Below are 57,671 nucleotides of genomic sequence, written 5' to 3'. Positions count from 1 at the left end.
AATGCGGTTACCACAGGGCCTAGATTTCTTCCTCCTAGCATATAGTCGGATAAGTTGTCGGTTTTTTTATAGGCATAAAAACCGATGAGTAGCATCGCAACGATATAAATCCCAATGGAAATAAAGATTTGGTAGTCCATTGCATCAGTCCCTTCTAATTTTTTTAATACTATTACAAATAATAGTATGTATGAATAAAATGTTAAGGTCAATTTATTGATTTGTTTTCAGATTATTGACTACAATTTATTTTGAATAAAAAGGTAATGCCACTTAATATATCATTTTCGATATGTCTGAATGGGAGCTTGGAGAATGAATAATGGTGGTAAATATAAACGGAGACTATTATGGAATTTATAGGTAATAAAGGGAGAATTTATATCTTGGAATCCTATAGTAAGTAGTATAAATTTACATTAGATCGCGTCTATAGAACCTAACAAACTCTAAATTGTCTCACATCATATGTTAGGATAGGTTCTTTTTTTTGTAGCACTTTGTTCATTAATGAACAAAGTTTGAGCGATTTGTGAATACGAGCTAGCAGTAATTAGTAAAAATCAATATTCATTTTACTATATCTATGTCTATTTAAGTTATTAATTTCACAAATTGCTCATTTACGATGAATGGTTTTGAAAACCTTTTATTTATTGATACTTATTCTCTTTAGAAAGGGTGACAGGAGTGTGGCGCGAGGTCATTTAAAGAAGGTACTATCATTGGTTGGCCTAATCTTTCTCCTTGCTGGTTGTAGTCAAGTGAAAACGGGTGTACTAAACCCGCAAGGTCCTGTCGCACAAAAGCAATATGACTTAATTATTTGGTCAGTTGCTTTAATGTCGATTATTTTTGTCGCTGTTGTTGGTATTTTTGTTTTTGTACTTGTGAAGTATCGTGAGAGACCGGACAACTTAGATTATGAACCACCTGAACAAGAAGGAAGTCGTTGGTTAGAAATTATCTGGACAGTAATTCCAGTAATCATCGTGATTGCACTGGCGATCCCAACGACAAAAACTACCTTTGAATTAGAACGTTCACCTAGTCCAGAACAAAAGCCGATGAAAATTGAAGTAACCTCAGTGGATTGGAAATGGATTTTCCGCTATCCAGAACAGGGGATTGAAACGGTTAATTATATTAAAATCCCTGCAAATGTTCCTATTGACTTTGAATTAAATGCAGTAGGTGCGATGAACTCTTTTTGGGTTCCTGAATTGGGTGGACAAGAATATACGATGCCGGGTATGACCATGCATTTGTGGTTGGAAGCTGATAAGCCTGGCACATATTTAGGACGGAGTTCAAATTTTTCGGGGAAAGGATTTACACATATGACATTCCGCGTTATTTCCCAGGAAAAAGAGGATTTTAACAAGTGGATTTCTCATGTGAAAAAGACCGCTCCAGAGCAAACCGAAAGTGATTATTTAAAACTAATGAAGCCTGGTAATGTACCAGAAATGACTTATTCATCCTACCCGGCAGTATTTATTAAAGAGTATGAAAAACAACAAGGTGGCGAGAAACATCATCACCACCATTGAGATTTGGCCACTAAAGGATGAAAGGAGAGACTACTGTGGATTTGTTTAATTTTAAGAAGCCAGAGCATTTTTTTGTAACGGGGGAGCCAATGATTTATATGGCAGATGTATTAATCGTTCTCACCATGCTTGGCATTGTTTTTGTGCTTACCTATTATAAAAAGTGGCGCTGGCTATGGGACGAATGGCTAACGACGGTTGATCATAAAAAGATTGGGATCATGTATCTGATTTCCGCAGTACTCATGCTCTTTCGAGGTGGAGTCGATGCAGTCTTAATGCGGACTCAATTAGCACTACCCAATTTAAAGTTTTTAAATGCACAGCACTATAATGAAATCTTTACGACTCATGGTACCATTATGATTATCTTTATGGCTATGCCTTTTATCTTTGGTCTGATGAATATTGCAGTACCATTGCAAATTGGAGCAAGGGATGTTGCTTTTCCTGCATTGAATGCTTTGAGCTTTTGGCTCTTTGCAGCAGGAGCTTTGCTCTTTAATATATCTTTTGTAATTGGTGGTTCTCCTGATGCAGGATGGACTAGCTATACACCACTGGCTGGAAATGAGCTAGATCCTGGACCAGGAGAAAACTACTATTTGCTCGGATTACAAATATCTGGAATCGGAACATTGATGTCAGGTATTAACTTTTTGGTAACCATTTTGAAAATGCGGGCACCTGGCATGAAGCTAATGAAGATGCCTATGTTTACTTGGTCAACCTTAATTACTTCCATTATTATTATCTTTGCTTTCCCTGTTCTCACTGTGGCTCTTGCACTACTCACCATGGATCGCTTATTCGGTGCTCACTTCTTTACCATTGCTGGTGATGGAATGCCGATGTTATGGGCTAACCTCTTTTGGATCTGGGGACATCCAGAAGTATATATTGTTATCTTACCAGCTTTTGGTATTTTCTCAGAGGTGATTAGTACATTTGCACGAAAGCGTCTATTTGGTTATAGTGCAATGGTATACTCCATGGTAGCTATTTCCGCTTTGAGCTTTGTCGTTTGGGTTCATCACTTTTTTACAATGGGATCAGGACCATGGATTAACTCGTTATTCTCAATTACCACGATGTTGATATCTATTCCAACAGGTGTCAAAATTTTTAACTGGCTGTTTACGCTCTATAAAGGGCGAATTCGCTTTACAACTCCGATGCTTTGGACGCTAGCCTTTATCCCAACTTTCTTAGTTGGAGGAATCACGGGGGTCATGTTGGCCTCGGCGCCAGCTGACTATCAATATCATAACAGTTACTTCTTGATTAGCCATTTCCACTATACGCTCATCGGTGGGACCGTTTTTGCGTGTTTTGCTGGTCTGATTTATTGGTGGCCTAAAATGTTTGGTTTTAAGCTAAATGAACGTTTAGGAAAATGGAGCTTCTGGATCTTTATTATTGGGTTTAATCTTTGCTTCATTCCGATGTATCTAATCGGATTAAAAGGTATGCCACGCCGAATCTACACTTATCCAGCAGGTTTGGGCTGGGGTACATGGAATATGATTGAAACCATCGGTGCTTATCTGATGGGAATTGGATTCGCCATCTTTGTCTATTGCATTATCTATAGCATTCGCCATGGTGAACGTGATACAACAGGAGATCCATGGGATGGGCGTACCTTAGAATGGTCGACTTCTTCTCCTGCACCTGAATACAACTTTGCTCGGATTCCCCAAGTGAATGAGATTGATGCATTTTGGTATCGAAAACGTAATAAAGCAATGAAAGTAGAAGAATCGAAGCCACTCAAACCCATTCATATGCCGAATAAAACGGGTTTACCAGTGATTTTATCGATATTCATGTTTATCGCGGGCTTTGGTTTTGTGTTTGAATGGCATCTGATTGGTATTATTGGTTTACTAGGCGTGTTAGGTTGTTTGGCTTGGCGTTCTCTTCATGAAGATAAAGGATTTTATATCCCAGTCGATATCATTCAGCAAACAGAAGCAAAATGGAAGAAGGTGAGCGCTCGTGGCAAATCCATCACAAGTTGATACATCGAAGCCATTGGAATATCAAAGTGAAGATGGAAAGCTAAAGATTTTGGGGATTTGGGCTTTCCTTGGTGCTGAGATCGTACTATTTGCCACCTTATTTGCCACTTATTTAAGTTTGCATGGTCAAACGGCAGGTGGCCCTACATCACAAGATCTCTTTGAAGTGAAAGAGTTTATGATCGAAACCATTCTTCTACTCACAAGTAGCTTTACCTGTGGTCTTGCTGTAATGGAAATGAGAAAAGGAAGCAAAAAAGGTTATTTATGTTGGATGCTTGTAACACTTCTGTTAGGGCTCGGATTCTTAGTCATGGAGATCAATGAGTTTGCCACGTATGTTTCGGAAGGGGCAGGACTTTCGCGTAGTGCTTTCTTATCCGCTTTTTTTGCTTTGGTCGGAACCCATGGTGCACACGTGACATTAGGGATTGGTTGGGTTTTACTTGTACTCTATCAAGTATATAAACAAGGGTTTACTCCTGTTACTGCACGGAAGGCATTTATCACTGGGTTATATTGGCATTTTCTCGATGTGGTCTGGATCTTCATTTTTACTGCAGTTTATCTATTAGGGATGGTGTCTTAGATGGAACATCCGAATACGTTAAAAAAGCATATCTTCGGTTTTCTCTGGTCGCTGATTCTTACATTTGCTGCATTACTTATCACTTTAAGAACAAATCTCCCACTTGGGTGGAAGGTAACCATCATTGTCACTCTAGCCTTTTTTCAGCTAATCATACAACTTCTCTACTTCATGCATCTGACTGAAGGAGATAGCAAGTGGATTCAAGTGGTTAATATCGTATATGGGTTGTTTGTGGCAATAGTGACTGTAGCAGGTAGTATATGGATTATGCTATATAACACCATGACACATTAAAATATGGATCAAAAGAAAAGCCCTCTTGCTTGTGAGTTTTTACTAGTAAGAGGGCTAAATACAGTGAAAGCCGTACCACTTGAAAATAAACATCTTCAACATCAGTGATGTCGACTAACCAGAAATAGGTAAGAAGGAGAGGCATTTTCCCTGTCTACACGGGATAAGAAGTTCTAAGAGACAGAGTTCTCAAAGAACTTCTATCATGTTTTACACAGCGGAAGGGAGTGTAATCAGATGGGCTTTTTAGCATCATTTGCTTCTGTGTGTTACTTTCGAATGGCTCCCAGCGTTCCAACTGATGAAATATCCTTACACTAGACTCGAACTCATCACTAAAACATCATCTGTCACGTGGCGAAAACATGCCCTCGATATTATCTATTTTTTTTTTGTAAATCGATACTACTACTCTAATATATAAAAGTGGATTTATTTTTATTTAAAATAAAATCATTGACATTTCCTATTTTATAGATATAATTGTAATTAAATTACATAATTGATTTTTCTTATCAAGAGTGGCGGAGGGACTGGCCCAATGAAGCCCGGCAACCGTATCCAAAAGATAAAAGGTGCCAAATCCTGCAGAGTAATTCTGGGAGATAAGAAGAAGGAAGATTATTTCGGGTAAAAACTCCTCTTCTTATTGTAAGAGGAGTTTTTTGTTTCCCCAAAGGAGAGGATGAATGAATGTTTGAAACAGCGCTAATAAAAGTGAATTTAGAAGCAAGAAATGCATATGAAGCAATAGAGGTTTTATCTCATGTTTTATATGAGAAAGGCTATGTAAAAGATAGTTTTATAAATGCTGTCATTAATAGAGAAAAAGTTTATCCAACTGGCTTACCAAGTTCCGGTGTGGGAGTAGCAATTCCACATACCGATCGTATTCATGTTAAGCAATCTGGGATTGCAGTTGCTACTTTAAAAGAATCCGTTTCATTTTTTACGATGGGGACTCCAAATATACAACAAGAAGTGAGAATCATATTTTTATTAGCGATAGATAACCCAGATAAGCAAATTGCAATATTAAAGAAATTGATAAGTTTAATTAAAAAGGAAGATTTGTTAAAGGAAATGATAGAATCTAAGAGCGAAACAGAAATTTACCAATTATTGAATAGTAGTACATAAAATTTAATGAAAAGAAAAGGGGAGATTGAAAATGAGAACAATTCATGTATTAACCGTTTGCGGATCTGGAACAGTTAGTTCAACAATGGTTGCTGAGAAATTAAAGGATATTTTGTTAGAGCAGGGCATTCAAGTGAAGACAGTAGAAATTAAGCCTACTGAAGTATTAAATTATATTGAACAAGGTGGTTATGATTTTATTGCTTATACGACCCCAATTCCGGAACAAGATAAAATTCCAGCGATTAATGCGGTTGGTTTTTTAACTGGATTTGGAGAAGAAGAGTTTCTAGTAGAAGTTCAGCAAGTGATTAATAAGCTCAAATAAACGGTCGTAATTTTGAAACGAAATAGGAGGGGACGGCTAAGAGATGTTAGAAAAATTAAAAATGGTATTTGACACATTTGGTGCATCTATCTTTGTTCCACTGGTTATTTTAATTGTAGCTTTATCTTTGAAAGTACCATTAAAGAAGGCGATTTATTCATCTCTATATGCAGGAATTGGGTTACAAGGATTTACTCTATTATTAAATGCATTTATCCCAATTATTTCTCCTGTTGTTCAAGATATGGTTAAAAGTACGGGAATTCAGCTTCCTGTATTTGATATTGGCTGGCAAGCTACCTCCATTGTTGCTTATTCGACAAAAGTTGGCATGATCTTTCTCGTGTTAGGTACAGTGTTACAAATCTTTTTGTTTGTGATCAAGTGGACGAATGTTTTTCAGCCAGGCGATTTATGGAATAATTATTCCTATATGGTTTGGGGCTCTATGATGTATTTAATCACAGAGAATATGCTATTAGCTATTGGTTGTATGATTGTTTTAAATTTGTTTAGCTTATTATTTTCAGAAATGATAGCTAAACGTTGGTCTACTTATTTCAATTATCCTAATTGTACAATTGTTCAATTACACCATGTTGGAACAGCTCCCTTTGGAATTGGGATGAATTGGATCTTAAATAAATTGGGTGCAGATCAGATCAACCTTAGCCCTACAGAGTTACAACGAAGACTTGGTTTTTTGGGTGAACCCATTGTCTTAGGCTTATTATTAGGAATTTTTCTCGGAATATTGGGTAATTTCGACCAACTTGGGAAGCTCTCATCTTGGGGAGAGATTACTATCATCGGAATTTCGACAAGTGCAGTCATGGCGATTTTTCCTAAAGTAGCAGGAATTTTTTCGCAAGCATTTTTACCCTTAACAGAAGCGGCGAAGAAAAAAGCGAAAAAGCCTGGTAGCAAGTCAAGGGAATGGTACTTAGGTGTAAATGATGCGATGGGCTATGGAGAAACAGCAACATTGATTTCAGGCATTATTCTAATTCCAATTATGGTCTTACTCGCATTGGTTTTACCTGGGAATAAAGTTCTTCCATTAGTGGATTTGATTGCTTTACCTTATATGGTGCAAGGAATAGTGGCAATAATGAATGGAAATATTTTTAAGGTGCTTATTAGTGGTGTGATTTGGTTTAGCATGGGGTTATATGTAGCTACATATACAGCACCTATGTTTACTGAAGTAGCCACCAGTGTAGGAGTTAAAATTCCCTCTGCTGCTTTGCTAGTTACTAGCTTCGGAATTCTAACAAAACCTATTGCTAGTTTAATATTTTTAGCGTTCTTATCGAAGTCGTGGTTATTAATTGGTCTGGTGATTGTTATTTACTTGATTAGCTTTTACTTATTTAGAAAAAATAAAGATGCCTTTTATCAATATCTGGAAAATAGTGCGAAAGGTAAGATTGAGGAAAAAGTTGGTGAGGTTAAGTGACTTTCACTTAAATAAAACAAGATGATCAAAGAGAGCTTGACTCATAAGATATAGAAAAACTTTCAGGCGATCTTGAATGAGCGCCTGAAAGTTTTAGTTGAAATAGGGTAGATGCTATTTTTATTTTAAAAATCTATCATTAGCATATAAAACACTTTTTGATTTGCGGTATTGGCGATTAAAGCGGCTGCTTCCTGTCTAGTCATGATTCTCTTTGAATGATAATCGATTGATCCATCTGGGTATTTTGTTACTTCTGGACCATATAAACCAAGTGCAACAACGGTTTCGATAGCTGCTTTGGCTTTAGGATCCGTTTCGCCTTTTAAGTTGGCTTTTTGATATGGAAAATTAGGTTTTGCGAATCGAAGTGCTTTTATCAGAATCATAGCTGCTTCTTCACGAGAGACGGTTTGATTCGGAGCGAATCGGTCTGAAGAAACGCCTTTCATAATCCCCATTTGTGTAGCTGCTAGTATTTCTTCTTTAGCCCAATGATGGTTATCGATATCTTTAAATGGATTGGTAGATATTTCAGAAGGTTTCACATTGACTAGTTGTAGCGTACGAACGACCATCATCGCGATATCTGCACGAGTTAGTGGCTTGGTTGGTTTAAAATTAGTTGAGCTAGGATAGAGATGTAGCAATTGCAGATGACGGATATTTTGAGCATAAGGATTAGCTTTGCTTATATCTTGATAGAAGGGAATATTAACTTTTTGAGAGTAGCCCAAATTAAGATTTTTCAAATAGGTAATGTTATATTTTCGATCTTCTTTGAATGCTAAAGGATGTCCATCTTTATTTATAAATAGGAGTGGTTCTACCTGTTTAAATTTCTCCTTTTTCCCCATTAGATTATCTTCAACCAATAACTCCCCATTTCCTATAGCAGTAATCTTAGTGATCCAAAAAGGAGTTCTAAGATCTGGATATTCTCCTTCAAAACGTGTTAGTAAATGCTTTGGTGTGTTTAAATAATTTGGCTTTTCATCTTTTTTTGGGAAATAGTGATCCATAAACTCTTTGAACAGGTCATTGCGAATTTCCTCATCTTTATTATAGGAAACAAAGATGCCAAGCTTATGTTTAGGTAATAGCCACATGGCAGAATGAAAGCCAGGCACATCTCCGCTTTTACCAATGACATATTGTCCATGATGGTCGTATGGAGAGATGTTCTCAAATCCTAAGCCCATGTCAGGATATTTGGGATGGATAGCTACATGATAGCGAAGCATATTTCTAACCGTGTCCTCTTTTAAGATCTGTTTGTTTTTATAGGTACCTCCATTTAACATCGCAATCATATATTTGGCAATATCATTGCCTGTCGTATTCATACTTCCACTTGGCTCGATTGTAGGTTTTAGTTTATAAAGAGGTAATGCTTTATTATTGGAAGAATATCCGGTTGCTAAATTTTTTTGGATCCAAGGTGTTAGATCAAAATCGCTGTTTTTCATTTTTAATGGCTGAAAAATATGTTTTTTGATATAGTCTTGAAAGGGTTTTCCTGATACGTTTTCTACGATGTATCCTTGAAGATTGGAAGCATAATTATCATACATTTGAGATTCTTCAGGTTGTCTCGTTACTTTCGGCATCGTATCTTTTATTGCTTCTTTTAATGGATAATATTGAGTTAAATCTAAAACGATATCACCAGGTCGTAACGCGTCTTTTTCAAAACCTGTCGTATGAGTGAGTAGATGTTTGATCGTCATAGGTTTTTGATATGGATTTTTGACCTGAATATCTCCCAAATATTGATTCACATTTCCATTTAGTTTTAGTTTTCCTTGTTCAACCATCTGCATAACAGATGTAGCTGTAAATACTTTGGAAACGGAAGCGATCCGAAAGATCGTTTTTTTAGGATCAACAGGTGTTTTCTTTTGTAGATCAGCATATCCATATCCTTTTTCTAAGAGGATTTTTCCATCTTTAACCACTGTTACTACCGTACCTGGTATTTTTCGTTTTCTAATTTCCTCTTTTTGAAAAAATTGATCCATCCATTGGTTTAATTCTTTGGGATCAGATGGTGGTTCTTGCTGGATACTTTTAGCGTGAGCGTGGCTTGGAAGCATACAAGTGAAAAGGAGCGGAGTCAAGATCATCAATGCAGTTGTTTTTCTTTTCATGCTATTTCCTCCTATGGCCTAGTTACAATATTATTGTAAATAGATAGAGTAAAATCGAAGTAAAAAAGAAATAAAAATTACATAATATTTAAGCTTGTACAACCTAAATAAGAAAAAGGGGGAAGAGGATATATTCAAGAAATACGTAAGTTAGCTAAAGCTACGGTTAGTTAGCGGATTGGAAGATACTTATAATAGTAGAACGATACTGATTTTAGTATGGTATTATGGTCCAACTATAAATATCAATATTGTTCGTTTAGGTTTTGTTTGATAGTATTTGAATATAATGCTTTATTACAATAGTTACCTTACAAAAAAACATAGTTATTATATGAAGATGGTTTATTTCATTATTTTTTATAATCTATAAACAGTAAATGTGAAATGAAGCATCTTCTTATCTTAAAGGTATTATATTAAACATTGAATTAGGTGATAGACGGGAGGCAAGATTGAGAATTGGCTTGACTCAGTAGCTTTTAAGAGAGAATGTTGCTATATTGCCTATCGTTATTATTGTAGGTTTATGATTGAATGATTTAAGAAAAAAGGAGAGGGAACATTGGCAACCATCGCTGTTATCGGTTCTTTAGATACAAAAGAAAGTGATTTTTTATTTGTTAAATCAGAAATTGAAAAGCGTGGTCATCAGGCACTAGTGATAGATACCAGTATACTAAGTAAACCTTCTTCCATTGAGATAGATATTTCTCCTGAACAAGTAGCAGAAGCGGGTGGGGCTAGCCTTGAAGAACTTCGAAAGCAACTGGATAAATCTAAATCGATGGCTGTAATGACTGATGGAATCGCAAAGGTTATGAAAGCCTTGTATGATCAAGGAAAGATTGATGCCGGTTTTTCGATGGGAGGCTCCAATGGAACGATGATTGGGACATCGGGTCTACGTGCCTTACCTATTGGTGTGCCTAAAGTAATGGTAAGTACGGTTGCTGCTGGAGACACCTACCCTTATGTTGGAACGAGTGATGTTGTCATGTTTCCCTCGATCCTAGATGTATCGGGTGTCAATCAGATTAGTGCAAAAATCTATACAAATGCAGTTGGGGCCGTCATTGGGATGGCAGAATCTGAAACTCCTGTGATAGAGAAAAAGCCTTTGATCGCAGCTTCCATGTTTGGAAATACAACTACGCTTGTTAACTATTGTAAAGATATCATCGAGCAACAGGATTATCATATGCTTGTTTTCCACGCGACAGGAGCGGGTGGGCGTACGATGGAATCGCTCATTAATGATCAATTTATTACTGGGGTATTAGACGTAACCACAACGGAGCTAGCTGATGAATTGTTAGGAGGTGTACTAACTGCAGGCCCTCATCGGTTGGATGCAGCTGCAAAGTGGAATGTTCCACAAGTGATTGCACCCGGCTGTCTGGATATGGTCAATTTCTGGGGAATGAATACTGTTCCAAAAAAGTATAAAGATCGCTTACTCTATCAATGGAATCCGAATGTCACGTTAATGCGAACCACCCCAGAAGAAAATGAAAAGTTAGGACAAATACTAGCTGAAAAAGTGAATCGCTCAAAAGGAAAGGTAGCTATCTTCCTACCATTAAAGGGAATTTCAGAATTAGATGCTCCTGGAGGGATTTTTTGGGATCCTGAAGCGGATCAGGCGTTATTTCATGCGATTAAGAAGCATGTACGTGAAGACATTTCTATTTATGAAATCGATTGCAATATTAATGATAAAGAGTTTGCTCATGCTGTAACTTGTAAGCTGTTAGAGCTACTCGATTAATAAAGTATCAACAAAGGGAGGAGAGATGGAATGGCTAAAACCATTGCTGTTATCGGTGCAATGGATACCAAAGGCAGTGATTTTGCTTTTATTAAAAGTGAAATTGAAAGACGAGGACACAAAGCATTTATTATTGATACAGGTGTACTTGGGGAGCCGCTCATTCAACCTAATATTACATCTGAGCATGTAGCTCAGGCAGGTGGGATCCCACTCGCAGAGTTACAGAAAAGGAAGGACAAATCTTTAGCGATGGAGACGATGACCAGAGGGATCGCTGTAGTCATGAAAAAATTACATGAGCTAAGGGTGATTGATGCCGGCTTTTCGATGGGAGGCTCCAATGGAACGATGATTGGTACTTCCGGACTACGTGTTTTACCGATTGGTATACCGAAAGTAATGGTAAGTACTGTGGCATCTGGAGATACCAATCCTTATGTCGGCATAAGTGATATTGTCATGTTCCCTTCCATTTTAGACGTATCTGGAGTCAATCGATTTAGTGCGCAGATTTATGCGAATGCGGTTGGGGCACTCATTGGAATGGTAGAGACGGGAGTTCCTCAAATTAAGAGAAAACCATTAATTACAGCCTCGATGTTTGGTAATACTACTGTGTTGGTCAATCAGTGTAAAGAAATTATCGAGCAAAAAATGGACTATGAAGTACTCGTATTCCATGCCACTGGAACAGGTGGGATGACTATGGAATCTTTAATCGAAAATCGTTACATATCAGGCGTATTAGAGGTAACTACGACAGAACTAGCTGATGAATTATTAGGTGGCGTATTAACTGCAGGTCCTAATCGCATGGATGCCGCAGCCAAATGGGGAGTACCCCAAGTGATTGCTCCTGGCTGTCTAGATATGGTTAATTTCTGGGGAATGGATTCGGTTCCAGATCAATATAAAGATCGTTTGCTCTATGCTTGGAACCCAAATGTCACGTTAATGCGAACAACCCCAGAAGAAAATGTTCAATTGGGACGGATTCTTGCTGAAAAAGCGAATGCTTCTAAAGGAGCTGTCGCTGTTTTCTTACCATTAAGAGGTATTTCGGAGCTAGATGCTTCTGGAGAGATTTTCTGGGATCCTGAAGCGGATTTAGCACTATTTAATTCGATTAAACAACACATTCGACCCGATATTCCAGTCTATGAGCTCGACTGTAATATCAATGATGAACAATTTGCACAAGCTGTTTCCAGTAAGCTATTGGAATTACTAGACGAATAAAGTAGAGAAAAGGAGATAAACTATGCCATTTATTTCTAGAGAACAAGCACTTGATCGTTTGCAAAAAACAGTTGAAAACGGGATGCCTATTATTGGGTGTGGTGCTGGAACAGGAATCTCAGCCAAATTTGCAGAACGGGGTGGGGCGGATTTAATTATTATTTATAATTCGGGTCGTTATCGTATGGCTGGACGAGGTTCACTAGCAGGTCTGATGCCTTATGGAGATGCTAATGGAATCGTAGTAGAAATGGCGTCTGAAGTCTTACCTGTTGTTAAGGATACGCCTGTGTTAGCAGGTGTATGTGGAACGGACCCTTTCCGACAAATGCCTGTATTTCTTAAGCAGTTAAAAGAATTAGGATTTGATGGTGTGCAAAACTTCCCTACTGTTGGTTTAATTGATGGTGTATTTCGACAAAATTTAGAAGAGACCGGAATGGGCTTTGATCTGGAAGTAGAAATGGTTCGTCAAGCTCACGAACTAGATATGCTAACATGTCCTTATGTATTTAATGTAGAACAAGCGATTGCGATGGCAAAAGCAGGAGCTGATGTGCTCGTTCCCCATATGGGATTGACAACAAAAGGGTCTATTGGAGCGGAAACAGCTTTAACGATTGAAAAGTCGGCAGAGCGTATCCAAGCGATGCATGATGCTGCCAAAGAAATTAACCCTGATATTCTTGTTCTCTGTCATGGAGGACCGATTGCTGAACCAGCTGATGTAGAGAAAATTTTTGAACTAACAAACGGAATTAGTGGCTTCTTTGGGGCTTCAAGTATCGAGCGTCTACCTACTGAAGTGGCGATTCAATCACAAGTAGAGAAATTTAAAAAGGTAAAATAATTTTTTATACGGTGCTAAACAGCACCGTATTTTTAATTCAGTTATCATGATAGCCATGAATATAAAGAAAATATAAATTATCCATTTTTTATACAAAAAATATTTTAAATAGCATTAGTGACAATAATATAATATATATGAATATTTATCCAATTAAAGGTTGTGATATACTATGGGATGAATTTTAAAGCTTCTTTTCGAAGTTATACCTTTGCAAGATTTCAACGGGATTTAATGGCAGGTTTAATTGTAGGAATTGTTGCGATTCCTTTAGGTATTGCCTTTGCCGTTGCCTCAGGAGTTAGACCCGAATATGGAATTTATACCACGATTGTAGCTGGGGCATTAATTTCACTGTTTGGAGGTTCCAAATACCAAATTGGTGGACCGACAGGGGCCTTTGTTCCGATTTTACTAGGGATTGTTTTAAATTATGGGTATGAAAACCTTCTCATTGCAGGATTTTTAGCAGGTATCATGCTTATTCTGATGGGAATTATGAAATTAGGAAATTTGATAAGCTATATTCCACAGCCTGTTACGATTGGTTTTACAGCAGGAATTGCGGTAACGATCTTTTCAGGACAGATCGCAAATTTTTTAGGACTGAGGAATGTAAAGAAAAAAGAAGGATTCATTGCAAATATGGAAGAAATTATTATTCATTTGGAGACATTTAACATTTATTCAATTGTTACTGCATTGATTTGTTTTTCGGTTCTTTGGTTATCCTCCTTCTACTTCCCAAAATTTCCCGCACCTTTATTTGGACTATTTGTTTCTACTTTGGTGGCAGTCTTTTTCTTTCCAAATCAAGTTGATACCATTGGTTCCGTTTATGGTAAAATTTCCACTCAACTTCCTAGTATTCAGTTTCCCAAGATAACATGGGAAAAAATAATGACTCTCCTTCCTCCTGCTCTTTCGATTGCTCTTCTAGGTGGGATTGAATCATTACTTTCCGCTGTAGTAGCGGATCGGATGAGCGGTGAAAAACATCGAAGTAATAAAGAATTGATCGGTCAAGGTATTGCTAATATAGCTACTCCTTTATTTGGAGGTATTCCAGCGACTGGTGCTATTGCTCGAACTGCAACCAATATAAAAAGTGGAGCCACATCACCAGTTGCTGGGGTAACTCATAGTATGGTGGTTTTACTTGTATTATGGCTATTTTTCGACTATGCCGCCTATATTCCATTAGCTTGCTTCGCACCTATTCTAATGGTTATAGCATGGAAAATGAGTGAGAGAAAGGAATTTATGCATATTTTAAAATCAAAAAAAAGTGATGCTGCTATATTAACTGTCACATTTCTTCTAACAGTACTCATTGATTTAGTTGTTGGTGTAGGATGTGGTTTATTGTTAGCTAGTATACTTTGCTGCATCAAGATAGCAAAAACAATCAAAGTGAAGAAGGATCTAACTAATAAACAAGTAATAATCTTATTTGAATTAAAAGATTAGAAACGTATCAAAAAAGCATCCAAATGAGCATTTTCATTGGATGCTTTTTTGATTTATAGTTATCTTTAGTAACAGTAGATATCTTCAATAGTATTCTATTTTTTAATAATTTTGTAGAGTAATTTCATCGCCTCCACGATAAAGTGCTTTTTAGGATTTTTCGATTGTATCAATTCTTGAATTAATTTAGGGGCATGTTCACTTGCTTGTTGAATAAGTGAAGGGGTTCCGGAAGATTCATGCCCATGCCCCATATTTCCAGAATTTGCAACCATGGGTTGATGATTTTGTAGCTCTAACAAAGCATGTTGCAAATCATTAGCCATTTCATAAGCACTTTGATATCGCTGAATGGGATCTTTTTGTGTTGCTCGATGGATAATATAGCGTAATTTGTCTGGAACATGAGGGTTAATGCTTATTGGATCTGGAAATGGCTCTTGAATATGTTGTAGTGCAATACTTAGGAAGTCAGTACCTGAGAAGGGAGTCCTTCCGGTAAGCATTTCATATAATACTACACCTACTGAGTAAAGATCTGAGGAACATGTTAAATTAAGTCCCCTAGCTTGTTCAGGTGAGAAATAGTCAACTGTTCCGATGACGATACCTGTTTGTGTCAGGGAAGTATTCGATTCGACAAAACGAGAAATCCCAAAATCGGATACTTTAATTTGCCCATTTTGTGTAAATAAGATGTTATGTGGTTTAATATCACGATGAATAATTCCATGATCATGAGCATGAGCGAGCCCATTACAAATATGGATGGCAATCGAAATTGTTTCAAAAGGTGAAAGAGGCCCCTTTTCGCGAATCCAGTGAGCGAGTGAAGCACCATCTATGAATTCCATTACCATATAGTAGACTTGGTTATCGACACCCGTATCATAAACACTAACGACATTGGGATGAGATAGTCTTCCTACTGTTTTAGCCTCACGAATAAATCGCTGAATGAACTCCCAATTATTGCTGTATTCTTCATGGAGAGTTTTGATAGCCACATAACGGTCTAAGACCATATCTTGTGCTAAATAAACTGAAGCCATCCCTCCCCCACCGATATAGCGAATTACGTGATATCTTCCGCCTAATTGTCTTCCTTCCACTACTGAGCTCCTTTCGATGTAGAAAAGCTACTATTTAGCTATAAACATCTAAAAAATAAGAGTCCTAATCTTTAAAAGTCTTTTACAGTTTATTGAAGATGTTTTGATTGTAACATTCAGTCGTTAACCGAAGCAGTTTATTCTTTACATGGTTATATCGACTTTGACTTCTACTATTATAGTGCAAAACACAAGTCCAACAAGTAGATATTTTTGAATAAATGATGGGCTATTCTAACCATATAGCAACAGTGAAAAAAGATAATTAATATGATTATAAGTTTATTTGCAAAAAGAATAAACTTATTATTAAGTATGGATGTAATTGACGGTATGAAATCATAAAGAATTGCGAATAGGACCTATAAAAATAGTAACATACTTTTAAAAAAAGAAAACGAAGATTAATTGCATTTGTTTTTTAACCAAAAAAGGCTCCGGTTTAATGGGTTAGGAGCCTTTTTATTGGATGTATAGTTATAAATATTTAAGAACACAATCAACAACATGAGGGCATATTCTATGTCATGTGTCTTATCTAGTCTAATAGTTTTGCAATTTGAATAGTAGAGTGGTTTGCAGAGAGGTTCAAGAAGTCCGATACGATTTCTTTGGCAAGTGGATGGCTAAGAGATTCGTAAAATTCTTCATCGCTATGGTAATAAACCTCAACTTGAATAGAGTATTTGGATTCTTGATTCGGATCAAAAAAAGAAGTTAGAAGGAAAAATTGTATATCTTTTACTGCAGGTATCGACATTAATCTGGGAATATAGGTTTCACGAAGAAACTTTTCATGTTTAAGTGGATTTTCTAAGTCATAAAAAACAACATTTAACTTTAGCATAAATTTACCACTCCTAATAATAAAAGAATAATAATTCAACATAAATATAATATTTATTCTATTTCGTAAATATTATTATAGCATCTTTAATATCAATTGGAAATAAAATATAAGACATTAGTAGATTGAATCTTCGATATATTATTATGGTATAATTATTATTATTAATAAACTTATATAAAAGCTGAATGTGTTTTATATCTATACTTATAGGGAGGCAAGAGGATGGCGATAAGATATTGGCCAAAAGGTATGCCACGATTTTTGGATATTCCCCAGACCACGATTTTTGATAATCTGGTAGTATCAGCCCGACGTTATCCGCAAAAGATAGCAATCCATTATTATGGGAAACAATTGACTTATGCAGAGCTTTTATCTGAGGTTGAAGCGATGGCAGGCTATTTACAAAAAAAACTAAATGTGAACAAAGGGGACCGTGTCATCTTGTTTATGCAGAACTCCCCCCAATTTATGATTGCTTATTATGCCATTTTACAAGTAGGCGCAGTGGTTATCCCACTTAATCCAATGTTTACAACACAAGAGCTTCAATTTTTTATTAATGATTCTGAAGCGAAGTATGCTTTTGTAGGTCAGGAATTATATACGAAGATAGCCCCACTTGTAAAAACAACCTGTTTAGAATATTTAGTTGTAGCTAGTTATTTTGAGTATATTGATCAACCATCTTCCACGATTCTGCCACCTGAAGTAAGCACTCCTCCTATGTCGATTAATGAATCATTTGTGAGTCTTTGGATGAAAGCGCTTCAATTTTCTTTAAAGCCTAATCAAGTGGTCATGAATTATAAAGATCTAGCAGTCATTCCATATACTTCGGGAACAACCGGACGAGCTAAGGGTTGTGTCCATACACATGAATCTGTACAAGCGAATATCACGGGGGGCTCTGTTTGGGCGAGACTTCATTCTAGTTCAGTTAATTTGTCAGTTCTGCCATGGTTTCATGTCACAGGGATGGTGTTTGGAATGCATATTCCTATTTATATTGGTGCAACCATGGTCATTTTAACTCGCTGGCAACGAGAGTTGGCTGCTAAATATATCGAGCAATTTCAAATTACCCATTGGATTAATATCAGTACAATGGTTATCGATTTTCTAGCATATCCAAATCGGAGTAATTATAACTTAAGTTCATTACAAATCGTTGCAGGCGGAGGAGCACCTCTTCCTAAAGTAATTGGTGAAAAATTAAAAAATGAGCTCGGATTGGAATATATAGAAGGATATGGTTTGTCTGAAACAATGGCTCAGTCCCACTTTAATCCCATTGATCGGCCTAAATTGCAATGTGCAGGATTGCCACAGTTTGGGACAGATGCCAGAGTAATCCATCCCGATACATTCGAAGAGCTAGGTCCTCATGAAGAAGGAGAAATCATTGTACATGGTCCACAAGTTTTTCAAGAATATTGGAGACAACCAGAGGAAACAAAAAAAGCATTTATTAAGCTAGATGGTAAGCGTTTTTTTCGAACAGGTGATATAGGAAAATATGATGAAGAGGGGTATTTTTTTATTGTAGATCGTCTTAAACGTATGATTAATGTATCAGGCTTTAAAGTTTGGCCGACGGAGATAGAAGGTGTACTATATAAGCACCCTGCTATTCAACAAGTTTGTGTGATAGGCGTATCAAATGTACGACAGGGTGAAGCGGTAAAAGCTTATATTGTTCTTCATAAGGATGCAAAGGTGACTGAACAAGAGATTATAGACTGGGCTAAAGAGAGAATGGCTGTTTATAAATGCCCACGAACAGTGGAGTTTACTGAGCAATTACCGATGTCTGCAAGTGGTAAGATTTTATGGAAGGTATTGATGGAGCGCGAAAATCGTCAGTAGTAACTAAAATAAACCAAGTATCCTTTATGACATAATATATAAGGCACATGGATGCTAGCTAAATAACCATGTGCCTTATATATTATAAATTTTATGAATTATCTTTCTGCTGTATATTGCGTTTATCTATTATCATTAATATCCATTCGAATGCTAGGATATATTAGATATATTTCGTCTTATAAGTCGTATATTTCATGATAGAATTTGTTTATTTTTTTAGTTTTAAAATATGATAGTTCGTCAATTTAAAGGGATAAGAACAAATAGATTCTTGATTTACGTTGGATAAAAAACTATAAGCAGAAGGAAGTTGAATATGAAACACTTTTATGTCATTCGTCATTGTGAAGCGGAAGGACAGCAATCCGATGCGAAATTAACAATTAAAGGGAAAAAACAGGCGATAGAGCTGGCTGATTTCTTTGAAAATATAAAAGTGGATCGGATCATCTCAAGTCCTTATACACGTGCAATTGAAACAATAGAACCATTAGCTAAGATGCTAGGATTAACTATTATTAAAGATGAAAGATTGGTTGAAAGAGTGTTATGTCAAACTGCTTTGCCTGATTGGTTGGATTGGCTCCGTGCATCGTTTGATCATCCTGAAATGCGGCTATCGGGGGGAGAGACAAGTCGTGAAGCGATGGAACGAGTACTTTCTGTACTTTCTGATGAGTTAAAGCAGGAAGAACAATCAATCGTCCTAGTATCCCATGGAAATTTAATTACCTTATTACTCCATTCATTCGATTCCTCATATGGTTTCGCGTCATGGACGAATTTAACGAATCCGGATATTTTCAAACTAACTTTTGACGAGGAAAAAGTAAAGATCGAACGAATTTGGAATCAATAATCTAAAAAGGGGTTTCTCATAAAGTAGCTTTGAGATAGAGAAACCCTAAGGTATGAATGCGGTTACTTAAAGTAAATGGACAGCCGGAAAACCGGCTTTTTATATGGATTTAACCATACCCCCATCAACGAGTAGAGCTTGACCCGTTATATAAGAATTTGCACGAGAGAGAAGGAAAGTTGCTGCTTTGGCAAACTCTTCAGGTTTGCCATAACGACCTAGCGGAATTTGGGAGAAAAATTGATTTCGAACTTCATCGATAGGGACGCCTAGTTGTTGTGCTCTATTTTGGTCCAAAGTGTTTAGTCGATCTGTACTGATACGACCTGGGGCAAGGGTATTGATTAAAATGGAATCAGTAGCCAGCTCAACAGATAAGCTTTTGGCTAAGCCAACTATAGCTGTTCGGAAGGTATTAGAAAGGATTAACCCCTGAATCGGCTCTTTAATTGATGAAGAGGTAAAGTTAACGATTCTACCATATTTTTGTTGTCGCATTATGGGTATGGTACCTCGAATGAGACGAATCACACTTAATAAGTTTAATTCAAAAGCAGACTGCCAATCTGTATCTTCGAACTGATCAAAATTACCTGGTGGAGGACCTCCTGCATTGTTGACTAAAATATGAATCGATTTGAAATGTTGAAAGGTTTTTGTAATTAGGTGATCGATCTCTTCAGGTTTGGTTAGATCAGCGACACAGTACGCTACTTCCGATCCAGTTTTCTCATGAATCTCTTTTGCAGTCTTTTCAAGTTCGTCTTGATTTCGACTGGAGATCATGACTTTGGCTCCTTCTTTAGCAAGTTCCAAAGCAGTGGCTTTACCAAGCCCTTTACTAGATGCGGTGACTAATGCGACTTGATCTTTAAGTCCTAAATCCATTTACCTTACCTCCATATAACCTATTTCGTGAAACTAATCAATATTTTATGGCTATACTTTAGAATTGTCTAGCAAAAAAGGTATCAACTTTAATAAATTGGAGGAATATGAACATCATAATACATAGCTTCTTGCAAGATAGAAAGTAAGGGGCGTCACATGAAAAAGTGAATATGATTTTACAAAAATATCCTATAAATGAAAATGCTAACATTTTATATTCTGGTCTAAACAATTGTTTTTGTTATAAACATTTGTTATGATGGCTTTATGTTGAAAGGAGGGAACATAAAGCCACTAAAAATATAGAAATAGGTAGTATTTAAGAATATCAACAAATCTTCCGCCATCAAAAAGACAGAAAAACGGTTAAAGTGCACAACACGCACTGTCCAGAAAATACGCTTTAGAAAGCGAGGTGAAAAATCTGCTACGAAAAGCGGAAGGAACATAGAAAAGAATGTCCTAAGAGTACAAAAGATTTATGCTCGAATTGCCCGGATGAGAGGTTCCTACCGATGGCTAGTCGGGAATTGACACCTTTGGAGTGTTACATCAAACTGTCGTAGCGAGCTATGGGCGAGGCAGGACACGCGGAAATAGGAATACTCTAGATATGGACATTTGTCTATGTTTTTAGTAGCAGGGGGATATGTGGACAAAGAAAAGAAAATTTTAGAATATATTCGTATCAACCCTTTTATTACTCAGCAAGAACTCGCTGATAAAATAGGAATTTCTCGTTCAGCTGTAGCCGGTTATATTGCTAACTTGGTAAAACAGGGTGAAATTATTGGACGTGCTTATATTTTAAAGTCTTCTTCACTAATTACTTGTATTGGTGGGGTTAACTTAGATCGAAAGGCACACAGTAAGCAGAAGGTAAGCCTACATACTTCAAATCCTGTCACCATTACGGAATCTTGTGGTGGAGTGGCGAGGAATATCGCTGAAAATTTGGGAAGACTTGAGTGTACAGTATCATTAATTAGTGCTGTTGGAGATGATAAAGAAGGAAAGTGGGTTTTGGAGGAAACCAGAAAATATGGTGTGGAAGTAAGTCAAGTTAAAGTTTTCCCACAAGAGCGTACAGGTACATATACCGCCTTGATTGATCCTTGTGGAGAAATGGTGATTTCTCTAGCTGATATGGAAATTTATAACCAAATCACTCCTGAGTTGTTAAAAGACAAATGGTCCTATATCGCTTCTTCGCAAGCTGTTTTTTTAGATACGAATATTCCTGAATCATCACTTGTCTATCTGATCCAATGCTGTAAAGAACAAGGAATCCCACTTTACATTGATCCTGTATCCTCACCCAAAGCAAGTAAACTTCCTTCTTCTCTAGAAGGAGTAGAAGTGATTCTACCCAACCGAGACGAGGCGGAAGTATTAGCAGCGATGAAAATCGAAACCATCGATGATTGTCGGATAGCTTGTCAAAAAATCCAAGCTCGTGGTGTGAAAAATGTGGTGGTAACGTTAGGAGAACAGGGGATTTTTTATGCTTCAGATACTGAATCGAAGCATCTTCCTCCACTAAGAGATATCAAAGTTGTTGATGTAACTGGGGCAGGAGATGCCTTTGCCTCAGGATTTTTATATGGGATGACAAATAAAGAAGGGATGGAGCGTTCCTGTTATCTAGGTTTAGCAGCGTCTGCGCTGACACTCCAAACATATGAATCTGTCTCCCCATATTTAAAACCAGAACATCTTTATAAAATGATCGAGGAGAAATAAAAAATGAAATCATTTCTTACTTTTACAGAAGAAGTTCAGCACGCTTTAAATCAAAATTTACCGATCGTGGCACTGGAAACCACCATTATATCACATGGAATGCCTTATCCGCAAAATATATCCATGGCGAAGGAAGTAGAAAATATCATTCGTAAACAGGGAGCGGTTCCAGCAACGATCGGAATCATGAATGGAAAAGTGAAAATCGGATTAAATGATCAGGAGTTAGAAGAATTTGCAACCAATCCAGCTGTAGAAAAAGTGAGTCGACGTGATTTTCCTTATATTTTAGCAACAGGAAAGGTTGGAGCAACAACGGTTGCAGGAACTATGATCGCTGCCCAGTTGGCGGGTATTCAAGTGTTTGCAACAGGTGGTATTGGCGGAGTGCATCGTGAAGGAGAAGTAACATGGGATGTTTCAGCTGACTTAATGGAACTGGCTAAAACGAATGTCGCAGTAGTTTGTGCAGGTGTCAAATCGATTTTGGATATTGGACGTACGCTAGAGTATTTGGAAACGCAAGGTGTTCCTGTGGTGGGGTACCAGTGTGATGAATTTCCATCTTTCTTCTCTCGACAAAGCGGGCATTCAGTCGATTTTCGTTTAAATACAGCAGAAGAAGTAGCCAAAGTGATGGATACAAAGTGGAAATTAGGCATGCAAGGAGGGTTTGTCATAGCCAATCCCGTTCCAGAAGCACATGCTATGAATCATGAAGAAATTGAGGCTGCGATTTTGAAAGCTCTCCAAGAAGCGAAAGAGCAAGGAATTACAGGAAAGAAAGTTACTCCATTTATGCTTGACAAAGTGAAAAAGCTAACGGAAGGGCAAAGCTTAGAAACCAATATTGCTCTTGTAAAGCATAATGCTGAAGTTGCTGCGAAAATTGCTGTAGCCTCGAAGCGAGTATAATTCATCTTGAATATCACAAAAAAGGATATGGAGAAATAATTCTCTATATCCTTTTTTAATATTAAATCCACCCACGTGCGTTCATCGCGTCTTTAACCCGTAATAGCGAGATCATATAAGCAGCGGTACGTAAATCCGATTGATACTCTTTAGCCAGTTTACTTACCTCATGATAAGATTGTATCATGATTTCAGACAATTTTGTATTTACTTCTTCCTCGGTCCAGTAGTAATTCATTAGGTTTTGAACCCACTCAAAGTACGAAACAGTAACACCCCCAGCGTTCGCAAGAATATCAGGAATGACAAGAACTCCTTTTTCGATTAAGATTTGGTCAGCCTCAGGGGTAGTAGGACCATTGGCTGCTTCAGCAATGATACATGCTTGAATTCGATCTGCATTAGCAGTGGTAATCACATTTTCTAAAGCTGCTGGAACGAGAATATCCACATTTAGTTCTAATAAGGATGAGGGATCAATTTGAGAGGAAGATCCATATTCTAAGATGGTAGATTCATCTTTTAATCTTTTAACTACCGTTATATCGAGACCATGAGGATCATAAATGGCTCCTTTAGAATCGCTCACTGCTACAATTTTGCATCCTAACTCAGTTAGGAGGTCTGCCGCAATTCGACCTGCATTTCCAAAACCTTGAATAGCTACGGTAGCCCCTTCAATTGGCTTGTTTAAATCTTTCATTGCTTCCACAATTGTATATACACAGCCACGTGCAGTCGCTTCATTCCTGCCTTTCGAACCACCGATAATTAATGGTTTACCAGTAATGACACCTGGAGAAAATGAACGATTGAGCCGACTAAATTGATCCATCATCCAACCCATAACTCGGGAGTTTGTATAAACATCAGGTGCGGGTATATCTTTTTCTGGACCGATCACTTGAGAGATTGCTTCAATAAATGCTCTACTAATACGTTCTAGTTCACCTTGACTTAGTTTTCTTGGATCACAGATGACCCCGCCTTTTCCACCACCATAAGGAAGACCAACAACACCACATTTAAAAGTCATCCACATCGACAATGCCTTGATCTCATCGATGTTGACTTCAGGATGGAAACGTATGCCACCTTTTGTTGGACCAACCGCATCATTATGTTGTGAGCGATACCCTTCGAAAACTTGAATCGAACCATCATCCATTTTGACGGGGAAAGAGACTGAAATTACACGCATCGGCTTTTTTAGAATTTCTACTACATGTCTTTCAAGACCAAGCTTCTCTGCAGCTGATTCGATTTGCCTTTGTACAATTTCATAAGGATTTATGTTTTCTCTAATTTTTAAACCTTGACCTGTCACCAAAAACCACTTCCTTCTAGTTTATTATGAAGATATTGCCTATTTTATATACACAAAACATATACATATATTTATCTCTGAATTATAAGTCATAAACTATTTTAATGGAATAATTTCTGACATTTTCTTGACAAAAGTTTATAACGTTATAATAAATTACTGTTCGCTAAGAGCTAGTCGTATCCCAATCGTTGCAAATAAGACAGCTTTAGTCCAATGAATATACTTTGCTGCTTTTCCATTTTTTAAAATCTTATCTCTGAATGTACCAGCTAGTATAGCCATAAGGCTAAAAATAATAAGAGCTTGTATCATAAAGATGATGCCGAGCAAAATCATTTGCCCAGTGATAGAGCCTTCTTTTGAAACGAACTGTGGTAGGAAGGCCAAGAAAAATAAAGATACCTTTGGATTTAGGATGTTCATGAATACACCCTTTTTGAAATGAGTGAAAAATGATTGAGGAGTGGTTATCTTTTGAGGTATGGTCAGAGAATTTTTACCTTCTTGAAATGCTTGCCAAGCTAAGTAGAGAAGGTAAATAGCACCTGTAAACTTGAGAATTTGAAATAGAATGGTTGATTGATAAATCATCGTAGCGATTCCGGCCGCTGCAATTAAGGTATGGAAAGTAATCCCAAAACAAAGTCCAAAAGAAGTAGCTAAAGCAGGTTTTTTCCCTTCTGAGATACTTTGTGCGATGACAAATAAATTATCAGGTCCAGGAGCAAGGGTAAGGATCATCGATGTTGCTAGAAAAGAAAGAAGACTGCCCCATTCCATATATGCACCTCCTTTTGTCATAGGTATAACAGATTAATATGTTGATTTTAATTTAAATCATGTTTATTTACAATCCAAAAATAAGTTCTGAAGTATTTTAGAGAAGCTGCTTATTTTAGTCTGTTTCAGTCAACAGTAATAAGGAGGAGCTGTTTTTATAAGTAGTAGTATTGATACTCATAAATAGGTAACAAGAAGTATTTTTCGGCTGAGCGTCAAGGTAGCCCCATCTTCATAAATCAAGAAGTTCTATGTGACAAGAACTGCTACAGATAAATATAAATAAATCACTCTTGCCATATTAAATTTTTTGTAATAAAGGAGGAGCCTTGCTACCCATTTTAAATGTAAAGTAGCTAGGTAAGAAGTATGAGAAACAAGCAGAGAGAACCGATGATAGCCGCTTGGATTAGTCTGGTTAGTAATGTGTTTTTAACAGGAATTAAGATCATTATCGGCTTTTTATTCCAAAGTCCATCTTTAATTGCAGATGGTGCACATAATGCAGCAGATGTTTTTGCTTCAGGTATTTCCATTGGATCGATGCGGGTTTCCAATATGCCAGCAGATGATGAACATCCTTATGGACATGGAAAAGCAGAGATTATCGCTTCAGGATTGGTAGCTATTACCTTATTATTGGTTGCTCTATTGATGATCTATCATTCGGTGGTCTCATTATTTGAGCCGGCTATAGAAGCCCATTTTATAGCCTTAATCGCCGCCTTGGTTTCACTAATATGGAAACAGCTTTTATATATCTATACCATACGTATTGGCAAAGAGTATCAAAGTAAAGGTTTAATAGCAACAGCTTATGACCATTTGTCGGATGTGTATGCTTCATTGGCAGCTGTAATCGGGATAGGTGTGGCCATACTAGGTAATCATTTTCATATTCCATATACTAAATATGGTGATCCTATCGCTAGCATTGTCGTTTCTGTGCTTATTTTAAAAGTAGCGATTCATATGGGTAAAGAATCGATTGATATATTAATGGAGAGAAATGTTTCAGAGGAGAAATTAGATCAATATAAGAAATTGATTTTGGCTATCGATGAAGTAAAGCGAATTGATCGGATTCGCGCTCGGGAGCATGGTCACTATATTTTAGTAGACGTTCGAGTAGGAATACCCGGATACTTGACTGTTCAAGAGGGGCATGATGTATCTAGAGAGATCAAGAGAGTATTGATGGTTCATGATAGCGGTATTCAGGAAGTATTGGTACATATCAATCCTTGGTATGAAGTAGAGGAGAAAGAGCATTAAAATGCAATCTATAGAAATAGCAATCGTAGAAGTTGCCCTCTTAATCAGCCGCTCATCGTTTCCCTGCTCACTCCCGCTAAAGGTTTAGCGCCAAAGTCGATCCTACACAAAAACGAATCATGATTATCTCCAGGTATGATCTGGATTCTCGATCGAATGATGCAACATGCTGTAGTTCGTAATGTTTCATTTTTTACATACTAACCTTATGAATAAGCATAAATCCTGCATAATGGTGCACAAAATGTCGGGTGGATGCATTTATCACCTGCTATTCTATAGATCAAGGAGGTCATATCAATGGATTTGCTAAAAAATTGGAATGAAGCAATCAATTATATCGAAGAAAATCTTACAAACGAGATTGACTATAAAGAAGTAGCAAGGCTGGCTGTCTGTTCCGAATATCATTTTAAGAGGATGTTTTCCTTTCTTGCAGGAATTACGCTATCGGAATATATTCGCCGTAGACGGCTTACACTTGCAGCATTTGATCTTAGAGATAGCAATGTAAAGGTTATTGATGTTGCAATGAAATATGGGTACAACTCACCTGATTCCTTTACAAGAGCTTTTCAAAATTTACATGGTCTTACACCGTCAGAAGTTAGAAATAATGGACAATCACTTAAAGCATATCCACGAATGACCTTCCAGCTATCTATTAAAGGAGGAGCTGAAATGAACTATCGATTGGAAGAAAAAGAGGCATTTCGTATTGTTGGTATCAAGAAAAGAGTTCCAATCATTTTTAAAGGAGTTAATCCGGTGATTGCTTCGATGTGGGAAAGTTTAGATCATGAAAAGATCGATCAACTAAAAAAGCTTTCGAATGTGGAGCCTATAGGATTGCTAAGCGCTTCCACGAACTTTTCGGAAGGCAGAATGCAGGAAAAAGGAGAGCTTGACCATTATATTGGCGTAGTCACAACAAAGGAGTGTCCAGATAACTTAGAACAACTTGAAGTTTCTGCCTCAACATGGGCTGTATTCGAGGTAATTGGATCCTTTCCTGATACATTGCAAAATATATGGGGACGCATTTATTCCGAATGGTTTCCATCCTCAAACTATGAGCAAATAGGAGGTCCAGAAATCCTTTGGAATGAGGATAAAGATATAACATCACCCACTTTTAAAAGCGAAATATGGATACCGATTTCTAAAAAATAATACATTTCTGTTGATTTGTCAATATTTGATGAGCTGTTTCGACAGCTCTTTTTTATTTTTCACCGTAAAATAACCTTAAGAGAGTTAGCTTTTTAATATATTAAATCAAAATAAGAGGAAACAGAAAAACAGAATTAATTGCGATACGAGATCCCTTTATTTATTAAACTGAACCCAAAAGCTTTATTAGAAGGTATTCTATCATTATATATAGAATATTCTATATATAAAATGTTGGAGGTGCTATGAATGAGTGCAGATCGTCCTTGGCGGAAGCGACAGTTTCGAGCCGTTTGGATTGCTACTGTGGAAAATATTGATTGGCCTTCGACAACAGGGTTAAGTAGAGAAAAACAGCAAAAAGAGCTGATCGATTTATTGGATAAGATGCAAGCACTGCATATGAATGCTGTAATTGTACAAATCCGTCCTACAGCAGATGCCTTTTATCCATCCTCCATCAATCCATGGTCCAAATATCTCACAGGTACACAAGGGAAAAATCCGGGATATGATCCATTAGCGATGATGATTAAAGAGGCTCATCAGAGAAATATGGAGTTTCATGCGTGGTTTAACCCTTATCGAGTCAATAACAATACTAATCGTAGTTCACTTGCTCCAAATCATCCAGCCCGGAAGAATCCTCATTGGGTTAGAGAGTATGGGAATAAACTCTATTATGATCCAGGCATTCCAGAAGTGATGGATCATATTGTGTCTAGTGTCATCGAGGTAGTAAGTCAATATGATATCGATGCTGTCCATTTCGATGATTATTTTTATCCTTATCCGGTTCAAGGTGAAGAGTTTCCTGATGAAAGTACCTATCAAAAATATGGTTCATCCCAATTCCCCTCGAAGGCTGATTGGCGACGAAATAATGTGAATCAACTAATCGAACGCTTGGCTAAAGAAATTAAGCAAAAAAAAGCACATGTTCAGTTTGGTATTAGCCCATTTGGAATCTGGCGAAATCGTTCCACAGACCCGGATGGATCAGATACATCTGGGCTCGAAAGTTATGATGACTTGTATGCTGATTCACGTAAATGGATTCGTCAGAAATGGATTGATTACATCATACCACAACTTTATTGGTATATTGGGAATAAAGCAGCTGATTACCAAAAGCTTGCTGATTGGTGGTCGCGAGAAGTTAAAAATAATCAGACACACTTATATATCGGTCATGGAATTTACCGTGTTGGACAAAGTGGTAAATGGAGTGATCCAGAAGAAATTCCCCGCCAATGGAATCTCAATTTATCCCATCCTGAAATCAAAGGGAGTAGTTTATTTAGTGTAAGGAATGTGGTGGAGAACCCTTTGGGAGTAACAGATCGGTTGAAGAAGAGTCATTTGAAATATGAGTCCCTTGTACCTGTTATGCCTTGGCTTGGATCATCGGCACCATCAGCCCCACTCTTAAAATCAGTAACTAAAACGGGGGATCATGTTGAAATGAAGTGGCAAGATCAAAGCCCAATACAGACTGCTTATTTTGTACTATACCGCTTTATGGATGATGCACCACATCAACTTGATCAGCCCCAACATATTTTAGCAAAAATACGTAATACAACCTCTTCGGTTCATTCTTATGTGGATCGATCAGTTTCAATGAATCATTCTTATACGTATATGGTCACAGCAGTAAATCGTCTTCATCATGAAAGTTCAGCGAGTAATGCAAAGAAAATTAACTTGTAATCTCTTCCTTTATTTAATAAATCACTGCTTTTAAAACGTAACATTAATCTTTATTCAGCTAGCGCAAGCCATTGGTTCGAAATTGCTTGCGTTTTTTGTTTAAAAAGCATCGATTTCCTAGGTCTCGAGCAAAATAAGAACAAATGCCAAATCAAAGAAAGGGAGAAATAACATGTTTCGAAAAACAGCTGGCGAAGTTCTGGTTGAGCTCTTGATCGAATGGGGAGTCGATCATATCTATGGAATGCCAGGTGATTCAATCAATTCCCTGATAGAGCCACTACGAAAAGCAAAAGATAAAATTAGATTTATCCAAGTACGACATGAAGAAGCTGGAGCATTAGCAGCAGCATCCTATGCCAAACTAACTGGAAAGTTAGGCGTTTGTATGGCAATTGCTGGACCTGGAGCTATTCATTTGTTGAACGGTTTATATGACGCAAAGCTTGATCATGCCCCAGTTCTTGCTATCACTGGACAAGTAGAATCGGATTTATTGGGCTTAGACTATTTTCAGGAGGTAAACCTAGAGCGTTTATTTGATGATGTCTCGGTTTATAATCAACGAATTATGTCTGCTGAACAATTACCTGCAGTAGTCAATCAAGCCATTCGAACTGCTTATGCTAAAAAAGGCGTTGCTGTCTTAACCATTCCTGATGATATTCCTAAGTTTGAAGTAGCTCCAGAAGCTCGAAAAACAAACTCATTGATTGTGTATCCAGAGATAACCCCTCAGAAACAAGATTTAGAAAAAGCAAAGGCTGTATTGGAGCAAGCAAAGAAACCAGTGATTTTGGCGGGGAAAGGTGCGAAACATGCACGTGACTCTTTACTTTCCTTCGCTGAACAAATTGCTGCCCCAATTGTGCTAAGCTTACCAGGTAAAGGCGTTATCCCGGATGATCATCCCTTTTGTTTAGGCGGACTCGGACTCATTGGGACAAGACCTTCTTTTGATGCGATGAAAGAAGCGGATACTTTGATTATGGTAGGAACTTCTTTTCCATTTACGGGCTTCTTACCAGATGGAGCCAAAACCATTCAAATCGATACGGATGCAACGCAGGTCGGTAAAAGACATTTGGTCGATGTTGGAGTGGTAGGAGATGCTAAGAAGTCACTAGATTGGCTAACTGAACACATTACTAAAAAGACAGATCGCTCCTTCTTAGAGAAAATGCAGAATGAGAAAGAAGTATGGTTAAAAATAATAAGTCATGAAGAAAGTGAAGAATCACTTCCTTTAAAGCCACAACGTGTTATCCAAGCACTTAGACAAGTGACAACGGATGATGCGGTGTTGTCAGTTGATGTTGGAAATGTAACGGTTTGGGTGGCACGGCATTTTCATATGACCAATCAACAAATGATTATTTCAGGGTGGCTAGCAACCCTTGGTTGTGGACTTCCAGGTGCTATTGCAGGAAAAATAGCATATCCAAAACGGCAAGTATTCGCTATTTGTGGTGATGGGGGATTCGCCATGACAATGGCTGATTTTGTTACCGCTGTGAAATACGGTCTTCCGATTATTGTCGTTGTATTGAACAATAGTAAAATCGCGATGATTAAGTTTGAACAAGAAGTAATGGGTAACATCGAATACGGAACAGATCTCACCAACCCAAACTTCGCCCAGTATGCACAGGCCTGTGGAGGAATAGGAATTCGTGTAGAAAAAGCAGAAGATTTACAGCCAGCTTTTGAGCAAGCTGTCAGCCTAAAAAAACCCTGTATTATTGATGTTGTCGTTGATGCCGACGAAGCACCTATGCCTGCACAAATTACGTTTGGACAAATGGCTGGCTATGCGAAACATATGTTAAAGGAGATTTTTGAAGGAAAAAAACCGGATTTACCTTTTTAACAGTAGTACGACTAGAGGCTGCTGATCACATATTTTATCAGCAGCCTCTAGAAGATAGATGGCTTTTTTATTTACTGAATCGGATATAGATAATGGTAACCACTTATCAGAAAGAAATTACCGGTTCTATTACAACTGCCAGATTACCATAGGTCAATGGATCGGAAGCTATCTAGTCGATTTTATTCATTCTTCCAACACTATATTTTATAGGAATATAGCAAGTGTAATGGTTTCTATTGTTATGCGATTAATTAAAACCATTCAAGTAGAAAGGTGATAATGTCTTATCTCTATATGCATAAATACAAAAATTTATGCAAAGCCCTGAATAGCGGAATTCCTTGGATGATAAAAGGAATCGTTATTTTTTTTAAAAACGGATTGCATAAATATGAATATATATGTATAATAATACATAACATTTCCGCTTGATGTGTAAAAGGAGTGTTTGCTATGAAGGCGGCCATTATCGGATCTACAGGATATGGTGGAGCGGAATTAATTCGACTTATTCAGAATCATCCGTTTTTAGAAGTGGGATCACTTATTTCTACTTCTCGAGCAGGACCGGTCGATAAAATATATCCCCATTTGTCACATTTATCTAGTGAGTTGCAGGAGTTAGACTTGGACCTCCTATGTGAAAATAATGATATGGTCTTTTTGGCGACACCTCCAGGTGTTAGTAGTCAATGGACGCCTCTCATTGCTGAACGTGGGAAAATTGTTATCGATTTATCAGGAGATTTCCGACTTTATCCCGAAACGTACCAAGCGTGGTATGACAAAGAGCCTGCCCCTATTACATGGTTAAAAAAAGCAGTTTATGGACTAAGTGAATGGTTTGGTCGGCAAGTGAAGGATGCACAAATCATTTCCAACCCGGGATGTTATCCCACTGCTATATTATTAGCTCTGCTACCTTTACTTCAAGCTAAAGTCTTAGATATCTCGTCGATTATCATCGATGCGAAGTCAGGAGTAACAGGAGCTGGACGTGGGCTTCAGCAAGGGTTGTTATTCACTGAAGTGAATGAAAATTTACGCCCATATAAAGTAGATGGGCATCAACATATACCTGAAATTGAACGTTTTGCTAGTCAGGTCGCAGGAGATTCCATTTATATCAATTTTGTCCCTCATTTAGTCCCGATGAATCGAGGAATTTTAGTGACGATTTATGCCAAGTTGGTTAAGGATTGTTCAAATCAAGTGTTAAAAGAAATCTATCAAACGATTTACGAGGCTGCACCATTTATTCGTTTGTGTGAAGGTCGATGGCCCGAAACGAAGCATGTTCAAGGAAGTAACTACTGTGATATTGCTTGGCATTTGAATAAGCGAACGGGACAAGTTATTTTATTATCCGCAATTGATAATCTGATGAAAGGGGCGGCAGGTCAAGCAGTCCAAAATGCAAATTTGCGGATGGGATGGCCTGAAGAGACAGGGCTTACCTTTTCACCTTTATTTCCATAATGGGAGGGAGTCAAATGAATCCATTTGAAATTGTAAAACAACCCAAGATTACCTCGCCCAAAGGGTTTCGTTCCATCGGGATTCATGCAGGTTTAAAAAAGAGAAAATTAGACCTAGGTGCCATTATATGTGATGTTCCAGCGAATGCCGCTGCCGTTTATACACTCAATGCTTTTCAAGCTGCTCCGGTCAAAGTGACTAAGTCAAGTATTCAAGAAGCAGGAAAGCTACAAGCAATGGTGGTGAATAGTGGACAGGCAAATGCAGGAACAGGAGAAAAGGGATTAGAAGATGCACTTATGACCAGACAAAAAATGGCTGATCTGCTGGATATTCCACCCCATTTGGTTGCTGTTGCCTCCACTGGAGTGATTGGCGAATATATCCCTATGAATTGTATGTTAAACGGGCTTCATCAGGTGGTTCAGCTGGCGGATCATGATCCGGATGATACTTTTGCAGAGGCTATTTTAACCACCGATACCTTTCCTAAAAAGGTAGAAGTTCAGCTTCGAATTGATAATCAGATCGTGAAGATCGCAGGTGTAGCGAAAGGATCAGGAATGATTCATCCCAATATGGCAACCATGCTGGGCTTTATTACGACAGATGCAGCGATTGAATCTAGTGAATTAGAATCACTTCTTACTACAGTGATTCCAGATACCTTTAATATGATTTCTGTTGACGGAGATTGTAGTACGAACGATATGGTAGTTGTGATGGCAAGTGGTTTGGCGAAGCACGAATCACTTTCACCAGCACATCCTGATTGGGCAAACTTTCAGGCAGCTTTTAGCTATGTATGTCAAGAGTTGGCGAAGCTTATTGCTAAAGACGGTGAAGGAGCGACACGACTGATTGAAGTCCAAGTGACAGGTGCTCCTTCCAAAGAAACTGCTAAAAGGATTGCACGTGCGATTGTTTCATCCAATTTAGTTAAAACAGCTATTTTTGGGGCAGATGCCAATTGGGGACGGATTCTGTGTGCAGCTGGGTATGGAGCTCCAGAAATTTCGGCAGAGAAAATCGATGTTTGGATTGGTTCGATTTTAGTGGCCAAACAAGGGGTGCCAATCGAATTTGATGAGGAAAAAGCAGCTGAGTTATTACGCAATGAAACGGTAATCATCCGAACGCATTTACATCAGGGAGAATTTCAGGCGACTGCTTGGGGCTGTGACTTAAGTTATGACTATGTCAAAATCAACGGAAGTTATCGAAGCTAAATCAAGTAGGTGATTCCATTGAAAGCAGTCATCAAAATTGGGGGTAGCGTGTTAGCTAATTTACCATCCACTTTTTTTATGGAATGTTTAAAGCTAAAAGAACAAGGGGTTACGTCTATTATTGTTCATGGAGGCGGGCCCATGATCAGTAAGTGGATGGATCAGATGGGAATGAAACCACGATTTATAGAAGGGAGAAGAGTGACCGATGAACAAACACTGCAAATTGTAGAGATGGTTCTAGCTGGAACAGTGAATAAACAATTAGTCTCCCAGTTTAGGGAAGTGGGGGTACAAGCAATAGGAATGTCAGGAATTGACTTAGGACTAATTCAAGTATCTCCTTTAGATGGAGAATTAGGATATGTTGGACAGATTTCTACTGTCAATGACCGTGTGATAGAAACAATGATTGCCCAAGGGTGGATTCCTATCATTGCATCGATAGGCGTGGATCAACAAGGACAACATTATAATATTAATGCTGATGATGCTGCTTCAGCCATTGCACAGGCTGTTCAAGCCAAGAAGCTGATTTCGGTAAGTAATGTAGATGGGGTACAAATCCAACATCGGACGATTAAACAAATGACTGCCGAAGAGGTTGAGAAGTATATCCAAAATGGAGAAATCTCGGGTGGAATGATCCCCAAAGTTCGGTCAGGAGTCCAGTCTTTAAAAGGTTGTGTACATGAAGTTGTGATTGTCAATGGTCAAAAGTTAGGTTGCCTAACCAATGAAAATCATGGAACACGATTGATTAAAGGAGAGATGGAAAGCCATGTCCTTGTTTCCCACCTATAGTAAATATGATGTCACACCAGTCAAAGGAGAAGGGACTTATTTATATGATGTGAATGGGAAGAGATATCTGGACTTCACATCAGGTATCGGAGTGATCAATTTAGGACATTGTCATTCAATGATAACGAAGGCGATCCAAAAACAAGCGGAAACACTATGTCATACTTCGAATCTATTCCATATTGTCGGACAAGAGACGGTTGCAAGAAAACTGTGTCAATATAGCGGGTTGGATGCAGTCTTTTTTTGCAATAGTGGGGCAGAAGCTAATGAAGCAGCATTTAAGTTAGCGCGAAAATGGGGCAACGAAGCAAGGCTGATCGAGCATCCCAAAATCATTACATTTAAACATTCTTTTCATGGACGTACTTTAGCAACCTTGACAGCTACTGGGCAAGATAAGGTGAAACAGGGCTTTGCTCCTTATCCAGAAGGATTTATCACGGTACCATTTCAAGATATCGATCATATAAAACGGATTACGGGTAGTCAAATTGTAGCCGTTTGTATTGAACTGGTGCAAGGTGAAGGTGGGGTTCATCCAAGTGATCGTCAATTTGTACAGGATTTAGCAAACTGGTGTCAAGAAAAAAATATCCTTCTCATGGTCGATGAGATACAAACTGGAATGGGGAGAACGGGAGAGTTATTTGCTTATCAAACATATGGCATTCAACCAGACATTGTCACCTTGGCCAAAGGATTAGGAAATGGATTTCCTGTGGGTGCAATGTTAGCCACAGAAAGACTAAAACCCTATTTTGGCCCAGGAAGTCATGGGAGTACATTTGGTGGAAATCCATTAGCGATGGCTGTAGCTGAAGCGGTCATAAACGAAATGACACAACCTTCTTTTTTACAAGAAGTAAGAGAAAAAGGAGACCAATTGTTTCAGTCTTTAAAAGAAATGTGTGTGGAAATTGAAGAAGTGATCGAAGTACGAGGTCTAGGTTTAATGATTGGAATCGAGTTAAACCGGCCAGTTGGATCTGTTATTCAACAATTAACACAAAAAGGCTTACTCACAGTTGCAGCCGGTGAAAAAGTAATTCGTTTGTTACCACCACTTACCGTCACAACCAAACAGATTCAAGATGCTATCGAGATGATTCAACAGGTACTTAATCCAAGTCAAGTAGCTGTATTTACTTAAATAGGGAGGAAATTGAAATGATTGATTTCGCACTTCATAGATTGAAAGGAAAAGATTGTTTAACCTTAACCGATTTTTCCTCTGAAGAAATTAAGGAGTTGGTTGAGTTAGCAGCAGCTCTTAAGCAAAAGCATCAAACAGGTGAAAAAAATAACACTCTCCAAGGAAAAGTATTAGCACTTCTATTTGATAAAGCATCAACCCGAACGAGAGTTTCATTTGCAGTAGGGATGGTACAACTCGGTGGGCATTTTTTGGAGCTTTCTCAGAAAGATTTACAATACGGGCGGGGAGAGTCTTTGGCCGATACAGCTAGAACATTGTCGGGTTATGTGGATGCTATTATGATTCGAACTTTTGATCAGCAAATGGTTGAGGAATTAGCTAAATATGCGACAATTCCTGTTATTAATGGGTTAACAGATCTTTATCATCCCTGTCAAACGCTTGCGGATCTATTAACCTTAAAAGAAGAAAAAGGCGATTTATCAAAACAAAAGGTTACTTATTTAGGAGATGGAAATAATGTTCTCCATTCCTTAATGCATGGCGCTGCAGCAGTAGGGATGCATTTGGCGATTTCTACCCCTTCTGGATATGAACCGCTCCCCAAAGTTTGGGAAGAAACAGAAAAAATTGCGGAGCAAACCGGGGCGAAAATTACCTTTCATTATGATCCGATCGAAGCGGTACAAGAGGCGGATGCGGTTTATACAGATGTATGGGCAAGCATGGGGCAGGAAGAGGAAAAAGAGAAACGGAAGCTCGACTTTAAAGATTATCAAGTCAATGAAGCATTAATGAAACATGCGAAACCAAATGCAATTTTTATGCATTGCTTACCAGCTTATCGTGGTTTGGAAGTATCAGCAGGGATAATCGATGGACCGCAATCAGTGGTTTTTTCACAAGCAGAAAATCGTTTACATGCACAAAAAGCACTATTGTTAGCTTTGCTTCAGTAAAATTCCCAAGTCAAGGATCATTAAACAGTAGCATTTCTTCCAAGAGGAGTCTGAAGTTAAAGAATAAAGGATAGATTTTTTTTGGGATGGATGGTATATTTATTCATATATATGAATAAATATTAATAGACTAGGAGGGGTCGTTTATGCCAAAAGAAAAATTGGTTTTAGCATATTCAGGCGGTTTAGATACATCTGTAGCTATTAAATGGTTAAGTGAAAAGTACGGATATGATGTGATTGCGGTAGCACTCGATGTTGGAGAAGGGAAAGATTTAAATTTTGTCAAACAAAAAGCGTTACAAGTAGGCGCTGTGAAATCCGTCGTTGTTGACGCAAAAGAAAAGTTTGCAGCTGATTTTTTGACTTCTGCTTTAAAAGCAAATGCAATGTATGAAGGGAAATATCCACTAGTCTCTGCGCTATCGCGGCCTTTGATCGCCGAAGCTTTGGTGAAAGTAGCCAAAGAAGAAGGAGCTGTAGCTGTAGCACACGGCTGTACTGGAAAAGGAAATGATCAAGTTCGTTTTGATGTATCTGTCTCAGCACTTAGTCCAGATTTAAAAGTGGTTGCACCTGTACGTGAATGGGCTATGTCAAGGGATGAAGAAATTGCATATGCGAAACAGCATGGTATTCCAATCCCAGTCGATTTAGATAATCCATATAGTGTGGATCAAAATTTATGGGGGAGAAGTTGTGAATGTGGAATACTTGAAAACCCTTGGACAGCACCACCTGAAGGAGCTTACGAATGGACAAATCCTTTAAGTTCAACCCCAGATACTTCTACAGAAGTGGAAATCACCTTTGAAGCAGGGATTCCAACCCACCTCAATGGGGAAAAGTATCCTCTTCATGAATTAATCAGCAAGCTGAATAAAATTGCGGGAGAACATGGCATCGGTCGGATTGACCATGTAGAAAATCGCCTCGTTGGTATTAAATCAAGAGAAGTATATGAATGTCCAGCAGCCATCACCTTACTTACCGCACATAAAGAATTGGAATCTCTCACGCAAACCCGTGATATTGCGCACTTTAAGCCGATCGTGGAACAACAGTGGTCGAAGCTTGTCTATGAGGGATTATGGTTTTCACCACTTAAGAAAGCATTAGATGCATTTATTGATGAGACTCAGAAAATGGTGACCGGTTCAGTACGTGTCACTTTATTTAAAGGTCATGCAACAGTAACAGGTAGACAATCCGTCTATTCTCTCTATGATGAAGATCTAGCAACTTATACTCCAGCCGATACGTTTGATCATCAAGCGGCGATAGGGTTTATTAAACTCTGGGGTTTGCCAACATCTGTTTATGCATCCGTTCATGGTAAAAAGGAGGATTTAAAGCATGAAGTTGTGGGGGGGACGCTTTACTAAACCGACCAATCAATTGGTTGAAGAGTTTAACGCTTCGATCACTTTTGACCAAGAGCTTGTCGAAGAAGATATCCAAGGTAGCTTAGCTCATGTTGAGATGCTTGGCAAGTGCGATATTCTTTCGAAAGAAGAAGTGAAACAGATCATATCTGGATTAAAGCGAATTTTACAACGTGTTCGTCAAGGAGAAGTAAAATTTAGTATTGAGAATGAAGATATTCATATGAATATTGAGAAGCTACTTATTGATGAAATCGGTGCTATTGGTGGAAAATTACACACTGGGCGAAGTCGAAATGATCAAGTCGCTCTAGATCTACATCTTTATGTTCGCAAACAAACGGTTGCGCTTATTCAGCTACTTATTCAGTTACAGGAAGTACTTTTTTTACAAGCTGAAAAGCATATCGATACGATTTTGCCAGGCTATACTCATTTGCAACGAGCTCAACCTGTGCGTTTGGCGCATCATCTACTGGCATATGCTTCGATGTTTGAGCGGGATATCGAACGGTTAATCGATAGCTATAAGCGAGTAAATACTTGTCCACTTGGAGCAGGTGCCATTGCCGGGACTACTTTTCCGATCGATCGCGACTTTGTTGCAGAGCAGTTGGGCTTTGAACGGATCTATGATAATAGTATGGATGCAGTAAGTGACCGAGACTATTTAATAGAGTTCTTATCTATCTGTTCATTAATTATGACCCATCTTTCCCGCTTATCAGAAGAATTGATCTTATGGTCTAGTGAAGAGTTTGCTTATATTGAACTAGATGATGCCTTCTGTACGGGAAGTAGTATGATGCCACAAAAGAAAAACCCTGATATCCCCGAGTTAATCCGAGGAAAGGCAGGAAGAGTTTGTGGCCATTTGCTAGCTTTATTTATGACCCTAAAAGCTCTACCTCTTACTTATAATAAAGATATGCAAGAAGATAAAGAAGGCGTTTTTGATACTGTTAAAACATGCACCAGTTCAGTCCAACTCATGTCTGAAGTTCTTAAAACCATGAAAGTAAAACCAAAGCGGATGAAGCAAAATGTCGAGCAAGGTTTTGCGAATGCGACGGATTTAGCAGATTACTTGGTAAAGAAAGGAATTCCGTTTCGTAGGGCACATGAAATGGTGGGGAAGATGGTACTCTATTGTATCGAACGTGGTAAGTATTTATTGGATTGTGATTTAGCAGAGCTTCAGTCCTTTGCGCCACAAATCGAAGCGGATATTTTTATCAAGCTGGATCCTACCTTCGTAGTCGAAGCACGTAAAAGTAGGGGTGGAACTGCAAAGGCTCAAGTAGAAAAAACATTGGCAGAAAAAAAAGCGAGGTTACTTGATTACACAAATTGGCTTACTGAGAAAACAGTACAAGAAATTGAAACAATAGAAATATAAGAAAAAGGTTACATAAAGGTTCCGTATCACCTTATCAGTGATACGGTTTGCTTTTTTATACAAAAAAGTATAAAACTATTTATAATTAATTATTTTATAGAGTAATAATTGCAATATTTTATTTTTAATTAGAGGATTTTTGTTTTGAGAGTCGAATTCTCTTATTGAGATGATCGCACTTTTACCATGGGTAACCTTGCAGAAATCAACCAACTTTATGAAGAGGACAATGACAAAATTTTACTAGCAAATATACTAATATACATTGAATTCTAAACAGTATGATATACGGATGATTCAAATACATGGCCTATTTGGTCCATTTATAAAAGTTGGACAAAGGTAGCATTTACTAGGATTTATGGATAAATCAAACAAATGGTTCTAGCAAAGGAGGAGTGTAGATGGAACATAAACTACTCGAAATCAAAGGGCTAAAAACCCAGTTTATCGGTGATAAAAAGATAATCCCTGCAGTAGATGGAGTGGATCTCACGATTCACCGCAGTGAAACTTTAGCTTTAGTTGGTGAATCAGGGTGTGGGAAAAGTATTACATCTTTATCGATTATGGGTTTGATTCCTGAAAATGGAAAAATATCTGCGGGGGAAATTATCTTTAACGGTGAAGATCTAACCAAGAAATCCGAGAAAGAATTAGAGAGAATTCGCGGAAATGATGTGTCTATGATTTTTCAAGAGCCGATGACATCATTAAACCCTGTGTTAACGATTGGTGAGCAATTGACCGAGGGATTAATCATCCATGACAAACTTAGTAAACAAGAAGCTAATGCTAGAGTGATCGAGATGCTGAAATTAGTTGGATTTGCCCGTGCCGAAGAAATATTAAGTGAATATCCCCATCAATTATCAGGTGGAATGCGGCAACGGGTCATGATTGCGATGGCTATGGCGACAAATCCCAAGTTATTGATCGCTGATGAGCCTACTACTGCCCTCGATGTGACGATTCAAGCGCAAATTTTGGAACTAATGAAAGAATTAAAAGAGCAATTTCAAACATCAATCCTACTTATCACACATGATTTAGGAATTGTAGCAGATATGGCTGATCGTGTTGTAGTGATGTATGCAGGTCAAGTCGTCGAAGAAGCAGAGGTCGAATCCTTATATGAGAACCCTGCTCATCCCTATACAGAAGGACTTATGAAGTCGATTCCCAGTTTAGAAAAAGAGCAAAAGCGACTTTATTCGATTCAGGGATATGTCCCAGCTCCAGATGAATTTCCGATAGGCTGTCGCTTTGCACCCCGATGTGAAAAAGCGATGGAAATCTGCCATGAGAAGGCACCCAATATTTACTCACTTGGAAATGGGCACCATGTTCGTTGCTTTTTATATAAGGAGTTAGAGGAGATTGTAGAACAATGAGCTATTTACTTGAAGTGAAAGGACTATGTAAACATTTTCCAATCAAAAAAGGTGTCCTTCGAAAAACGGTAGGGTTGGTCAAAGCAGTGGATCAAGTTAGTTTTTATGTAAAGCCTGGAGAAACGTTTGGTCTTGTAGGTGAATCAGGCTGTGGGAAATCGACAACAGGACGGGCTATTTTACGACTGATTGAGCCAACCTCGGGTCAGATTTATTTCGAAGGGGAAGATATTGTTAAGTTATCCCGTACCCATCTACGTAAAGCACGTCGAGATATGCAGATGGTTTTCCAAGACCCTTATGCTTCGCTCAATCCCCGGATGACGGTAACTGAACTCATCGAAGAGCCCCTTCAAGTGCATGGGCTGTATTCTACAAAAGAGCGACGTGAAAAAGTATTTGAGCTGATGGAGATCGTTGGACTCAACCGTTCATATCATGATCGATATCCGCATGAATTTTCAGGAGGACAGAGACAACGGATCGGAATTGCCCGAGCCCTTGCGTTACAACCCAAGTTAATTATTGCTGATGAACCTGTTTCCGCTTTAGATGTGTCGATTCAATCGCAGGTGGTTAACTTGATGGAAGATTTACAAGAAGAGTTTAACCTATCCTATATTTTCATCGCTCATGATCTAAGTGTAGTGAGGCACATCTCTGATCGCGTAGGGGTGATGTATCTAGGTAGAATGGTAGAAATCGGAACCAAACAAGAGCTATATCAAGAACCAGCTCATCCCTATACGGAAGCCTTATTATCAGCGGTCCCCATTCCTAATCCCAAAGCAAAAAGAGAGCGAATCGTATTAAAAGGGGACGTGCCCAGTCCGGCCAATCCACCAACTGGTTGTGCCTTTCATCCTCGTTGTCCTAAAGCATTTGAACGTTGTATGCAGGAGAGACCGGAGCTGATTCATCTCGGTGGTGAACATTACGTTGCTTGTCATTTATATGGTTGATGATTTTAAAAATGATCGTTGTTTTTTTTAGAGAGAGTTGTATAACAGCAAAGGAGGTGAAAGCGTTTTCTTTTTTGATGAAAGTAATCGAATTAATATTAAAAGAGGAGGTATCAAGGAAAAATGAAGAAAAAATGGTTGATTGGAAGTATTGCACTTGTTATGATTCTTTCGTTATTTTTAGCAGCATGTGGTGGAAAAAAGGATGATGCTGAAAAAGATGGAGATGGAGCCTCCGATGGTAAGCCAGTTGATGGTGGAAAATTAACTGTGGCAGAAACAGCAGCCTTTGTCGGAAAGTTTAATCCGATTCACTGGGAAGATGAAACAGACAAAGATGTTGTATACAACGTGTATGATGAATTATGGACAGAAGATAAGAATATGAATTATGTGCCACGATTAGCAGAAAAATGGGAAATAGCTTCTGATGGTAAAGCGATGACCATCTATCTGCGTAAAGATGCTAAATGGCATGATGGAAAGCCAGTGACAGCAGATGATCTCATCTTTACCTACGAGCAAATTGCTAGCCCTGAATATACAGGTGTTCGTTTTAGTTCTGTAGATATCATCAAAGGAGCAAAGCAAAAACATGATAAAAAAGCGGATAAAATTTCAGGTATTTCCAAAGTGGATGATCATACAGTCAAATTAGAATTTGAGAAAAGATTAGCAGATCCACTCGCTAAAGTATTCCGCGTTCCTATGCCAAAACATATTTTTGAAAAAATCGATCCTAAAAATATGGCGAATCATGAAGCGACCCGAAGCAAAGTCGTAGGAAACGGTCCTTTTAAGGTAAAAGAAGCGAAGCCCAATGAATATGTAATTCTAGAGAAAAACAAGGATTACTATCGAAAAGGAAAGCCGCATCTTGATCAAGTTGTATTTAAAGTTATATCCCAAGATGTAGCAGTTGGAGCTTTGAAAAAAGGGGAAGTCGATATCTATCCCAAAATACCTGGACGTGACTTTGATAAGTTGAAGAAAGATAAGAAATTAGTGACCGGAGAAGAACAAGACCTAGCTTATAACTACCTAGGATTGGATCACAACAGTCCGAAGTTTAAAGATAAACGAGTACGGCAAGCACTTGTCTATGCAACGGATCGCCAAGGAATTATTAAAGCCGTCTCTAAAGGACATGGTTATCTAATTAATCAACATATTACCAAGCTCAGTTGGGCATATAATCCTAAGTTGGAAAATGCTTATCCTTATGATCCCAATAAAGCGAAACAGCTACTGACGGAAGCGGGTTATAAAGATACCAATGGAGATGGGTTTGTCGAAGATCCACAAGGAAAACCATTTTCGATTCAACTCCATTATCCCAGTGACTCAGCCAATAGTGCCAAAACTGTACCCATTATTAAAGAAAACTGGAAAAAAGCAGGCATTAAAGCAGATATCCCACAACCACGGGAATGGAAAACGTTCTTGGAATTATTAGACCAAGGAAAGTTAGAAACCTTCTTAATGGCTTGGGGCTTAGATCCTGATCCTGATCCAACGGAAGTCTGGCGATCGAATGCTGAATTTAACAAGCTTCATTATAAAAATCCCGAAAGTGATAAGTTGATTGCGGAGCAAGCTGTGGAAATGGATAAAAATAAACGCAAGGAAATTTTAGCCAAATGGACCGAAGTGATCAATGAAGATGTTCCGCAAATCTTTTTAAATGGTCGTACCATTATGGGAGCTTGGCATAAAAAAGTAAAAGGCGTGGATTGGGATTACCGAGCGGTAGTAGGAACACTCGCTGACTGGTGGGTTACGGACGCAAAATAAGAATTAGCCCAGTTCGATTAGAAAATGGGGGCGTATTAAGCTGGTTTATCTAGCTTCGCCTCCTCTTTTTTCGACTGGGTTCGATTTGGAAGGAGGGGATTGGATGGTTAAATTCATTATTCGTCGGCTACTTGGCATGATTCCTGTGTTATTTGTGATTTCAGTCCTTCTATTCACCTTGGTTCAATCTGTTCCGGGAGATGCTTTTACTGGGGATTTGAATCCAAAGATTGACAAAAAGTATATTGATGAGATGAGAGAAAAATTTGGACTCAATAAAAGTCCAGTTGAGCAATATTTTATCTGGTTAAAGAACTTTGCCCAAGGAGAATTTGGTATTTCGTTTAAAAATAAGCTCCCTGTATCCGATCTGATTGTAGACCGGATTGGGAATACTGTCTTTTTGGCTGTGACCACCTTAATTATTACTTATCTCCTAGCGATTCCCATCGGAATCTATTCTGCAAATCGCCCGTATACCCTCTCTGATAATACGATAACAACATTCTCTTTTATTGGGCTTTCTCTGCCTACGTTTTTTGGAGCGCTACTAGCAATCTATATATTCTCTATTAATTTAGAGTGGTTTCCTTCTAGTGGTACGGTGACGGCGGGAGCGGGTTATACAGGGATTCAGTACTTGCTTGATCGATTACATCATGTCCTTCTACCTGCTGTAACATTGGCCATTTTAAGTGTGGCGAGCTATACCCGTTATATCCGGTCGAGTGTACTCGATGTAAAACAACAAGATTATGTTCGTACAGCTTATGCAAAAGGACTTCCACGTAAGAAAGTTATGCGAAAACATGTCTTACGCAATGCACTAATGCCACTAATTACCTTTTTTGGCTTAGATTTAGGTGGGTTATTTGCAGGAGCCGTATTGACAGAAACCGTATTCACTTGGCCAGGACTTGGTAGACTTATTTTTGAATCCACAGTAAACCGAGATTATCCAGTGATGATGACCTGCTATATGTTGATTGCCATCAGTATCTTAATTGGGAACCTGATAGCGGATATCCTCTATGCCAAAGCAGATCCACGAGTTCGTTATGACTAAAAGGAGGTGGGAAGACGATGCAGACAGCTCCTACAACTTCAATTTCTTCAGAAAAGGAGAAGCCTGAGAAAAAGCAACAATCACCATGGCAGTTAGCTTTAAGCCGGTTTATGAAGAATAAATTGGCTGTTGTTGGGATTATCATTTTGTTGTTGATTGTGATATTCTCAATCGCGGCTCCCATGCTTAGTGATTTTGATCCGAATAAGCCAGATGCTTATAATACCGATGCTGAACCAGATGATGTACATCTTTTAGGAACAGATGAAATCGGACGTGATGTATTAACACGTTTGTTATATGGTGGACGAATTTCCTTATTGGTAGGATTAACCTCTTCCCTAATGATTGTGGTTATTGGGGGACTGCTTGGCGCAATTGCTGGATACTATGGGAAGTGGATTGATATGATCATCATGCGAATCGTAGATATCTTACTCGTTCTTCCAACTCTGCTTTTAATGCTATTCGTCGTTACCATTATGCAAAAGACAACGATCTGGTCCTTAATTCTTGTGTTTGGATTAACTGCTTGGCCAGTAACGGCTCGATTAGTTCGTGGTGAAGTGCTTTCCATTCGTGAAAGAGAATTTATCTTAAGTGCTAAATCGATTGGGTGTAGTGATTTTCAGATTATTTTTAAGCATGTGATCCCTAACGTTTTACCAACGATCATTGTCAATGCTACTCTACTGATGGCGACGATGATTTTAGCCGAAGCAGGACTTGCATATCTAGGCTTTGGTGTAGCCCCTGAAATTACACCCACTTGGGGTAATATGTTACATTCAGCGAGCAATGTAACGGTGTTAACAGATCAACCATGGTTATGGATTCCACCAGGACTATTGGTTGTTTTAACGGTATTATCGATTAATTTTATCGGAGATGGCTTACGAGATGCCTTTGATACCAAATCAACGCGTCGTTAAGGAATAAAACCGAGTCTTGGGTTCTGTCAGGCTCGGTTTTTTTATAGTGTAGTCTTCTTGCATATATATACTATTGGACGTTGGGATATTTTGATGACTCTATTTAAATTGCTATATCAGTCTATGAATGGTAAGGTAAAAGGAATGGTGAAAACGACCCTTCTTTTAGGTACATATTAGATTGAGGAGAGAACATGGTTATGAAGCGGATTTTGGCGATCAGTGATATACATGGAGCATTGGATCAACTAGAAAACTTACTTGAAAAAGTAAAGTATGACTCAACCAAAGACCAATTGATCTTACTAGGTGATTATATTGATCGTGGGCCTAACGCTAAAGGTGTAGTTGAAAAGGTCATACAACTTAAAAGTAAAGGAGCTATTGCTCTTAAGGGAAATCATGAAGATTGGATGATTAAAGCGTTCCAAGGACAGAAAGATGTCATTTTAAAATGGATAAAAAATGGTGGAAGACAAACACTACATAGCTATGGCTTTACGATTGATCCAGAAAATATCGAAGAATCCTTCGCGAATATTCAATCTGATCTGATTCAAGAACATATCGCTTTTTTGGACTCATTGCCTCTGTATTATGAGTTAGATCCGTATATTTTTGTCCACGCTGGTGTTCATCCAACTCTTCCATTTGCTGATACGGAACATCGTACATTTCTATGGATTCGTGATGAGTTTCATCAAAACTATCAAGGTGAAAAAATAGTGGTCTTTGGGCATACACCGACTACTCGACTCCATGGTTGCGCTGATGTTTACTTTGGTAAGAATCATATTATAGGAATTGATGGAGGATGTGTTTTTGGTGGGCAATTAAATTGTCTTGAGCTACCAAGTCAACAAGTAACTTATGTAGATGGAGAGAAGCTCGAAGATGATGAATCATGATTTAAAAGAAATCCTCTATTTCGTTTTAGTTTTGGTCAATCAAAAACCGTATCCAAAGGACTTGATCTTTCTTTGGATACGGTTTTTGACGGATCTAAAGCGGGCTACGATCTAAGCATATTTCATGAAAATCTAAAGATTACTCTAAATAAACATGTTGTTTGGCTAAATAAAAAAATGGGATGATGGCAGTGATTGGATTCAAATAATAATAGATAATTCACTATTTTCATATTCTATAGCATTAGAATTGACTTGATAAGCGATGGAGTTAGAAAGAATCAAAGGGTTATTTTTATCTTTTATAAATAGATTGATAATTTACTCTATTATCCATATGTATTAGAATGGTAAAGGAGGAAAAAGAAGATAGAAGGATTGGTGAAAATGATGAAACGAATATGTGTATTTGCAGGCTCTAATCGCGGTCGTAATCAGAAATATACGGAAATGGCTATTAATCTCGGAAAAGCTTTAGCTAAAAAAGAAATAGAATTAGTATATGGTGGCTCAAGTATTGGGCTTATGGGAGTCGTAGCAGACGAAGTACTCAATCATCATGGAAAGGTGATCGGTGTAATCCCATCTGGGTTATTGCATGGAGAAATTGTTCATCAAAACTTAACTGAGCTCTATCAAGTAAAGGGGATGCATGAACGAAAAGCAAAAATGGCTGAATTATCTGATGGATTCATTGCATTACCAGGTGGATATGGTACATTTGAGGAAATATTTGAAGTATTATGTTGGGGACATCTAGGAATACATCAAAAGCCAATTGGTTTATTAAATATTGATGGTTATTATCAACCACTCATGCAGATGGTACACAATGCGATCGAAGAGGAATTTATACCGAAAACACATGATGAACTTTTTATTTTAGAAGAAGATCCAGAAAGACTCCTTGAGAAAATGAATCATTATGTCCCGCCAGCAGATGCAAATAAGTGGAGAGAATAGTTGGTATACATTTGTTGTTTGATCCCATAGGTTTAAAGATGGGATCAAACAATGAATATAATTAAACAATGAACGTGCAAATTACTTAGGCACTTAGCTTTTGATCATGGCTATGGCTCTTCTGATGCTTAGCATTTCTAAGAAAAGTGAACATATAGATGAATAAAAATAATACCATACATATTGCAGATAAACGATACATGACCGCATAGTTTGCTGCAGTTGCAATCATACCTAGAAACATAGAGCCAATAGCTACCCCTAGATCGATGGAATTAAGAAAGGCTGCGTTTGCCATTCCACGCTGTTCTGGTGAAACAAGCTTAATCGTCCATGCTTGAATAGAAGGTTGTATCATCCCATACCCAAGTCCATAAAATACAGATGATAAAATAAGCAGATTCATAGACTGAGTATAAGAGAGGATAACAAGACCTACTATAACCAAAACGGCTCCGAGTGGAAGTATGGCAATATGTCCTTTTTTGTCAAAGATCTTTCCAGAAATCGGTCGAACCAGTACAATTGCAATCGCATTACATAAGAAAAACCAGCCAACATTGGCGATATGTGTTTCTTTGCCAAATAGAGCTAAGAAGCTGATGAGACCTCCATAAGTAATCGAAAGAAGTAGATTTAAACAACAAGGAAGAAAGATTTTTTTATCGATGATTTGTATCTTCGTAGAAGCTTTGCTAGGAATTTTTTTCTGATCAAGTTGAGCAGGTGATTTTGCAGACCGAATGAGATATGAAAGCGGGAAGATCAGGATAATAAGTGAAGCAGATGCTATAACTAATGCTCCAAAACCATAATCATTTAAAAGCCATAGGCCAATCACAGGAGCAATAGACATGGATAAACTCGTTGATAATCCATAGTATCCCATTCCTTCACCCATTCTTTTAAGTGGAATGACATCGGAAACCATCGTAGGAAAAGCGGTACTAGTCATTCCAAATCCAATACCAAATATCATCCGCATCAGTAAGAGCGCAGCAATGGTACCAGACCCATAATACCCAGCTGTAGATAAAGCTACGATACATAAGCCTGCATAAAGGATGAGATTTCTACTTCCTCTTTTCAGAGCTTCGCCCGCAAAGATACGAGCTATAATTGCTGATAAGGCAAATAAACTAATGACTAGACTAATTGTGAAGTCACTTGAATTCCACTTTTCCTTAACATAGGCCGGAAAAGTAGGTGTCAGCATCTGTAAATTTAAGAATAATAATAGATTACATAAGGTTAGAAGAATAAAACTTTTAGTCCATAGTTTCTGTTGTTCCAATCATAGATCCCCCTAGTTAATCATTGATAAGAGTGTTGATATTTTCGCTAATAAGTAAAAGCTTGTTTTTAAATTGATTGATCTCAGCTTGATCCATTCCTACGGATATTTCTGCCATGATTTTCTGTTCAATAGGTAGCAATTGTTGAGCGAGGTGCTTTCCTTTGTCTGTTAAATAAATAAGGAAGGCTCTACGATCTGAAGGACTCATTTTTTTTTCAATGAGATTCTTTTTTTGTAAGCAATCTAAAATCCGTTTTGTGGTAGGTTGATCCTTTGAAGTACGAATAGCAATTTCCCTTTGATTAATCCCATCTTTTTGACTTAAACGATAGAGTACAGACCATTGTTCAGGAGTAATCTCATACTCTTTTAACCGAAGAAATAATAATTGATTCAATTTACGATAGGTTTGTGCAATCATAACCCCAATGGACTCATGGATAAAATAGGATTTCAATTTTAGCGATAACCTCCTTTTCAAACCTATTTACTTGTCATAACAATATTAAGTGAAACGAATTAATTTGTAAAGAGTATACAATCATGCTAAGGATAAATTTAAGTGGTAGATTTGTATCATTTGATCAAAAATAGATCATGAAAAAAAGCTGGTCTTCCTTGGTAAAAAGGGTGACCAGCTTTTGGTTATTTATGGCACTAAAGAGAATTTTGGATGGTTGATATTCATATTGCCCTTTTAATTACACGGCTAGGCTGAAGTAGATTTAATATAGATCGATGAGCAACTAGTTCCATGAAGATCAACGTTTCTAAAATGGTTTTATGTCTGTCTTTATTATAGATGTTTTAAGATAGTTAAAAATAGATAGTTGGAATTTCAATTTTACACCAAAAATGAATCATATAAATAGAAGACAAGGTATAACTTATAATAAGGGAGTATTTTTAGTAACTGCTATATAAAGGTTCATTGTCACTAACTAATTTTTAGACAAGGATATTTGTGCATGTGAATGTAATTTAACATATAACAACGCAATTTTTTGTTTATTTTTTATTTTTCGAAAGGGGGATTTTTTGGATGTTTGAGTATATAATGAAATTGATTGAAAAATTGGTTATAGATGGAGGATGGTTGTCGGAACTTTTTCGATATTTGATCGCAGGTGTACTTGTTGCTACTTGTATGATTTATCTAATCCGGCTTTGGCAAGGGAAGATCGATATTTTATGGCGAAAAGTGGAAGATCAAGGTCAAGTGCATATCCTTCAAGTTGATAAGAGTAATTTAGAACAGCAAGTTGAAAAGTTACAACAGGAAAAGATGGAGCTTGATCAAAAGCTAAAAGAAGTACGACTTGAGATGATGGAAAAAGATAAGACAATTCAAGAATTGCAAAAAATATTTGTTGAACTTGATGAGAAATATGATGATGAAACATATACCACTTCGCAAATCATGTATACCGCCGAAGAAATAGCTGCTGCCCTAGCCAATGAAGAAAATTTCCACTTAAAACGTGATGATATTTTTACTAATTTATTGGATTATTTAGTTAATACTATCAAAGGGTACAGAGAAAAAAATCCTCGTGTCGTTATTCATATCGAGCATCCAGAGAAAAAAGATCGTTTAATGCATTATGCACATTCCAGTGGTCATTCGCATCGTATTCGTGAATATGAACCGTTGAAAGATGGAAGTGCAGCAGGCCGGGCTTGGAGAACTTGTACTAATTACTATGTTTCCGATGTTGAGGATAAAACGTATGAGTATGATCGAAAGGTTGCCTCTAGTAAATACTATCGTACGATTCTTTGTGTTCCCTTAAAAGCAGGCAATGATCCATCGACACGGATTGGTGTTTTATCGATTACAGGTCAACCGGAAAATGCATATGAAAAGATAGAGATCGACAGAGTAGTCTTATTTGCTAGTCTCCTGTACCCCTTAGTTTATATGGACATCAAAAAAGGGGAGGTTTCCATACATGGGCGAACCTGAAAAGGTACCGAGAAAAGAGAGAAAAGAGCTTAATAAACTTTATCGAGAAGGGACGATTACGAGAAAACAACTAATGTATCGCATGAGAAATGGTTTATTTGATCACGAACGTCTAGCTACCAAGGAGAAGTTTAATCAATTTGTAAGTCGTTTAAAATAGTACATAATAAAAAGCTCGCTGGAGAATAGCGTGCTTTTTTTATTATGTACTTTTATTAAAATTATTTCGATTAACCAGAATTAGGTAATGAGAAGAGGGATTTATAATGCAAAATGAACACGAGTGAAATCAAACATGTTTCTCGGTCAGAATTCACATCAGTTTACCTTTATGTGAATAAAAAACGCTTGAATTTCAAACTTTAGAGATGAGGAGGTTTATATGACTACTTATTCACGAGTTAAGCAAACTTTGGTGAGCTTAAAAGGAGCACAAGCCAATTTAGAACGTTATAGCCTAATAGCACAAGATGAAGCAGCAAAAAAAACATTCCAGCGCAGTGCTGAAAAGCTTCAATTGATTACAGATCGTTTGCAAAAGAGAATTCAAAATATGGAATGGGAAGAACCTCAGTACAAAGGATTTTAATCAGCAAAAAGAAAGGAAGGAGAATGTGCCAAGCTGGCTAGAGATTATTATTCGTTCCCTTAGCTTTATTGTTGTAGTCATTTTTCTGACCCGAATGTTAGGAAGAAAAATGGCCGCTAGAATGACTTATTTTGATCTTATTTATGGGATTGTCATCGGGATGATCGCAGCGGCGATTTCGATTAAATTAGTGGATGTACTTTCTGGAGTTATCGCCTTGTTAACATGGAGTCTTGTCGGAATCGGTCTTAGTTACCTTTCTTTGAAGAGTAAAGGAGTTCGTGATTTAATTCATGGTCGTGAAGCAGTTGTAATTAAGCATGGAAAAATCATGGAAGATCAACTTAAAAAGATGCGCTTTAGTCCAGAAGACTTATTACAACAATTAAGACATAAACAGATATTTAACTTAGCAGATGTGGAATTTGCAGTGATGGAATCAAATGGGGAGATAAACGCTTTATTAAAATCGAACCGGCAGCCTATCACACCCAAACTATTAGGAATTCAAACCGCAGTTGAAACAGGTGCACAAACGGTTATTTTAGATGGCAATATTATAGATGAGCCGTTAACAACCATGGGGTTAAATCGAGGCTGGCTGCGAACTGAATTGGAAAAGATAGGTGTTTCACCCGAAAATATATTTCTTGCCCAAGTTGATGCAATGGGTGAATTGTATATTGATCTATTTGATGATTCAATCCAAGTTCCAAAGCCAACAGCGAAACAATTGTTATTAAATACATTAAAACAAGCCAAAGCTGACCTTGATGCTTACTCCTTGGATACAGACCATCCGCGTGCTAAACAAATGTATGAGCAGTGTGCCAGAGAATTATCATCAGTGATTTATGATGTTAAGCACTTATTAAAATGATGACAAAGGTGAATTTTTATGTCAGATAAAAAGAAAAAAAAGCTTACTCCTATCCAACAACAATATCAGGATTTTGCAGAAAAAAGAGAGCCAAAACGACCTATTATTAAAAACTGTATCTATGCTTTTTTGGTAGGGGGATTTATCTGCTTAATTGGACAGGGAATTTCAACTTTTTATATTCATTTTTTTCATTTTAACGAGAAGTCCGCAGGGGACCCTACAGTTGCAACCTTGATTTTTATTTCAGCGATGATGACAGGGCTCGGCTTTTATGATCACATTGCTCAAAAAGCAGGAGCAGGAACAATTATACCTGTTACCGGTTTTGCCAATGCGATGGCTTCCGCTGCAATCGAGCATCGATCTGAAGGATATGTATTAGGTGTAGGTGGCAATATGTTTAAATTAGCTGGCTCTGTGATTGTCTTTGGTGTATTTTCTGCGTTTGTCATTGGGATCATTAAAGTGATCATAACGAAATATTTAGGGGGATTTTAGGTGATTCAAGGAAGGACTTGGGTTTTTCAAAATAAGCCAACTATTGTTGCTTCTGCAGCAGTTGGTGGCCCGTTTGAGGCGCAAGGTCCACTGGCTGACGACTTTGATGTGCTCCATCAAGATTTATGGCTCGGACAAGAGAGCTTTGAAAAAGCTGAAAAGAAGATGTTAGAAGAAGCAAGTGAATACGCAATACACAAAGCGAATTTACAAAAAGAAGATATTCAGTTTTTTTTATCAGGAGATTTAATGAATCAGGTCATTTCGAGTAGCTTTACAGCACGAACACTAGGTGTTCCCTATTTAGGTATTTTTGGTGCTTGCTCTACCTCGATGGAGGGACTTGCCTTAGGATCACTTCTTGTCGATGGAGGATATGCCAGTCATGTACTGGCTGCAACTTCTAGTCATAATGCAGCTGCAGAAAAACAATATCGTTATCCTACAGAATACGGATCACAAAAACCGCCAACTGCTCAGTGGACAGTAACAGGAGCAGGAGCTGCAGTAGTAGCAGCTAAAGGAAGTGGTATCAAGGTTCGAGCTGCAACGATAGGTCGAGTAGTGGATATGGGGGTTTCAGATCCATTTAATATGGGAGCAGCGATGGCTCCAGCAGCTATTGATACCATCCAAACCCATTTTCGCGACTTACAACTATCACCGACATATTATGATCTCGTAGTTACCGGTGATTTAGGGAGAGTAGGGTTTAAAACCGTTTCTGATATATTAGACAAACAAGGATTAAAGTTCCCTAAAGGACTATTTAGTGACTGTGGGCTAATGATTTATCGAGAAGATCAGCCTGTACTTTCTGGAGGAAGTGGTGCAGGTTGCTCTGCCTGTGTGACATATGGACATATTTTAAGTCGGATGAGAAAAGGAGAACTAAGGAAAGTACTCATTGTCGCTACAGGCGCATTACTTTCACCGATTAGCTATCAACAAAACGAAAGTATCCCTTGTATTGCACATGCAGTAGCTATTGAGCATGAAGAGGAGGGAGAAGTATGATATTTTTATGGGCTTTTATTGTGGGTGGACTTATTTGTGTTATTGGACAAATTATGATGGATGTATTTAAGTTAACACCTGCTCATACCACCAGTACGCTGGTTGTAATCGGCGCTATTTTAGACGGATTCGGACTTTATGAACCTTTGATTAAGTTCGCTGGCGCAGGGGCAACTGTTCCAATAACCAGTTTTGGGAATTCATTGGTTCATGGGGCTATGGTCGAAGCTGAAAAGGCAGGGCTAGTTGGAGTAATCACTGGAATTTTTGAAGTAACCAGCGCAGGTATTTCAGCGGCGATTGTATTTAGTTTTCTTGCCTCTCTTATTTTTAAATCAAAAGGATAATAGCAGAGAAGGATTTATAAACTTCTCTGCTTCGTCAGAATTTAAAGGGGATGATAAAGAAAAGATCTTTATATATGATCTCATCAAGCCAAGACATTAAATATGCAACGTTATTAGATTTCGATACATCTGCGTATGATTGATCTGAAGCTTCTTTTTGAATTTGAATCATTCAATCATGAATGGTTTAGGTATGAAATATGACCCAAATTTACAGTATATTTGTTGCAGGTGGAAAAGAATTAAATCTTAGTAAAAAAGCATAGTAAATCAATCATTTGTAATTTTTATAGTGATCTTACCAAAATTCCCCCCTTTTTCCATATAAGTTAGTGCCTCTTTGATTTCAGTAATTGGATAGGAACGATCAATCACAGGGTGAATTTGATGTTGAGAGATAAATTGAAGCATATTTTGAAAGTCTTGTGGGCTACCCATGGTAGTCCCCCGAATATCAATATGTTTAAAAAATAATTTAGGTAATTGAAGTTCAGGAACAGGGCCCCCCGTTGTACCAAAGTTTACGATTCTTCCACCGGGTTTAGCAATATGAAGAAGATGGTTAAATTGGGAACCACCAACACAATCAATGATTAAGTCAGCTCCACCCATCAATTGTTTAAGCTGTTTAACCCAATCTTCTGAACGATAGTTCACTCCTCCACTAGCTCCTAACTTCTTGGCAAGCGCTAGCTTTTGATCGTTACTTGAGCTGACAAATACTTTTGCTCCATGGGCAAGCGCCATTTGTAAGGCGAATAGAGCGACTCCACTACCGATTCCCGGAATGAATACTGTATCGGATGGTTGTAGATGTCCGCGTGTAAATAATGCTCGATATGCTGTCACTCCACCTAACGGCATTGCAGCTGCTGTTTCCAAAGATAGATGTTCTGGTTTCAGGAAAATTTGCTCAGAAGGTACTAGTGTGTAATCTGCAAAGGTTCCGGCTTTTGGCATACCGAGGATAGAGAAGTTTGAACTATAATAATGAGGATTGGCTCCCCAATGAAGCGCAGGATTTATAATAACCAAGTCACCTATATTCACGTTCGTTACTTCTTTACCAATGTCTATAACTTCCCCAGCTCCATCTGACCCAAGTATTGTTGGAAGTGTCATCCCTGGGTATAATCCATATGTAATCCATAAATCACGTCGATTTAAGGCAGCATATTTCATACGAACCAACACTTCATCGGATTGAGGGACTGGTTTATCAATCTCTTCGTAACTTAACTTTTGTGGTCCACCAATTTCTCTTAAAAATACTGCTTTCACTAAATCCCTCCTTGTAATAAGTTATTCTTTATAGTCATATAAATAGGGAGATTCCTACATTTATTCTATACTTTTATGATAACACAAATTATATATAGCTTCCCTAAAGAAAATAGAGGTTGGCCTCCCCACTCCCTCCTGCTAAAGATTGGGTGCAACAGTCGATCCTACACAAAAACGGTTCGCGACTTCCTCCAAATATGATCTGGATTTCCTATCAAATGATGCAACATGCTATAAATAAAAAGCACTCTAACATAATTCGATAGAGTGCTTTCGTTTGATTATGATTTGTATTGAGGTTCTTCACTGATTACTTGTTGTTCTCTAGACTTTAATTGCTGAACTACTGTGTCCATTTGTTGTGCAAGAGAATTATACATTTGTTTTGCCTGTTGGTTATTTGTATCTAACGCGAATGACTTTAAGTTTGCTACGACTCCTTCGGCACTTGCAATAGTTTGTTGAATTTTTGTACCTACGGTCATGGGTCAAAAATCACTCCTTTACTTATGTTTTACATCCTTTATTTTTGTAGAGATTAGATAAAAATATGTGTGGAATAAAATGTATAATTGGTTAAATGTACTGTAAGAATAATTACAGTAGTACTGTAAAACAATTATGACATTTTTTAATTAAATGAAACAAAAAGCAGGATTTACTCATACAATAAGCAGAATATATAATTACCTCATTTTTAGAATAATCTGCCTAGTTAGAGGGAAAGGGGTAAATAGGTGGATATATCAGAAATCATTCGTTTCTTCGAACGTTTAGAGTCGAGCGGAGGATGGTTTTATGACTTTTTAAGCTATTTTATTGCTATTGGATTGGTTCTTGTATTTATTATTTATCTTATTCGACTATGGCGTGGAGAAATTAATTGGTTAGGTCAACGAGCAGAAGAGATTAATGAAACGGATTCCCCCCAAAGAGACGAACTAGAGAATCAAGTTACAAAGTTAATTCAAGAAAATGAACTGTTAATAAAGCAGATTAATAAAAAAGACCGAATGATTCAAAAGTTAACCAAAGAAGTAAAAGAAGTCAAACAATTATATATGGAACTGGATGAAAGATATGAAGATGAAACCTATACGATGTCACAAATTGTGTATACAGCGGAAGAGGTAGCTACAGCGATCGTAAACGAAGAAGATTTTGTAAAAAATAAAGACGACATTTATGACAATTTACTTGATTATTTGATCAATACAATTCGAGGATATCGCGAGAAAAGTCCACGAATTGTCATTCATATCCCTCATTTTACTAAAGAGGGTGTACTTATGCATTATGCCCACTCTAGTGGTTATTCTCATCGAATTAAGGAATATGAGCCGGAGATTTTCGGAAGTGCTGTAGGGCATGCTTGGCGAAATAATGAGGTTTATTATATTCCAGATGTAGAAGAGGCAGGAATTGAATTTGACCGAAATCGTCAAGCTAAAAAGAAATTTAGGAGCTTATTATGTGTACCATTAAGTGCCGGACAAGATTTTTCGACCTGTATTGGTGTTTTATCTTTGACAGGAGAGCCAGTAAATGCATATGAAAAAATAGAGAGGGAGCGCGTTGTGTTGTTTTCCAAACTACTCTACCCATTGATTTATTTTGATTTAGTTAGAAAGGGGGTTTCCGCCAATGGATTGGGTTCCCAAGAAAGTAAGACATGAGCTAAATCGCCTATATCGGATGGGCGAAATATCTAAAAAGCAGCTCATGGATCAAATGAAAAATGGTTTATTTGATCATGAGCGTCTAGCTGTAAAGAAAAAATTAAAAAGATTATTAGAAAAAAACGATTAATATCATTAGGAATAAAGAGACCAGCTAGCTGGTCTCTTTATTTCAGACTGTAGATAAACCCCTTCTGAAAAACGAATTCAGAAGGGGTTTACTAATTAATTGATAAAAAAATCGACGAAGGCGATGGTTTTTCCATCGCCAATTGGCGAGTTTCTTTAAATTCATGGCAGCGAAAAGTAGCATCGCCTGCATTTGAACTCGGCGCTTCCCACGAAGCGTTGTCCAACGCATACCATGCTTTTCTTTCATATCTGCAAAAACTCTTTCAATCGTTTCTTTTCGTTTACTA

Annotated in this window: 53 protein-coding genes, 1 pseudogene and 1 riboswitch (1 of these 55 running past the window's edge); of the genes and pseudogenes, 42 read left to right on the top strand and 12 right to left on the bottom strand. The window is 37.8% G+C overall.

Annotated elements, in window-relative coordinates:
• On the bottom strand, positions 1–140 hold the beginning of the coding sequence (gene putP, locus DL897_RS16740; protein ID WP_113660271.1) for a sodium/proline symporter PutP. Its footprint begins 1,330 nt before the window's first position; the window shows 140 of its 1,470 coding nt (coding positions 1–140); its start codon is at positions 138–140; its stop codon lies beyond the left edge, outside the window.
• A gap of 552 nt (positions 141–692) precedes the next feature.
• Here putP and qoxA point away from each other — a divergent pair.
• From qoxA to DL897_RS16705, 7 genes are all read left to right on the top strand, one after another.
• Positions 693–1,553, top strand: a complete 861-nt coding sequence (gene qoxA / locus DL897_RS16735; protein WP_168188854.1) for a cytochrome aa3 quinol oxidase subunit II — start codon at positions 693–695, stop codon at positions 1,551–1,553.
• Positions 1,554–1,594: 41 nt separating this feature from the next.
• Positions 1,595–3,577 (top strand): cytochrome aa3 quinol oxidase subunit I, encoded by a 1,983-nt coding sequence (gene qoxB, locus DL897_RS16730; protein ID WP_276308601.1) that lies wholly within the window; start codon positions 1,595–1,597, stop codon positions 3,575–3,577.
• Positions 3,555–4,166: a cytochrome aa3 quinol oxidase subunit III gene (gene qoxC, locus DL897_RS16725; RefSeq protein WP_113660268.1), complete on the top strand. Its 612-nt coding sequence runs from the start codon at positions 3,555–3,557 to the stop codon at positions 4,164–4,166. The genes qoxB and qoxC overlap by 23 nt, the downstream gene beginning before the upstream one ends.
• On the top strand, positions 4,167–4,463 hold the full coding sequence (qoxD, locus tag DL897_RS16720) for a cytochrome aa3 quinol oxidase subunit IV (protein WP_113660267.1): 297 nt from the start codon (positions 4,167–4,169) through the stop codon (positions 4,461–4,463).
• Between the two features lie 509 nt (positions 4,464–4,972).
• A riboswitch (SAM riboswitch) is annotated at positions 4,973–5,075 on the top strand.
• Positions 5,076–5,156: 81 nt separating this feature from the next.
• The gene (locus DL897_RS16715; protein ID WP_113660266.1) at positions 5,157–5,603 is read left to right on the top strand and encodes a PTS sugar transporter subunit IIA; all 447 of its coding nucleotides are present in this window, start codon (positions 5,157–5,159) and stop codon (positions 5,601–5,603) included.
• Between the two features lie 31 nt (positions 5,604–5,634).
• Positions 5,635–5,931, top strand: coding sequence for a PTS sugar transporter subunit IIB (locus DL897_RS16710; protein WP_113660265.1), 297 nt, complete (start codon positions 5,635–5,637; stop codon positions 5,929–5,931).
• 43 nt (positions 5,932–5,974) lie between these two features.
• Positions 5,975–7,390 carry a PTS galactitol transporter subunit IIC gene (locus DL897_RS16705; protein WP_113660264.1) on the top strand — a complete coding sequence of 472 codons (1,416 nt, stop codon included), beginning with the start codon at positions 5,975–5,977 and terminating at the stop codon, positions 7,388–7,390.
• A 125-nt stretch (positions 7,391–7,515) separates the two neighbouring features.
• Here DL897_RS16705 and DL897_RS16700 read toward each other — a convergent pair whose 3' ends face one another.
• Positions 7,516–9,540: a serine hydrolase domain-containing protein gene (locus tag DL897_RS16700; RefSeq protein WP_113660263.1), complete on the bottom strand. Its 2,025-nt coding sequence runs from the start codon at positions 9,538–9,540 to the stop codon at positions 7,516–7,518.
• Between the two features lie 565 nt (positions 9,541–10,105).
• Between DL897_RS16700 and DL897_RS16695 the strand changes: the two genes are divergently transcribed.
• The 4 genes and pseudogenes from DL897_RS16695 to DL897_RS16680 form a co-directional block, all read left to right on the top strand.
• Positions 10,106–11,311, top strand: a complete 1,206-nt coding sequence (locus DL897_RS16695; RefSeq protein WP_113660262.1) for a Tm-1-like ATP-binding domain-containing protein — start codon at positions 10,106–10,108, stop codon at positions 11,309–11,311.
• Positions 11,312–11,341: 30 nt separating this feature from the next.
• Positions 11,342–12,553 carry a Tm-1-like ATP-binding domain-containing protein gene (locus tag DL897_RS16690; protein ID WP_113660261.1) on the top strand — a complete coding sequence of 404 codons (1,212 nt, stop codon included), beginning with the start codon at positions 11,342–11,344 and terminating at the stop codon, positions 12,551–12,553.
• Between the two features lie 22 nt (positions 12,554–12,575).
• The gene (locus DL897_RS16685) at positions 12,576–13,403 is read left to right on the top strand and encodes a phosphoenolpyruvate hydrolase family protein (RefSeq protein WP_113660260.1); all 828 of its coding nucleotides are present in this window, start codon (positions 12,576–12,578) and stop codon (positions 13,401–13,403) included.
• Positions 13,404–13,580: 177 nt separating this feature from the next.
• Positions 13,581–14,846: pseudogene (locus tag DL897_RS16680) on the top strand (SulP family inorganic anion transporter); the annotation flags it as partial.
• Positions 14,847–14,968: 122 nt separating this feature from the next.
• Here DL897_RS16680 and DL897_RS16675 read toward each other — a convergent pair.
• Complete coding sequence (locus DL897_RS16675) at positions 14,969–15,985, bottom strand: protein kinase domain-containing protein (protein ID WP_113660258.1); 1,017 nt, start codon at positions 15,983–15,985, stop codon at positions 14,969–14,971.
• Positions 15,986–16,523: 538 nt separating this feature from the next.
• Positions 16,524–16,832 carry a hypothetical protein gene (locus DL897_RS16670; RefSeq protein ID WP_113660257.1) on the bottom strand — a complete coding sequence of 103 codons (309 nt, stop codon included), beginning with the start codon at positions 16,830–16,832 and terminating at the stop codon, positions 16,524–16,526.
• Between the two features lie 225 nt (positions 16,833–17,057).
• Between DL897_RS16670 and DL897_RS16665 the strand changes: the two genes are divergently transcribed.
• Together DL897_RS16665 and DL897_RS16660 are read left to right on the top strand one after the other, a co-directional pair.
• On the top strand, positions 17,058–18,704 hold the full coding sequence (locus tag DL897_RS16665; protein ID WP_113660256.1) for a long-chain-fatty-acid--CoA ligase: 1,647 nt from the start codon (positions 17,058–17,060) through the stop codon (positions 18,702–18,704).
• A 319-nt stretch (positions 18,705–19,023) separates the two neighbouring features.
• A complete protein-coding gene (locus tag DL897_RS16660; protein ID WP_113660255.1) occupies positions 19,024–19,566 on the top strand; it encodes a histidine phosphatase family protein in 543 nt (180 codons plus the stop codon).
• Between the two features lie 99 nt (positions 19,567–19,665).
• On the opposite strand, the gene DL897_RS16655 is transcribed toward DL897_RS16660, so the two are convergent.
• Positions 19,666–20,454: an SDR family oxidoreductase gene (locus DL897_RS16655; protein ID WP_113660254.1), complete on the bottom strand. Its 789-nt coding sequence runs from the start codon at positions 20,452–20,454 to the stop codon at positions 19,666–19,668.
• A 654-nt stretch (positions 20,455–21,108) separates the two neighbouring features.
• Here DL897_RS16655 and DL897_RS16650 point away from each other — a divergent pair.
• A complete protein-coding gene (locus tag DL897_RS16650) occupies positions 21,109–22,200 on the top strand; it encodes a carbohydrate kinase (protein WP_113660253.1) in 1,092 nt (363 codons plus the stop codon).
• Positions 22,201–22,203: 3 nt separating this feature from the next.
• Entirely contained in the window at positions 22,204–23,115 is a 912-nt protein-coding gene (locus DL897_RS16645; protein WP_113660252.1) for a pseudouridine-5'-phosphate glycosidase, read from the top strand.
• Positions 23,116–23,176: 61 nt separating this feature from the next.
• Here the strand turns inward: DL897_RS16645 and DL897_RS16640 are convergent, their stop codons facing one another.
• Positions 23,177–24,445, bottom strand: coding sequence for a Glu/Leu/Phe/Val family dehydrogenase (locus DL897_RS16640; RefSeq protein WP_420824149.1), 1,269 nt, complete (start codon positions 24,443–24,445; stop codon positions 23,177–23,179).
• Between the two features lie 153 nt (positions 24,446–24,598).
• Complete coding sequence (locus DL897_RS16635) at positions 24,599–25,225, bottom strand: LysE family translocator (protein ID WP_113660251.1); 627 nt, start codon at positions 25,223–25,225, stop codon at positions 24,599–24,601.
• Between the two features lie 369 nt (positions 25,226–25,594).
• On the opposite strand from DL897_RS16635, the gene DL897_RS16630 reads away from it, so the two are divergent.
• The 18 genes from DL897_RS16630 to DL897_RS16545 all read left to right on the top strand — a co-directional run bounded on the left by DL897_RS16630 (position 25,595) and on the right by DL897_RS16545 (position 47,692).
• Entirely contained in the window at positions 25,595–26,500 is a 906-nt protein-coding gene (locus tag DL897_RS16630; protein WP_113660250.1) for a cation diffusion facilitator family transporter, read from the top strand.
• Between the two features lie 300 nt (positions 26,501–26,800).
• Complete coding sequence (locus tag DL897_RS16625) at positions 26,801–27,673, top strand: AraC family transcriptional regulator (protein ID WP_113660249.1); 873 nt, start codon at positions 26,801–26,803, stop codon at positions 27,671–27,673.
• 249 nt (positions 27,674–27,922) lie between these two features.
• Complete coding sequence (locus DL897_RS16620) at positions 27,923–29,386, top strand: glycoside hydrolase family 10-like protein (RefSeq protein WP_113660248.1); 1,464 nt, start codon at positions 27,923–27,925, stop codon at positions 29,384–29,386.
• Positions 29,387–29,558: 172 nt separating this feature from the next.
• Positions 29,559–31,256, top strand: a complete 1,698-nt coding sequence (locus DL897_RS16615; RefSeq protein WP_113660247.1) for a pyruvate oxidase — start codon at positions 29,559–29,561, stop codon at positions 31,254–31,256.
• A gap of 456 nt (positions 31,257–31,712) precedes the next feature.
• Complete coding sequence (gene argC / locus DL897_RS16610; RefSeq protein ID WP_113660246.1) at positions 31,713–32,738, top strand: N-acetyl-gamma-glutamyl-phosphate reductase; 1,026 nt, start codon at positions 31,713–31,715, stop codon at positions 32,736–32,738.
• Positions 32,739–32,752: 14 nt separating this feature from the next.
• Positions 32,753–33,967, top strand: coding sequence for a bifunctional glutamate N-acetyltransferase/amino-acid acetyltransferase ArgJ (gene argJ, locus DL897_RS16605; protein WP_113660245.1), 1,215 nt, complete (start codon positions 32,753–32,755; stop codon positions 33,965–33,967).
• A gap of 18 nt (positions 33,968–33,985) precedes the next feature.
• A complete protein-coding gene (gene argB, locus DL897_RS16600) occupies positions 33,986–34,771 on the top strand; it encodes an acetylglutamate kinase (RefSeq protein WP_168188853.1) in 786 nt (261 codons plus the stop codon).
• The gene (locus tag DL897_RS16595; protein ID WP_113660243.1) at positions 34,749–35,924 is read left to right on the top strand and encodes an acetylornithine transaminase; all 1,176 of its coding nucleotides are present in this window, start codon (positions 34,749–34,751) and stop codon (positions 35,922–35,924) included. Before argB ends, DL897_RS16595 begins: the two co-directional genes overlap by 23 nt.
• 17 nt (positions 35,925–35,941) lie before the next feature.
• Positions 35,942–36,889 (top strand): ornithine carbamoyltransferase, encoded by a 948-nt coding sequence (gene argF / locus DL897_RS16590; RefSeq protein WP_113660242.1) that lies wholly within the window; start codon positions 35,942–35,944, stop codon positions 36,887–36,889.
• Between the two features lie 146 nt (positions 36,890–37,035).
• Positions 37,036–38,274, top strand: coding sequence for an argininosuccinate synthase (locus DL897_RS16585; protein WP_113660241.1), 1,239 nt, complete (start codon positions 37,036–37,038; stop codon positions 38,272–38,274).
• Entirely contained in the window at positions 38,246–39,673 is a 1,428-nt protein-coding gene (gene argH, locus DL897_RS16580; RefSeq protein ID WP_113660240.1) for an argininosuccinate lyase, read from the top strand. The genes DL897_RS16585 and argH overlap by 29 nt, the downstream gene beginning before the upstream one ends.
• A gap of 404 nt (positions 39,674–40,077) precedes the next feature.
• Complete coding sequence (locus DL897_RS16575) at positions 40,078–41,067, top strand: ABC transporter ATP-binding protein (RefSeq protein WP_113660239.1); 990 nt, start codon at positions 40,078–40,080, stop codon at positions 41,065–41,067.
• The gene (locus DL897_RS16570) at positions 41,064–42,029 is read left to right on the top strand and encodes an ABC transporter ATP-binding protein (RefSeq protein ID WP_113660238.1); all 966 of its coding nucleotides are present in this window, start codon (positions 41,064–41,066) and stop codon (positions 42,027–42,029) included. The genes DL897_RS16575 and DL897_RS16570 overlap by 4 nt, the downstream gene beginning before the upstream one ends.
• 123 nt (positions 42,030–42,152) lie before the next feature.
• On the top strand, positions 42,153–43,823 hold the full coding sequence (locus tag DL897_RS16565; protein ID WP_113660237.1) for an ABC transporter substrate-binding protein: 1,671 nt from the start codon (positions 42,153–42,155) through the stop codon (positions 43,821–43,823).
• 103 nt (positions 43,824–43,926) lie between these two features.
• On the top strand, positions 43,927–44,889 hold the full coding sequence (locus DL897_RS16560; protein ID WP_113660236.1) for an ABC transporter permease: 963 nt from the start codon (positions 43,927–43,929) through the stop codon (positions 44,887–44,889).
• 17 nt (positions 44,890–44,906) lie between these two features.
• Complete coding sequence (gene opp4C, locus DL897_RS16555; protein WP_113660235.1) at positions 44,907–45,821, top strand: oligopeptide ABC transporter permease; 915 nt, start codon at positions 44,907–44,909, stop codon at positions 45,819–45,821.
• Positions 45,822–46,021: 200 nt separating this feature from the next.
• Positions 46,022–46,729 (top strand): metallophosphoesterase, encoded by a 708-nt coding sequence (locus tag DL897_RS16550; RefSeq protein ID WP_113660234.1) that lies wholly within the window; start codon positions 46,022–46,024, stop codon positions 46,727–46,729.
• Between the two features lie 390 nt (positions 46,730–47,119).
• A complete protein-coding gene (locus DL897_RS16545) occupies positions 47,120–47,692 on the top strand; it encodes an LOG family protein (protein WP_113660278.1) in 573 nt (190 codons plus the stop codon).
• 85 nt (positions 47,693–47,777) lie between these two features.
• Here DL897_RS16545 and DL897_RS16540 read toward each other — a convergent pair whose 3' ends face one another.
• On the bottom strand, positions 47,778–48,986 hold the full coding sequence (locus DL897_RS16540; RefSeq protein WP_240627483.1) for an MFS transporter: 1,209 nt from the start codon (positions 48,984–48,986) through the stop codon (positions 47,778–47,780).
• A 16-nt stretch (positions 48,987–49,002) separates the two neighbouring features.
• Positions 49,003–49,446 carry a MarR family winged helix-turn-helix transcriptional regulator gene (locus DL897_RS16535; protein ID WP_240627482.1) on the bottom strand — a complete coding sequence of 148 codons (444 nt, stop codon included), beginning with the start codon at positions 49,444–49,446 and terminating at the stop codon, positions 49,003–49,005.
• Positions 49,447–50,031: 585 nt separating this feature from the next.
• Between DL897_RS16535 and DL897_RS16530 the strand changes: the two genes are divergently transcribed.
• The 7 genes from DL897_RS16530 (at position 50,032) to spoVAE (ending at position 54,289) form a co-directional block, all read left to right on the top strand.
• Positions 50,032–50,955, top strand: a complete 924-nt coding sequence (locus tag DL897_RS16530) for a GAF domain-containing protein (protein ID WP_113660233.1) — start codon at positions 50,032–50,034, stop codon at positions 50,953–50,955.
• A complete protein-coding gene (locus DL897_RS18390; RefSeq protein ID WP_168188852.1) occupies positions 50,942–51,115 on the top strand; it encodes a hypothetical protein in 174 nt (57 codons plus the stop codon). The genes DL897_RS16530 and DL897_RS18390 overlap by 14 nt, the downstream gene beginning before the upstream one ends.
• A 222-nt stretch (positions 51,116–51,337) precedes the next feature.
• Positions 51,338–51,544, top strand: coding sequence for a DUF1657 domain-containing protein (locus DL897_RS16525; protein WP_113660232.1), 207 nt, complete (start codon positions 51,338–51,340; stop codon positions 51,542–51,544).
• A 25-nt stretch (positions 51,545–51,569) separates the two neighbouring features.
• The gene (locus DL897_RS16520; RefSeq protein WP_113660231.1) at positions 51,570–52,424 is read left to right on the top strand and encodes a DUF421 domain-containing protein; all 855 of its coding nucleotides are present in this window, start codon (positions 51,570–51,572) and stop codon (positions 52,422–52,424) included.
• Positions 52,425–52,442: 18 nt separating this feature from the next.
• Positions 52,443–52,925 (top strand): stage V sporulation protein AC, encoded by a 483-nt coding sequence (spoVAC, locus tag DL897_RS16515; RefSeq protein WP_113660230.1) that lies wholly within the window; start codon positions 52,443–52,445, stop codon positions 52,923–52,925.
• Entirely contained in the window at positions 52,926–53,942 is a 1,017-nt protein-coding gene (spoVAD, locus tag DL897_RS16510) for a stage V sporulation protein AD (protein ID WP_113660229.1), read from the top strand.
• Positions 53,939–54,289 (top strand): stage V sporulation protein AE, encoded by a 351-nt coding sequence (gene spoVAE / locus DL897_RS16505; protein WP_113660228.1) that lies wholly within the window; start codon positions 53,939–53,941, stop codon positions 54,287–54,289. The genes spoVAD and spoVAE overlap by 4 nt, the downstream gene beginning before the upstream one ends.
• A gap of 270 nt (positions 54,290–54,559) precedes the next feature.
• Here spoVAE and DL897_RS16500 read toward each other — a convergent pair whose 3' ends face one another.
• Both DL897_RS16500 and DL897_RS16495 read right to left on the bottom strand, forming a co-directional pair.
• Positions 54,560–55,570 carry a quinone oxidoreductase family protein gene (locus DL897_RS16500; RefSeq protein ID WP_113660227.1) on the bottom strand — a complete coding sequence of 337 codons (1,011 nt, stop codon included), beginning with the start codon at positions 55,568–55,570 and terminating at the stop codon, positions 54,560–54,562.
• 284 nt (positions 55,571–55,854) lie between these two features.
• Positions 55,855–56,058, bottom strand: a complete 204-nt coding sequence (locus DL897_RS16495) for a DUF1657 domain-containing protein (RefSeq protein ID WP_113660226.1) — start codon at positions 56,056–56,058, stop codon at positions 55,855–55,857.
• A 252-nt stretch (positions 56,059–56,310) separates the two neighbouring features.
• Here DL897_RS16495 and DL897_RS16490 point away from each other — a divergent pair, with 252 nt between their 5' ends.
• Complete coding sequence (locus tag DL897_RS16490; RefSeq protein ID WP_113660225.1) at positions 56,311–57,249, top strand: GAF domain-containing protein; 939 nt, start codon at positions 56,311–56,313, stop codon at positions 57,247–57,249.
• Positions 57,218–57,382, top strand: a complete 165-nt coding sequence (locus DL897_RS18385; protein WP_168188851.1) for a hypothetical protein — start codon at positions 57,218–57,220, stop codon at positions 57,380–57,382. The genes DL897_RS16490 and DL897_RS18385 overlap by 32 nt, the downstream gene beginning before the upstream one ends.
• Before the next feature lie 42 nt (positions 57,383–57,424).
• On the opposite strand, the gene DL897_RS18735 is transcribed toward DL897_RS18385, so the two are convergent.
• A partial coding sequence (locus DL897_RS18735) for a transposase (protein ID WP_240627439.1) occupies positions 57,425–57,671 on the bottom strand: 247 nt, incomplete at its 5' end.

The organism is Thermoflavimicrobium daqui (assembly GCF_003313465.1).
GTDB classification, from domain to species: Bacteria; Bacillota; Bacilli; order Thermoactinomycetales; family Thermoactinomycetaceae; genus Thermoflavimicrobium; species Thermoflavimicrobium daqui.
The sequence above is the reverse complement of the archived record's forward strand: the minus strand, read 5'-3'. Positions and strand labels throughout refer to the sequence as shown.

Excerpts from the sequence above, each read along its gene's own strand:
- qoxD (WP_113660267.1), top strand. The coding sequence starts at position 4,167 with ATGGAACATCCGAATACGTTAAAAAAGCATATCTTCGGTTTTCTCTGG.
- DL897_RS16715 (WP_113660266.1), top strand. The coding sequence starts at position 5,157 with ATGTTTGAAACAGCGCTAATAAAAGTGAATTTAGAAGCAAGAAATGCA.
- DL897_RS16710 (WP_113660265.1), top strand. The coding sequence starts at position 5,635 with ATGAGAACAATTCATGTATTAACCGTTTGCGGATCTGGAACAGTTAGT.
- DL897_RS16705 (WP_113660264.1), top strand. The coding sequence starts at position 5,975 with ATGTTAGAAAAATTAAAAATGGTATTTGACACATTTGGTGCATCTATC.
- DL897_RS16700 (WP_113660263.1), bottom strand. The coding sequence starts at position 9,540 with ATGAAAAGAAAAACAACTGCATTGATGATCTTGACTCCGCTCCTTTTC.
- DL897_RS16690 (WP_113660261.1), top strand. The coding sequence starts at position 11,342 with ATGGCTAAAACCATTGCTGTTATCGGTGCAATGGATACCAAAGGCAGT.
- DL897_RS16685 (WP_113660260.1), top strand. The coding sequence starts at position 12,576 with ATGCCATTTATTTCTAGAGAACAAGCACTTGATCGTTTGCAAAAAACA.
- DL897_RS16670 (WP_113660257.1), bottom strand. The coding sequence starts at position 16,832 with ATGCTAAAGTTAAATGTTGTTTTTTATGACTTAGAAAATCCACTTAAA.
- DL897_RS16665 (WP_113660256.1), top strand. The coding sequence starts at position 17,058 with ATGGCGATAAGATATTGGCCAAAAGGTATGCCACGATTTTTGGATATT.
- DL897_RS16660 (WP_113660255.1), top strand. The coding sequence starts at position 19,024 with ATGAAACACTTTTATGTCATTCGTCATTGTGAAGCGGAAGGACAGCAA.
- DL897_RS16655 (WP_113660254.1), bottom strand. The coding sequence starts at position 20,454 with ATGGATTTAGGACTTAAAGATCAAGTCGCATTAGTCACCGCATCTAGT.
- DL897_RS16645 (WP_113660252.1), top strand. The coding sequence starts at position 22,204 with ATGAAATCATTTCTTACTTTTACAGAAGAAGTTCAGCACGCTTTAAAT.
- DL897_RS16635 (WP_113660251.1), bottom strand. The coding sequence starts at position 25,225 with ATGGAATGGGGCAGTCTTCTTTCTTTTCTAGCAACATCGATGATCCTT.
- DL897_RS16630 (WP_113660250.1), top strand. The coding sequence starts at position 25,595 with ATGAGAAACAAGCAGAGAGAACCGATGATAGCCGCTTGGATTAGTCTG.
- DL897_RS16625 (WP_113660249.1), top strand. The coding sequence starts at position 26,801 with ATGGATTTGCTAAAAAATTGGAATGAAGCAATCAATTATATCGAAGAA.
- DL897_RS16620 (WP_113660248.1), top strand. The coding sequence starts at position 27,923 with ATGAGTGCAGATCGTCCTTGGCGGAAGCGACAGTTTCGAGCCGTTTGG.
- DL897_RS16615 (WP_113660247.1), top strand. The coding sequence starts at position 29,559 with ATGTTTCGAAAAACAGCTGGCGAAGTTCTGGTTGAGCTCTTGATCGAA.
- argC (WP_113660246.1), top strand. The coding sequence starts at position 31,713 with ATGAAGGCGGCCATTATCGGATCTACAGGATATGGTGGAGCGGAATTA.
- argJ (WP_113660245.1), top strand. The coding sequence starts at position 32,753 with ATGAATCCATTTGAAATTGTAAAACAACCCAAGATTACCTCGCCCAAA.
- DL897_RS16595 (WP_113660243.1), top strand. The coding sequence starts at position 34,749 with ATGTCCTTGTTTCCCACCTATAGTAAATATGATGTCACACCAGTCAAA.
- argF (WP_113660242.1), top strand. The coding sequence starts at position 35,942 with ATGATTGATTTCGCACTTCATAGATTGAAAGGAAAAGATTGTTTAACC.
- DL897_RS16585 (WP_113660241.1), top strand. The coding sequence starts at position 37,036 with ATGCCAAAAGAAAAATTGGTTTTAGCATATTCAGGCGGTTTAGATACA.
- argH (WP_113660240.1), top strand. The coding sequence starts at position 38,246 with ATGAAGTTGTGGGGGGGACGCTTTACTAAACCGACCAATCAATTGGTT.
- DL897_RS16575 (WP_113660239.1), top strand. The coding sequence starts at position 40,078 with ATGGAACATAAACTACTCGAAATCAAAGGGCTAAAAACCCAGTTTATC.
- DL897_RS16570 (WP_113660238.1), top strand. The coding sequence starts at position 41,064 with ATGAGCTATTTACTTGAAGTGAAAGGACTATGTAAACATTTTCCAATC.
- DL897_RS16565 (WP_113660237.1), top strand. The coding sequence starts at position 42,153 with ATGAAGAAAAAATGGTTGATTGGAAGTATTGCACTTGTTATGATTCTT.
- DL897_RS16560 (WP_113660236.1), top strand. The coding sequence starts at position 43,927 with ATGGTTAAATTCATTATTCGTCGGCTACTTGGCATGATTCCTGTGTTA.
- opp4C (WP_113660235.1), top strand. The coding sequence starts at position 44,907 with ATGCAGACAGCTCCTACAACTTCAATTTCTTCAGAAAAGGAGAAGCCT.
- DL897_RS16550 (WP_113660234.1), top strand. The coding sequence starts at position 46,022 with ATGAAGCGGATTTTGGCGATCAGTGATATACATGGAGCATTGGATCAA.
- DL897_RS16545 (WP_113660278.1), top strand. The coding sequence starts at position 47,120 with ATGAAACGAATATGTGTATTTGCAGGCTCTAATCGCGGTCGTAATCAG.
- DL897_RS16530 (WP_113660233.1), top strand. The coding sequence starts at position 50,032 with ATGTTTGAGTATATAATGAAATTGATTGAAAAATTGGTTATAGATGGA.
- DL897_RS18390 (WP_168188852.1), top strand. The coding sequence starts at position 50,942 with ATGGGCGAACCTGAAAAGGTACCGAGAAAAGAGAGAAAAGAGCTTAAT.
- DL897_RS16525 (WP_113660232.1), top strand. The coding sequence starts at position 51,338 with ATGACTACTTATTCACGAGTTAAGCAAACTTTGGTGAGCTTAAAAGGA.
- spoVAC (WP_113660230.1), top strand. The coding sequence starts at position 52,443 with ATGTCAGATAAAAAGAAAAAAAAGCTTACTCCTATCCAACAACAATAT.
- spoVAE (WP_113660228.1), top strand. The coding sequence starts at position 53,939 with ATGATATTTTTATGGGCTTTTATTGTGGGTGGACTTATTTGTGTTATT.
- DL897_RS16495 (WP_113660226.1), bottom strand. The coding sequence starts at position 56,058 with ATGACCGTAGGTACAAAAATTCAACAAACTATTGCAAGTGCCGAAGGA.
- DL897_RS18385 (WP_168188851.1), top strand. The coding sequence starts at position 57,218 with ATGGATTGGGTTCCCAAGAAAGTAAGACATGAGCTAAATCGCCTATAT.